We start from the raw sequence: 57,671 nt of genomic DNA on the forward strand, positions 1-57,671 counted from the left end.
GGGTGGCATCCCCGATGCCGGTCACACCGTCCTCGGTGGTGATCCGGAGGGTCACGAAGTTACGGGACGGGCTGGTCACGAAGACTTCCGCAGCAATAATTTTCACAGTAAGAGACCTTTCAATGGGTCCGCCGCGTCAGCGGGCCGCTTGATCAAAGGGGGAAAAATCGGCGGTGGGTGACGTTATGAGGGCAGCTTGAAGGCTGCTGATCTGGGTAACGAGATCGGCGTCGGCGGCGAGTTCAGGCTTGACCAGAGCCATGAGCGCAATCGTGCGTTTCCTGCCCTCCAGTGCGAGGGCTGCTCTGATTTCCGCGGCACGCGGGTCTTGGAACTCCTCTGCGGATGACAGGTAGGCCATCCATGCAGAAATCATCCGTGCGGCCCCGTCTCCCGGCCGTCCTGCAGCGCGTTCGGCGTTCAGGACAGGCAGGGCGCGCATCCGCAACTTGGTGGTCCCGTCCATGGCGATCTGCGCCAAGTGGTGAGCGATCCTGCCGTTCCCAAACCGCTCCAGGAGAGCGAGGCGGTAATCCCGGATCATGAGGCTGGCTGGCAGGTGCCTTGCGGCTTCATCCCAGAATTCCTCCACAGCTGCCCGGCATACGCCATCGGACAGGGCTTCGGCCACGGTTTCGTGTCCCCGGAACTTTCCCGAATAAGCCAGGATGGAGTGCGCTCCGTTGAGCAGCCACAGCTTTCGGTTCTCGTATGGTTCTATGTCGTCCACGAACACAGCGCCGGCGTCCTCCCAATGCGGACGGCCGGCAGGAAAGCTGCCACTGAGGACCCAGTTGTGGAATGGCTCGGTAATTACCGCAGCCGCATCCCGGTAGCCGCAGGCTTCGGCAACCAACTCAAGGTCCGACGTCGTGGTCCTGGGCGTGATGCGGTCCACTGAAGTGCTGACGAAGCTGACATTCCCGTCAATCCAGTCCGCCAGACCCGCGAAGGGACCGGCCTGGCCAGCCGGCCAGGCTGCGAGGGCCAGGACAGCCTTCCGTGTCACCTGCCCGTTGTCGGCGAGGTTATCGCAGCTGACGACGGCGATAGGTCCCGCGCCGGCCTCCCTCCGGGCGGCGAGGGCCAGGACCAGTCGGCCCAACGGCGTCGAAGCCTCCAGGCCTACGCCGTTCGTCTCATACTGTGCGTAGGCAGCCTCGGTGATCGTGAGGGTGACAACAGCAGTTTCCGGCGCCGCGACCAGTTCCATGAGTCGCTGCAGGTCTGCTCCGTCCACTGCTTCCACGATGCTCGTGACGAGTTCGAACGTGTCCCCGCTGCCAGACCGCTGAACAACCGTGTACAACCCGTCCTGGGCGGCAAGCGTTTCCGCTGCATCCGGGCGGCGGCCACTGAAGGACGCAATCCCCCACTGGGCTGCATCGCTTGCGTGGTACGTGTACCAGGCCTGGTGGGAGCGGTGAAAGGCTCCAAGTCCAATGTGGACAATTCTCACCGGTGCCGGTATTGCGGCGCTGTGCATGGGGCGGTTAAGCAGCGGTGCTGGACTGCCTGCTGCCGTTGTCACGCTCCCGAGGGCCCCGGCGCTCATAGCTTGAACACACGCCGGGGTGAAGTGTCTACGGTGTCTTTCATGATCTCGTGCGCACGCTCCTCGCTGACTCGGTGCTCGGCCACCATGCGGGCCAGGAATGAAGCCTCCACCCGGCGGGACGCCTCGTGGCGTGCCGGGATGGAGCAGAATGCCCTCGTGTCATCGATAAAGCCAGAGAAGCGGGAAAATCCGGCGGTTTCGGTAACCGCCGACCTGAATCGCTGCATCGCATCCGGAGCGTCGAGGAACCACCACGGCGCACCGAGATAAACCGACGGATAGAATCCCGCCAGCGGGGCGAGTTCACGGGAGAAGACGGTCTCGTCCAAGGTGAAGAGCACCAGGTGGAAGTCCTTGGCCGTGCCGAAATCCTGCAGAAGCGGGCGGATGGACTCGGTGTAATTGACAGCAAAGGGGATGTCATGGCCGGTGTCGGGACCGAAGGCCTCAAAGCTTGGCTGGTGGTGGTTCCTGAATGAGCCGGGATGGACGGTCATGACCAGCCCGTCTTCTACAGACATGCGTCCCATTTGGTAGAGCATGTGCGCTTCAAAGGCGTCGCGTTCAGCAGTGGTAAACGTGCCAGACCTCGCGAGCTCGAACAGTCGGGTGGCCTCGGACTCGGTCAGCTTCAAGGTTGCAGGAGTTCGTACTCCGTGGTCTGCCGAGACGGCGCCGTGGTCGATGAAGTAGCGCCGCCGGCTCTCCAGCGCATGAATGTATCCCTTATAGCCGTTGTCCACCTGTCCCGCCGCGCTGAGGAGGCGTTCTACGTTTTCTTTCCAGCTGGGATGGGCAATGTTCATGTAAGCGTCGGGCCGGAAGGTGGGCAGAACTCGTCCGTGGAATGTGGGGTCCTCCGCGAGGGCTTTATGACTGCTCAGACTGTCCAGCGGGTCATCGGTGGTTGCCAACACTTCAATGTTGAAGTCCTTGAACAGCTGCCTGGGACGGAAATCTTCTTCCTGAAGCTTCGCCGAAAGCTCGTCGTAAATGGCGTCCGCCGATTCAACGCTGGGTATCCCCTTAAGCCCGAAGACGAACTGGAACTGGTCGCGAAGCCAGTGGCCTGAAGCCGTTCCATCAAAAAGAGGCCAGGCCTTGCAAAACTCGCGCCAGATGGACCTGCTGTCAGCCCCTTCCGTTCCGCCCTTCGCTGGGGTCAGCCGGGATAGCGGCACACCACTGGCGTGTATGAGGCGCACAACGTAATGATCCGGGCTGACCAGCAGAGCTGCCGGGTCAGGAAAGGAGCTGTTCTCCGCGATGACTGCGGCATCCACGTGGCCATGGGGAGAAAGTATGGGAAGGTCCTTCACTGACTCCAGCAGGGACCTCGCGATTCGACGCATCCCGGGATCGGAAGGAAGCAGGCGATCCGGGTGGGTTAGGGACTGAGACATGCCTTTATGCTCTCGGACTCATGACCATTTGTCAACCGGTTGCCATCATGCATTTCTTGCACTGGCCGGTGTGAGTACCCTGAAAACATAAGGAAATTATGATGCGATGCCATACTTTCCTGAGACTACCTGAGCATGCTTTCCATGGAAATGGCAACCGGATGGGCTATGATTAAACGGTGACTGAACTTTCACCCCCAGAAGCGGACGCGAAGGCCTCCCCCGGCAAAGCCGATGGCAGGGCCGTCAAGACCAATGCCACGATCTATGACATCGCGAAATTGGCAGGCGTGAACCCTTCCACGGTTTCCAGGGCGCTCAGCAAGCCCGGACGGGTGAGCGTAAAGACGCGCACGCTCATCGAGGACGCGGCGGCGGAGCTTGACTACCAGGCCAACCCCTTTGCGAAGGCCTTGCCCACTGGGAAAACCAGTACCGTCGGCCTCATCGTCGCCGATATAGCGAACCCCACGTTCTTCGGGACGATCCGTGGCGCGGAATCTACCGCAGCGGACCAGGACTATTCGGTCATCCTTGCCGAATCGGCCGAATCACCGAAAAAGGAACTTTCCGCAGCGAAACGGATGATGGCGAGCGTGGACGGTCTGATTCTCGCCAGCCCGCGCATGGACGATGATCACATCCGACAGTTGGCTGGGGAAAAACCGGTAATCGTGGTGAACCGCAACGTTGAAGGCATTACATGTGTGGTGCCCGACGTTGACAAAGGTCTGGGGGAAGCGGTTCGCCATCTCGCGGGGCATGGGCACCGAAAGATAACCTTCGTCGCAGGCCCGGAGGCGTCCTGGATGTCCAGCCGGCGATGGCTCGCCGTGCAACAGGCATGCGAATGGTCCCGCATAGAACCCCTGAAGGTGCAGTCCCAGACCCCGACCATAAAGGGGGGACGGGCGATTGCCCGCACTATCGTCAGCAGCGGAGCCTCCGCCGTCATTGCATACAACGATCTTCTCGCCATAGGTCTGATGCAGGAACTCCAGGCAGCAGCCTACGTGGTTCCGGATCAAATCAGTATCGTAGGCTTCGACGACATTTTCGGAGCCGACTTCACAACCCCGGGGCTGACCACTGTCCGCGCGCCGATGGAAACCTGCGGCGTTGAAGCAGCCGGCCTTCTACTCAAAGCCCTCAAGGGACATGGAGACGTGCCTTCAACCCGATACATAGATACAGAGCTGGTGATCAGGGGATCAACGGGAAAGCTCCTCGCCTGATCCTGCCGACGGGCTGGTTGCGGCAAAACATGTTGGCCGCGTTAAGGAACTCCCGAACTGCCCTCCATTGGGGTGGTTTCCAAGGGCCTGTTCGACAATCGGTTGCACATGCCGCCTGCCGCTGGCGACGCTACCCCGGAACCGTGAAGCATTGGGTCTCAGCATAATGATGTGGCCCAAGACAAATCTTATCCTCGCCACAAAGCCCGTGCGTCGGTTATACTTTTGGCAACCGCTTGCCGATAGGCTCTTGCGAAGAAAACCTACAGTCAGGAAGTCACTCAATGTTGAGACCTCAGGCGTCAGAAACTCGGGACCTCGTCAATCTGGACGGGATTTGGCGGTTCGCCGTGGACCGGCCCGAGGTAAGCGAGCCTTGGTCTGCGCCACTCCAGGGCTCACTCGACGTGGCTGTACCGGCGAGCTACAACGATCTCTTTCTTGATCCCAAGATCCGGGACCACGTCGGCTGGGTATGGTATCAGCGCGACGTATTCGTCCCCCGTGGATGGGGCGACAGGGATACTGTCATCCGCTTTGAGGCGGCGACGCATCATGGAAAGGTTTACGTCAACGACGTGCTCGTCGCAGAGCACATCGGTGGCTACACCCCGTTCGAGGCGGATATTACCGATCACGTGCAGCCCGGAAAGCCCTTCCGTCTGACCGTTGGAGTGGACAACGAGCTTTCCATCCACACCATCCCACCAGGGCACGTCCATGTGGTCGATTCGGGGCAGCGCAGGCAGAGCTACCACCATGACTTCTTCAACTATGCGGGCCTGGCCCGCTCAGTCTGGCTCACAGGTATTCCGCGGACACGTATCGAGGACATCGCCGTCACAACCGGGGTTGAAGGTGCCGCAGGGACCATCAAGTATTCGGTCGTCACGACAGGGTCTGCAGAGGTGCGGGTGGTACTGCGGGACGAAACCGGTGCGGAGGTCCTGAACGGCAGCGGTGCTGAGGGCACGCTTCGCGTTGAGGAAGTGAAGCTTTGGCAACCGGGGGCGGCTTACCTCTACAAGCTGGAGGTCTCGCTGCACGGGGACGGCGAGCTCGTTGACTCCTACACGCAATCAGTGGGCGTGCGCACAATCGAAGTAACGAAAACTGAGTTTCTCATCAACGGCAAGCCGTTCTACTTCACCGGATTCGGCAAGCATGAAGACACTCCGGTTCGCGGTAAGGGGCACGACAATGCCTACCTCGTTCATGACTTTGAGCTGATGAAGTGGATCGGAGCCAATTCCTTCCGAACGTCCCATTATCCGTACGCAGAGGAAGTCCTGGATTACGCCGACAGGCACGGAATCGTCGTGATCGGCGAAACTGCCGCCGTCGGGTTTAACCTTGGCGTCTCAGGTGGAATGTCCGCCAAAAATCCGCCACCCACGTTCTCCCCCGATACGCTGGGCGACGAGATGCAGGAGACCCACGCGCAGCACCTTCGTGAACTGATTGGCCGGGACAAGAATCATCCGAGTGTGGTGATGTGGTGCATCGCCAACGAACCAGCAAGCCAGGAAGACGGCGCCTACGAGTACTTCGCGCCGCTTGCGGAGCTGACCCGCAAGCTGGATCCCAGCCGCCCCATCACGTACACCGCCTGGTTGCTGGCAAATGCAAAGAACGACCAAATTGCGACGCTGTTCGATGTGATCGGAATCAATCGGTACTTTGGGTGGTACATCGACAACGGTGACCTCGCATCGGCTGAGGTCAAGCTCGAAGCTGACATCCGCGACTGGGTTGAAAAGTTCGACAAGCCGGTCATGATGACCGAGTACGGTGCAGACACGATGGCTGGCCTTCACTCGCTCAACGACATCCCCTGGTCGGAGGAGTACCAGATCGCCTACCTCGAAATGAACCACCGGGTGTTTGACAAGTTCCCTACCTTCGTCGGCGAGCAGGTATGGAACTTCGCCGACTTCCGGACCACGCCAGGAGTTCATCGGGTCGATGGAAACAAGAAGGGCATCTTCACCCGCGACCGTCGCCCGAAGGGTTCCGCTTTCTTCCTTCGCGGCAGATGGACCGCGACGGGGAACGTGAAGCCATCACAGCAGTAGTAATCCAGCCGTAAGGAAAGGGTGCCGCTTCCGTAGCGGCACCCTTTCGTTTCTGTTCTGCATAGCCGGGTTGGCCCTACACGTTATGAGTCCACTCGAGAATAGTAGTGAGTGCACTAATAGGAGTCCGGAATGAGGGTGGATCGCGGTGGTGCTGCCTTCCATCCGGCGTTGTCCCTGCGGGATAAACTCCGCGTCTGCAGGGGATCACTCCGACGCAATCGATGTGCCGCAACGCGTCAGCCGGGCGGGCGGTGATCGGAAAGCCGGTAGCGGGGTAGGAACGCCGCGACCGCCAGGGCCGCAAGCGCGGCAACTGCTCCACACCCCATCATCATATGAAACGCCCCCTGTGAAGGAATGAGAGTTCCTGACAGGTTTGTGCTCATTTGCGCGAAGACCAGACCGGCGACGGCGGCCGACAGGGACGTGCCAACGGAGCGCATCAGTGAATTGAGGCCATTGGCAGAGCCCGACTCTGAGGGCGGAACCGCGCCCATGACCAATGCGGGCATGGCGCCGTATGCCAAACCAATGCCGGCACCGACGATGCTTGAGACGGCCACTAACTGCCAGACTGCTTCCATGGCAAAAAAGCCGATTGTGTAGCCAGCAGTAACTAGGACCGCCCCGGCCATAAGGGACCATTTCGGCCCCCATGCTGCTGAAATCCATGCGGACAGGGGCGCGACAGCCATCATGACCAAACCCGAAGGAGCCATTACGAGACCCACGACCAACATCGACTGGCCCAGCCCATAACCGGTCTCCGCCGGCAACTGCAGAATTTGCGGCAGGCTAAGCGACATGGAGAGCATGGAGAAGGCGAAGATCAGCGACGCCAGGTTAGTCAGAAGCACCTGACGGCGCCAGATGGTCCTCAGGTCCACGAGCGGCCGGGCCACGCGCAGCTCCCAGAAAGTCCATCCGGTAAACAGGATCAGGGACCCTCCGATTAACCCTAGTGTCGTAGCCGAAGTCCAACCCCAGGTTCCGCCCTTGGAAACAACAAGCAGCAGCATCACCAGGGCTGCTGACATCGACACGGCTCCCACCGCATCAAAACGCCCTCCCGATTTCACTTGGGATTCCGGCACCTGCCACGCAATAAGGAAGAATGACACCAGGCCGAGTCCGGCCGCCACCCAGAACAGGGTGTGCCAGTCCAGGGTCTCTGCGATCACTGCGGCAACAGGCAGCCCGAGAGCACCGCCGACTCCAAGTGAGGCGCTCATTGTCGCTGTGGCGCCGCCTAGTCTCGCTGGCGGCAGTTCATCGCGCATGATGCTGATACCCAGTGGGATTACGCCTGCCGCGAGCCCCTGAAGCGTCCGCCCGATAATCAACGGCGCCAGACTGAAACTGAATGCGCCGACCACAGAGCCCGCCACAAGTAAGGCCAGGCTGATCAGTAGCATGCGTCGCTTGCCGTACATGTCTCCCAGCCGGCCTACTGTGGGCGTGGCGACAGCACCGGCCAGCAAAGTTGTAGTGACGGCCCACGTGGTGTCCGATGCGGAAGCGTGCAGGAACTCAGGCAAACGTGGGAGTAACGGAATAACAAGGGAATGCATCAAGGACACGACAATGCCGGCGAAAGCAAGCACCGCAACGATCCTGCCTCGGCCCTTGGAAGCATCACTTTCGGGAGACCCTGCCCGGCGACGGGAAGTATCTACTGTCATGGCTGTTCCTTATGTAATGGGAGAGGGTCGATCGCTGGGGCCTCTCACTGCACGAACTTCCTGGCGCTGTGAACAACAACAAGGCGCGGTCAGGTCTGTTCTGAGCGCCCGTGGGCCTAAGCGGCGAAGTACACTTCAAACTCGGACAGCTCTACTATCCGACGTGTTCCATCGTGGGCAACGACCCAGAACAACTCCATCGCGGGCTGGACGTCAACGACCTGCCCTCGCACATGACGAGTAGTACCAACCCTGGCTTCAATGAGGTCTCCCCGCGAGACTTGAATGCAGGTCTGCACACGTGATCCCGTCCGCGGTGCAGAAATGAGTTCGCAGTCTAGGCTCTGGCTTGGTGATTCCATCCTGTCGATGCCCTCAGTTATTCGATTTGGCGTGGTCAGAAACTAGGCTGGCGACAAGATCCGGTTCTGCTACCGGAGCGAGATGGGCCGTGTCTTTCAGTATTTCGTGCCTGGCGGTCGGTACTCCCCTGACAATCAGTTTCTGTTCGTCGATCGGGTTAGCCGAATCGGCCTCGCCGCTGATGACCAGAACCGGTGCTTTGATGTTCGGCAGATCGTCTCTCACGTCCGATTCAGCGAGGAGATCACACGCGAAGGCGTAACCCACTGGGTCTGTGGACGCCAGCATCTGCCGGTGCTCATCCACGATGGAGGGTTGCCGCTGCTGGAACTCCGGTGTGAACCAACGGTTAATTACCTGGGGAACCAATGGGGCGATGCCCTCGGCTCGCACCTGTTGACCGCGTGCGACCCAGACCTTCGAGGAAAAGCGGGCGGCACAACACATCGCCACAGCGGATTGCGTTCTTTCCGGCAGGAGCGCTGCCGCCCGCAATGCCACCAGGCCACCCAGTGACACACCGGCAATATGAGCTTTATCGATGTCCTCGGCATCGAGCACCTCGAAGAGATCGCTGACAAGATCATCGAGGCTAAAGGGGCTGTGCCCGCGGGGCCCTCCCCGGTCCCTCTGATCGAAGCGAACGACGTCGAAATCTCTGGGGAGCCGGGCAACCACTCCGTCCCACATCTGCCCGCTCGTGGCCAATGAGTTAACAAACACAATGGTTCCCAAAGCTGGATGTGAACCCCTTTTCCGCTCAACTGAAACGTTGAAACCTCCGCCGCTCATAGGCTGGTCCTTCCTATCAATATGGGTCATCAAACTGATTTGCGGCTGCCGCACCCCGAAGAAAGCCACTTAGGGCGACCGCATTCGCTGTGCAAAAGCCGCGCTGGCCGGCAGCCAGGACTCGGAGAGCCCGTCTGCCGGCCAGCGACCGTGGATCATCGGTCGGTGGGTTTATTTGCCTGAAACTCCGAATACCCGAAGGTCAGGAATAGCGTTGCCGGTACCGCGGTACTCAAGGCCCTCCTTCATCGCCCAGTTGGTTTTCAGGGAGAAGAAGGGAGCGAACCAGGCATTGTCGATAGCGTATTTGTTGATCTCTTTGTAAATTTCACCGGCACGTGTGGTATCAGTTTCCGTGGCTAGCTTTGCCAGAAGCTCGTTCATCTTCGGGTCTTCGAGCTGGAAGGGGTTCTGTGATCCATTTTTCCCGAAGTAGAGGGCGACAGTACGTGAGGGAGCGGCCGTGCTGCCCAGGTTGAAGTACATGCCCCATTTCGTTGTCTGGCCCGAGCTCTGGGCAGGCACCGGTTCCCATTCCACCTTGATGCCAACATCGGCAAGGGACTGGGTAATGGTGGCCTGATAAGTCTGCACGATAACGTTGGCAGGCATCGTAAGGCTAAATCCGTCCGGGTACCCCGCTTCTTTAAGAAGGCTACGGGCCTTTTCCGGGTCGAAGCTGTAGGCGTCGTCCAGCTGTTCGACGTATGCCGGGGAGAGTTTGTTGAAAATCTGCGTAGTGGGACGGCCGTTGCCGCCTAGGAGCGCATCGAGCATTTTTTGGCGGTCAAATGCATGGTTGATTGCCTTCCGGACGCGGACATCTGCCAGCGGCTTCGCAACTTGGCCGGCACGGTCGGCGATCACCAGTCCACCGGTCGTCACTCCCTCAACGGGCGTGATGGTGAACCCGCTGGCTTCGATCTGCTTGGCCTGGCCGGCATCAACTGTCCCGGCATCAAGTTCTTTGGTCAGCAGTGAATTGAACAGTGCGGTGCGGTCCTGGATGGCCCTAATAGTGACAGTTTTGAATGGATATGCTGCGGCATTCCAGTGGTCGTCTCGCCTGTTGAGAACGTACTTCGTGCCGTCAACAGTCGCTGCGCGGTCAAGAGTGTAGGGACCTGATCCCACTGGGTCCAGAGCGGTGCGGGCCTCGTTGATCGTGTCGGGATCTCCGATCGCCCCGGCGCCGTAGGACAGGGCCACAAGCAGGTTGGGATCCGGACGGCTCAGGTTGATGACGGCGGTGTGTTCATCCGGCGCGTCGATGGAAGCCACGGCAGAAAGGTTGCTCTTTTGCGGCCCTGCGGTGGTCCGGGTACGGTCCAGGCTCACTTTGACTGCCTCGGAGGTTACAGGGTCGCCGTCGCTGAACTTCATGTCGTCCCGCAGCTTGAGCGTGAGGGAACGTGCGTCCGGGGAGTACTCCCAGCTCTTTGCTGCACCGGGCTTGAGCACGCCTTCGTTGTCACTGTAGATCAGAGTGTCATACACGGCACCCCAGACGTATCGCTGCTGACCATCGTGCAACTGGGCAGGATCCAGGGAGTTCGGTGCCACTTGGACCCCGAACGCGAGTGTAGTAGGGGCGGTTTCCGCTGCAGGGGTTGGGTCTCCCCCGCAGGCAGAGACAGCCAAGCTTGTGGCGAGTACGACGGCGGCGGTGCCGGCGAATGCTCGGGATAGGCGAAGGTTTGGCATGAAAGTTCCTTTGACTCGTAGGTGCCAGGCAATGCTTGAATTACGTGTGCGCCGAGGGCTGTAGGCGCGTATAGATGTCCCGTGAAGTCAGTGCGTTGAGCATGTCGTCTCCACGGCGGTAGCGGCCGATATTTTCCACGATGGTGTCAATCGACCGTTGCGTGCGATTTGGTAGTTTAGGGGTGACGTGGGGCGTAATGACCACGTTGTCCATATCCCACAGGGGTGAATCCGTCGGCAACGGTTCCGGGTCGGTTACGTCCAATCCGGCCCCTGCGATTTGACCAGTTTGCAGGGCTTCGATGAGCGCCTCCTGATCAATAACTCCTCCGCGGGCCATGTTGATGATGTAAGCCTGATCCTTCATGGAGGAAAATTCCTTGGCTGAAAACAGGTGGTACGTCTCGTCATTGAGTGGTGCGGCGAGCATGATGACATCGGATTCTTCGATCAGCGGCCGCAAGGAATCACCGGCGTCCTTTGAAAGCATCAGATCCACCTCGTTGGGCGTCTCACCGACACTGCGGCGATACGCAATGACGCGCATTCCGAACGCTTTGCCGAGGCGTGCCATTTCCTGACCGGTATGCCCAAACCCCACGATCCCGAGCGTCTTGCCCCAGAGAGCAAGCCGATTCTCGTATCCCGGAATCCGGGTCCAGACGTGAGAATCCTGAAGTTCAAAGAGCCGCTTGGCATCGAAGGTCAAGGAAAGTGCGAAGTAGAAGGCATGCTGCGCAAGCGCTGGGGCAGACCTGCCCGCCGACCCTGTGATGACGAGGCCCTTCTCGAAGACTTCGGCCCGGGCAGACTTTGTGAGGCCAGAGTGATCGCAGTGCACCCATTTCAAATGCGGAGCGGCCAGGAAGCGGTCGTCGATATCCGTCTGGAGGATGGCTACGTCCACGCGTTGAAGAGCATCGTCAATGGTTGCCCCTTCTCGGGGGTGAACATGCAGGAACTCTGCCGGGGCGAACGCCTTCCGAAGCTGCTCTATTTCGTCTGGCTGATAGAGCACAGTGGCCAGCACGCTTCGGATCTCGCGTGCTTCAGATCCAGTATCCATCTGATTCAAACTCCTTTGTTTATGGCCAACGCATCGGGAGTTCGCCGATGCCCGCCTTCCGCAAGTATCACAACCCCGGACGTGCTTGTCAACCGGTTGCCGAATTTCAGCAAGAGAGACTCCACGGCCGAGAAATTTGCTTATTCCGGATGCGAATCTGAAGTAGACCGCCTGCTCTAATGCCACGATTACACGGTTATCTACTAGTCGTTAGCTTCGCCGGCAACTGTTGCGCCAAATCAGACGGCAAGCGGTTGTCAAAGAAGTGTGGACGTGGTTTACTTCAAGTGATGCGGGTAACAGCGGCTTGCCGGTGTGGCCGCGGACCGCCATCGCGTTCCTGGCGGAAATGGTTTGAAAGGCCGACAAAGGGGTCGTGATGTCCCACAGTATTTCTCCAGCGCCAACAGGCCGGGAGCAGTTCCGCAACGACATGCATGCCCACCCGTCCTCCACGTCGAGTCCAAACGGTCACCGCACCGTGCCGGATCGGCGCGCCAAAACAAGGGCGTTGCAGCTTCGGAGCGTGCCCATGGCCGTCCAGGCTTCTGCATCGGCTGCCCTGATTGAAATTTGGCTGCCGGCTACTCCGGCTCCCGTTCTATCTCATTAAGGTTCCCCATGATTCCCTATATTCTTCGCAGGCTGGCAACAGGAGTGATCCTGACAGTCCTCGTGACGCTCATAACGTTCTGGTTGTTGAGCTTTTCCTTTACCGGTGTGGCGACCAACATTCTGGGTCCTGCCTCCTCGGCCGAGGCGGTCGATGCCCTTATGGACAAGCTGGGGCTGAACCGCCCCGTCCTCGTCCAGTACTTCGACTGGCTCTGGGCCGTTCTCAGGGGGGACTTCGGGGTCTCCTACTTCACCAGTGAATCGGTGAGCAAAGCTGTTTCGGTCCGGCTGGGAGTGACGCTTTCCATCGTTCTCGTGGCATTGGTGCTTAGTGTCGTCGTCAGCGTCTTTCTCGGCGTTTTGGCTGCTTCCCGGGCTGGAGCTGTGGACCGCATCGCCCAAGGCACGTCCCTGATCGGGAACCTGTTTCCGAACCTTCTTATTGCGATCGCGCTGGTTGTTGTGTTTGCCCTTAATCTGCGGTGGCTCCCAGCTACTGGATTCACGCCCTTTTCAGAGGATCCCCGGCGCTGGGCGGCTTCCATTACGATCCCCGTCATAGTCCTGGTCATCAACGGCGTGGCCAACATGTCGGCGCAAATCAGGGGAACGATGATTGGGGAACTTCAAAAGGACTATGTGCGAACGCTTCGCACCCGGGGAATCCCGGCATGGTCCATCGTTTACCGGCACGCGCTGCGTAATGCAGCTGCGCCCGCCCTCGTCGTGCTCTCGCTGGAATTCATCTCGATGTTTGGCGGCGCACTCATTATTGAGAACGTCTTCGCGCTGCCCGGTTTCGGCTCCTTCGCCTTCAATTCCTCACTGCAAGGGGACATTCCCGTGATCATGGGCGTCACCATTTTCAGCGTCATGCTCGTCGTATCCGTCAATCTGCTGACCGACGTCATCAACGGTTGGCTCAACCCGAAAGCGAGGCTCTTTTGAGCACCGAAGTAGCGCTCCTCGAGACGGACACGATAGAAGCCGCCTCACACCGTTCCCCGATCCGACGACTGCTGCGGGACCCGCAGGCGGTTATCACCACAGCATTCCTTCTCACCGTGATCCTGATGGGTCTGTTGGCGCCCTTCATCACCCAGCACGGTCCCAACGAGTCCTCACTCGACGCGGTGAACGCGGGAATCGGAACACCTGGATACCTCTTGGGAGGAGACCAAAGTGGACGGGACTCCTTCTCGCGGTTGCTGTACTCGATCAACACCGGCGCCATCTCTGCGCTCATCGGCACCGGCGTTGCTTGCGTGGTCGGCCTGACCTTCGGGCTGATCGGCGGTTACTTTGGAGGGCGGGTACGGACCGCGATCGAATGGATCTTCAACCTGGTTATGACGTTTCCGGGCCTCCTGCTCCTCATCGTCCTGATGCCCCTGACTAAAGGCGACTTCCGCATCACGATGTTGATCTTCGGTGTTCTTCTGTCACCGTCGATCTATCGCATCGTCCGGAACGTCACTGCAGGCGTGAAGAATGAGCTCTATGTTGACGCGGCAAAGGTTGCCGGATTATCGACAGCGAGAATCCTCGGCAGGCACGTCATGCCCGTAGTGCAGGGCCCGGTCATTATCTCCGCGGCATTTCTCATGGGCGCTGCTGTTAACCTTCAGTCTGGCTTGGCATTTCTCGGCGTAGGTTCCACGGAAGTTCCCAGCTTCGGAGCAATGATCGCTACCGGCTTCCTGAACTTTTATGTTCATCCCCTGCAGTTCCTGTGGCCGGCTCTGCTGCTGGGCGCAACAACTGCTTCCTTGGTCCTCCTGGGGAACTCCCTGCGCGATGCGCTTGAAGGCGCCCGGCCGAAGGCAGCCAAGCTCGGTAGCATCAAGGTCCTTGCACCCGGGGCGGCACGCAGTGAGGCAAAGAGCGACACATCCCACCTCTTAAAAGTACGAGACCTGAAAATGGAGTACCCGACGCCTTCAGGGGAGCCCAAGCAGGTACTGAAGGGGGTGTCCCTGGAACTCAAAGCCGGAGAAACCTTAGGCCTCGTCGGTGAGTCAGGCTCAGGGAAGACCCAAACAGCCTTCTCTGTCCTCGGTGTCCTGCCTCCAGAGGCCGTAATCACAAACGGATCGGTACTGCTTGAGGGACGGGAACTGCTTGGCCTTTCGGAACGGGAGCTGCGAAAGATCCGCGGCAAGGAAATCGCCTACATTCCCCAAGAACCCATGTCCAACCTCGACCCGTCGTTCACTGTTGGAAGCCAGCTCGTTGAAGGCATCAGGACGGCCTCCGGAATGTCCCATTCAGCTGCCAAGGCACGTGCCCTCGAGCTTATGGAGCGGGTCGGCATCCCCAATACCCGCCGCACTTTTGACCTCTACCCTCACCAGATCTCCGGCGGTATGGCCCAAAGGATCCTCATCGCCGGAGCTGTGGCCAGCCAGCCGCGACTGTTGATTGCTGATGAACCTACCACAGCCCTGGACGTCACCATCCAGGCAGAAATTCTGGACCTGCTTCGTGACCTCCAGCAGGAAATGGGTATGGCGATCCTCCTTGTGACACACAACTTCGGTGTGGTCGCGGACATTTGCGACCGTATCGCAGTGATGCGCGAGGGCCTCATCGTAGAAGAAGGAGACGTTATGCAGGTCTTCCATCACCCACAGCACCCGTATACGCAGAAGCTTCTCAGGTCGATCCTCGACGAGAGTAACCTCCGCGAAGACCTTGCGCCTTTGGTGGCCACCGGTAAGGAGCAGAAATGAACACGGACTCGCTACTCCAGGCCGAGGACCTTCGGGTTGCATTCCCCGGGCACGGCCTGCGCAGAAAAATGCATGAAGTCCTGCACGGCGTTTCACTTTCGATCGCTCCCGGCGAAGTTCTGGGACTTGTTGGTGAATCAGGCTCTGGCAAAACAACCATTGGTCGCGCCGTGCTCGGACTCGTGAAGCCCACGGGTGGAACCATCAAGTTCCAGGGTGAAGACATCACTCATGCCAATCCAAGCCGGCGACGTGCGCTGGCACGGGATATTCAGGTGGTGTTCCAAGACCCGTACTCATCCCTGAATCCAGCGCTGACCATTGGCGACATTCTGACGGAGCCCCTCGTGGTGCAAGGTGCAACCCGTGCTGAGGCCCGCAAGAGGATACGTGGACTGCTGAGCCAGGTAGAACTGCCCGCCGACGCGGCCGAACGCCTGCCACGGGAATTCAGCGGCGGCCAGCGGCAGCGAATCGCCATTGCCCGCGCCCTCGCCCCTGAGCCGAAGCTCATCATTTGCGACGAACCGGTGTCGGCCCTGGATTTGTCGACACAAGCCACTGTTCTACGCCTTCTCCTTGAGATCCAGCAGCGGACAGGTGTTGCGTGCCTGTTCATCTCGCACGACCTGGCTGTGGTTCGGTACGTCAGCCACCGGGTCTCCGTGATCTATAAGGGTGACATCGTCGAAACAGGACCTGCAGGGCAGGTCACATCTTCCCCCAATCACCCTTATACCAGGACCCTTTTGCTCGCCGCTCCGGTCGCTGACCCCGTGGAACAAAAGCGCAGGCGACTCGAAAGGCTGCGCCTGGCCAAAGAGCAGAGCGCTCTAAATCCAGTCGTAGCCGGCTAACCAGCCAGGCACCTCATCCAGATAGGTCATGATGCAAAAAGAACTGAACATGTACGAGCGCGGTCTTCCTCAGGACAGCCGATGGCATGAACCCTTCAATGTGCTGCAAACCAATCTCCAGGAGATAGATGCAGACATGGATGCGGAGGCGGCAGCTGATGCCGTCGTGGACTACGGGGCAGACACGTGGCTTCTTAACGCCGGCGGTATCATGTCGTTTTACCCGACAGACCTTCCATTCCAGACGCGTAACCCATTGTTGGCCGGACGTCCTTCAGGGGACCTGTTTGGCGACGCCGTCAAAGCGGCTAAAGCCCGGGGACTGAAGGTCATTGCCCGGTTCGATATGTCAAAAGTAACTTCACGTTTGGCACGCGAACACCCAGAATGGCTATTCCGCTCGGCGGAGGGAAAACCGCAAATATACAACACGCTGTATAGCGCCTGCCCCTCGGGCGATTACTATCAGCTGCGGACCTTTGACGTCTTGGATGAGGTCCTCGACCGTTATGACGTAGACGCCGTCTTTTTCAACTGGTTCAACTTCAATGTGCGCGACTACGACGAAGTCATGCATGGCCCATGCCACTGCGAATCCTGCGCCAAGGGATTTGCGCTCTTCAGCGGTGGAAGTGATTTGCCCACCGACAGGACCTCCGAGTCATTCGGACTCTGGAGCGGATATACGGCCGCCACGCTCAAGCAGCTCACCTCCAAAATCGCGGACCACGTAGCAGCCCGGGGAAAGGACATAGGAGTCCTCCTTCGCGAGGGTGCCCCCATGGTCTATATCGAGGGAAGTAACGCCTTCAAGTCCATGCCGGGAAAAGAGCTTTGGCCGCATGCTACCGCTGAGGCGGTCAGCGCCCACGTCGCCTCGCGGCCGGAGGCAGCCATCATGGTGAACTGCGTTGCGTTTATCGACTCCGCCTACCGGATGGGCTCCGAGCAGCCGGAGCACTTCGCCCAGTACATCGTGCAGACGATTGCACGCGGTGGAAACCCGTCCGCCTATTACTTCGGAGCTCCCGGCCGGCTCCCCACGGAATGGAGTACGTCCCACGCCCGGGACGTCATGAGGTTCCGTCAGCGCAACACTTCGGTATACAAGGACCTGCGGCCAACCGCCGCCATCGCCTTGGTTCGCCCGAACTTTTCATCCGGCGCCGCAGGTAACTACTGGGAGATCGTTGAAGAGTTCCGCGGGCTATACCTATCGCTGCTCGAAACCCACCTCTCCTTCGACGTCGTCCCCGTTAGCGAGCTGGCAGCCCTCGAAACTAAAGGCGAACTGGGCCGTTACAGCCTGGTCGTCCTGCCCGATCTGGGCAACATGGGTAGCGCGGCAAAAGCCGTCGACGCCTTTGTCCGCCGCGGCGGGAAAGTGATTTCCACAGGTTCTGCCGGCCTCAGCCGGGACGGTGACCTCGAGATGTCCAGCAGTCTTGCCCTTCAGGCACTGACTCCGGCGCTCGAAGGAACTGAACTTCGCTCCACTTACGTCACCGATCAGCCTCAGCCCAGGATGGCTGACTATCACTATCAGGCTCCGCTGCTACCGGTCTTTGGTCGCTACCAGCGCTACGTCTGGAAACCAGGTACCGCATCCACTGGTTTCATGCTCCCCCGTGCGCCGTTCGGCCCACCCGAACTGGCCTACGGCCACCAAGGAAGCGGCGACCCCGCCTATGTTCGCGGGAAGTTCGGGAACGGGGATGTTCTTCATCTCCCTTGGACAATCGGCCGAACCTATCGGGAATTCGGAAAAACAGACGTGCGTGACCACTTCGCCGAGCTCGTGCAGACGATGGCGGAGCCGGAACTTACGGCTGACCTGCACGAAAACATTGAGCTAATCTCCGGCGCCAACAACCAGGGCACCGTGATCCACCTGATCAACCACTCCGGTGTTCGCCGTCGTACCTACGGCCCACACTTCCCCTTCAGCGGCGGACAACTGCGCCTTCACGGAGGAGCATCGAGGGAACTCAAGGTCCAGGCGCTTGTGGCAGGAACTCCGCTGGAGACCCGCGCCGAGGGCAACGACTTGCTGATCGAACTACCAACGATCGAACTCTTCGAAGTAGTGCAATTCACCAACTGAAGGACGCCGACAATTGCTTGCCGGGGCCACCCCGTCCTGCGCGTGCGAACCACGATTTCCTTCCTAAAACTTTGACCGAAAGGAGCGCGACCACGTGTCACACGCTGCCAACGTCCAGGATGCAGAGCTACAAGACCTTGCATCCGGAGTAACTGACCAAAAAGACACCAGCGGCCGGATCATAGACGAGCTAGCTCGAGTACTGCCGCCCGAAGCACTCACCACTGATCCCGTCGCCATGGGCCCATATAGACAGGACCGCGCCTTCGACCCCGACGCGGGCATGCCGATGGCTGTTGTACTTCCCTTGACCACCGAGCACGTCAAGGCAACCATGCAGTGGGCGGCGAAACATCGGATCCCCGTGGTACCCAGAGGCGCCGGGACGGGGCTCTCCGGAGGCGCAACCGCTGTCAGCAACGGCATAGTGCTGAGCACCGAGCGGATGCGGAACATCACGGTGGACACAGTCACCCGCACTGCCGTGGTCCAGCCTGGGCTTCTCAATGCTGAAGTCAAGGCAGCAACTGCCCAGGCGGGACTATGGTATCCACCCGACCCCGCTTCCTACGAGATCTGCACCATCGGCGGCAATGCCGCCACCAATGCCGGCGGACTGTGTTGCGTCAAGTATGGAGTGACGTCCGATTACATCCTTGGAATGGAAGTAGTCACCGCTGACGGCCGCGTCGTACGCCTTGGTGGACCGCGGCTGAAGGACGTTGCCGGACTGTCCATGCTCAAACTCTTTGTCGGCAGCGAGGGAACGCTTGGCATCATTACCGAGCTCACCCTGCGGCTCCTGCCGACAGCACCACCGGCACGGACTGTAGTAGGTTGGTTCGCCAGCAGCGGGGAGGCTGCAGCCGCGATCCTGGAGATCGCGTCGAGCGTCCGCCCTTCAATGCTCGAGTACATGGACGCGACGTCCATCAACGCCGTCGAAGACGTTCTTGACATGGGCCTGCACCGGCAGGCGTCCGCCCTCGTTGTAGCACGCTCGGATGACCAAAGCCCCAGCGGCACCGAAATAACCACCATGCTGGAGGCCTTCCGGCGGCATGGCGCTTTCGAGGCATTCGAAGCCTCAAACGAGCAGGAAGGCGAGCGTTTTGCCCACGCCCGGCGTATCGCTATCCCTTCAGTCGAACGGTTGGGCACGCTGCTGCTTGAGGACGTGGGAGTAGCCATCCCCCGGCTCGGAGAACTCATTCTCGGAGTCGAGAAAATCGCTGAAGCCCGCGATGTGGTCATCGCATTCATCGCCCACGCCGGTGACGGCAACACCCATCCGCTGATTGTTTTCAACCCGGACGACGCCGACATGAAGGAACGCGCCTACCTCGCCTACGGTGAAATCATGGACCTGGCCATAGAACTGGGAGGCACCATCACCGGCGAGCACGGCGTAGGCCGACTCAAACGGCCCTGGCTCGTTGACCAGATCGGAGAGGATCTGCTTGAGATTTCACACAACGTGAAACGCGCCCTCGATCCGGCAGGCATCCTCAACCCCGGAGCCGTCTTTGCCGCTGCAGGTACTGCCGGCGCCGCGACAAGGACAGGACACTCATGATGGACCAGGAAAATCGCATCCAAGCCGGAGGCCTCTCCGTCGATACAGCCCTGCACCGTTTCATCGAGCAGGAGGCCCTGACTGGCACGGGCATCGAAGCAACGGACTTCTGGCAGGGTTTTGACCAGATTGTGCGCGATTTAGCACCACGGAACAGGGAATTGCTCGCCCGGCGCGACGAACTGCAGGCACATATTGACGAATGGCACGCGCTGCACCCGTTTCCGTTCGATCGGAATGAATACCGGACCTTCCTGGAAGGAATCGGGTACATCCTGCCCGAACTGGAAGACGTACAGGTGCTCACCACAGGAGTCGATAAGGAAATCGCCGTCGTAGCCGGACCCCAACTGGTTGTCCCCGTTTCAAATGCCAGGTACGCACTTAACGCCGCCAACGCGCGGTGGGGCTCCCTTTATGATGCGCTGTATGGCACAGACGCGTTGGCGCCTGCGACGGGAGTAAAAGGCTACGATGCGGCACGCGGCAGGCTGGTGGTGTCATTTGTGCGCGGCCTGCTCGACGAGTTCTTCCCTCTGACAGCCGGACGCCACGGCGATTCGACAGGGTACACCGTTCGCGACGGCAAGTTGACGGCGGAGCTGGCGGACGGCACCTCGAGCAGCCTGACTCAGCCTGAACTCTTCGCTGGCTATCTGGGTGAGGCCGGCTCGCCATCGGCGATCCTTTTGTGCCACCATGGGCTTCACGTCGAGATCACTGTCGACCCCTCAACACCGGTCGGACAGACGGACCCGGCAGGCATCTCCGATGTCCTCCTCGAATCCGCCATCACGACGATCGTCGACTTCGAGGATTCAGTTTCCGCCGTGGACGCTGAGGACAAAATTCTCTGTTACCGCAATTGGCTCGGGATCAATCGTGGCGATCTGGCAGACACGTTCGCAAAGGGCAACGAGGTGATGGTTCGGCGGCTGGCAAGCGATCGGCGCTATACCTCCCCGGATGGCGCGGGAGAGGTCACGGTGCCCGGACGGGCGCTCCTCTTCGCCCGCAACGTCGGCCACCTCATGAGCACCGACGCCGTACTCGATGCTCAGGGAAATGAGATCGGCGAGGGCATCCTGGATGCCGTCGTCACCACGCTAACCGCACTGCCCGGCCGGGATCCCTCCAACCCCCTGCGGAACGGGTCTCAAGGCTCCATTTACATCGTCAAGCCGAAAATGCACGGGCCGGCCGAAGTAGCTTTCACGGTGGAACTCTTTCGCCGAGTGGAGGAACTTCTTGGCCTGCCGGTGAACACGCTGAAGCTCGGCCTCATGGACGAGGAACGACGGACCACAGTCAACCTGAAGGCCTGCATAGCGGAAGCCCGGGAACGACTGGTATTCATCAACACCGGATTCCTGGACAGGTCCGGCGACGAAATACACACATCCATGGAGGCTGGGCCCTTCGTCCGCAAGGCTGATATGCGCAACCAAGCCTGGATCTCCGCCTATGAAGATCAAAACGTCGATATAGGCGTCGAAGTGGGGCTGCCCGGCCACGGCCAGATAGGCAAAGGCATGTGGGCGATGCCGGACCTCATGTCGGCAATGCTCGATCAAAAGATAGCCCATCCCATGGCCGGCGCCACCACAGCCTGGGTACCTTCGCCGACCGCGGCTACCCTCCATGCAATCCATTACCACCGTGTTGATGTCCCTACCCGGCAGCTGGAAATATCGCTTGAGGGCCGTCGCGGAACGCTCGATGGCCTACTGACTCTGCCCATCGCGGTTAACCCGGCGTGGTCGGCAGCCGAGCGCCAGGAGGAACTTGATAACAACATGCAGTCCCTGCTCGGATACGTCGTCCGCTGGGTCGATCAGGGGGTGGGGTGCTCCAAGGTTCCTGACATTCATGACGTTGCACTCATGGAGGACCGTGCCACCCTGCGCATATCAAGCCAACACATCGCCAACTGGCTCAGGCATGGAGTGGTGAGCGAGCGGGACGTGCACGAAAGCATGCGTCGGATGGCCGCAGTTGTAGACGCACAAAACTTAGCTGACCCGTTATACCGCCCTATGTCTTCCAACCATGCGGAAAGCATCGCCTTTCAGTGTGCTGCCGACCTGGTGTTCCAAGGAGCCGCACAGCCCAACGGCTACACCGAGCCTCTCCTGCATCAGCGACGACGAGAGCTGAAAGCGAGACTCATCAGCTCTGCAGCTCTGCCCACACGAAACTAACCGGCGTCAAGGAGACCCTCATGCAGAATTACATTGAATCATTTTCAGTTAGTTACCCAGCAGCCGCCCGGGCTGTGTCATTGGCCATTGAAGAAGGAGCAAAGCGCGGTGTGGCAGTGGCAGTAACAGTCGTAGATCCCACGATGGGCCTTATCGCTTTCGGTCGCGCGGATGGATCGATGCCCCACAGCGTGGAGACCAGCCGGAGAAAAGCCAACACAGCGGCTTCCTCACGGAGACCGACCGGGTGGATGCAGGGAGACTTCGCACTCACTCTCCCAATGGGAACCGACAACCTCCTCACAAACATCCGCGGCGGATTCCCCGTCGTCCTCAACGGAAAGCACGTGGGAGGCCTTGGCGTCGCAGGGGGAACTCCCGACCAGGACGCCGAAATCGGCCTCGCAGTCCTGGACATGTTGAGCAACGCGATCGCGACGACCTGATCCTTGCAGGTGGGAGCCTCTCCGCTATCGAGAGGAGCAGTTCCCAGTCAGCGGAGCGCGCCATCTGTTCATTTGACGCCCGGGCCTCTGGCGTGACAGCCAGGGTATTTAGAGGTACACCAAAGCGCCGCAATCTCCTGTGACGAATGTCCTGGAGATACCACGAGCCCTGCTTCACGCAGCGCAGCGTCAGGCACAAGGCCCACCGGATAGGCCGCAGTAACTGCGAGTAGAGGAGCAAAAAGATGACCGGAATAATCCTTGTAGGGGTTGATGGGAGCAACACGGCCAAGAAAGCAGCGGAGTCCGCGCGGGACCTTGCCGCAGCCTTGGGAGCGTCCCTGCATGTAATGTCGGCTTTCGGCGACGACCGCACCGAGGCCTTCAGCAGCGGTAGTGACGAATGGCTTGTATCCGAGGCTGACGGAGCGGAGACTGTGGCACGAAAAGTCGCTGGATCCCTCTGGCGGAAAATCCCGGTGACTTACTCTGTTGCCCAGGGAAAGCCGTCCGACGCACTGATCAACGAGGCTCTCCGCCTTGAAGCGCGGGTTATCGTGGTGGGCAACCGCAGAATGAAGGGCATCAGCCGGGTGCTAGGAAGTGTGGCCAACAGCGTGGCTCATAACGCCCCCTGCGACGTTTATATCGCCAACACTCATCATGCCGACTAAGCCGTGGAGCGCGGCACTAGCCCGGCAGTTGACATTGTCTACTCCTGCATCCCCTTGCGACAGTCCGAGTCGGCAGCAGACGCTTGGATCTCCTCCATTCTGATGTTGAAGGGCTAACCATGCGGATTGTGATTGCTCCGGACAAGTTTAAGGGTTCCTTGTCGGCTTCGGATGTCTGCATGCACTTGGAAATCGGCCTGCAGGCGGTTGGTGGAAACCTTGATATTCTCCGGATACCGGTAGCCGACGGCGGCGAGGGAACCCTCGACGCCGCCGTCGGCTCCGGCTTCACCCGCCGCCGGGCCACAGTGACCGGCCCCGCGGGTGACCCGGTCGAGGCGGACTTTGCGGTCCGGGGAAATGAAGCCGTCATCGAGATGGCCACGGCATCAGGGCTGGCCCTGATGCCGCAAGTTCTCCTTGGAGGCCAGCCCGATTCGGTTTCCGCCACTACTGCTACCAGTCTTGGGACGGGCCAACTGATCCTTGCGGCCTTGGATGCAGGTTGCCGTCGGATCATCCTGGGCGTCGGCGGCAGCGCCAACACCGACGGCGGTGCCGGCGTTCTTCAGGGTCTTGGCGCCAAGTTTCTGGACGCAGACGGTAAGGAATTGTCGGCGGGCGGAGCCGCCCTGGGCCGCCTTAACACCATCGACTTCAGCGGGTTTGAACCCCGACTGAAGGACGCACGCTTCGTGCTGGCATCCGACGTCGACAATCCGCTGCTCGGCACCGGGGGTGCAGCGGCGGTGTTCGGCCCGCAAAAGGGCTTGGCACAACAGGACATCGACACGCTCGATAGTGCGTTGGCCAGGTTTGCCAAAGTCCTTGCCAGCGAAATCGGTCACCGCGCCATCAAGGCAACGGAGGCCCCCGGAGCCGGAGCAGCAGGAGGTGTAGGTTACGCCGCCATTGCGGTGCTGGCCGCGAAGCGGCGCCCCGGGATAGATGTCGTCCTCGAATTCACAGGACTGGCTGAGCGTCTGGCCGGCGCCGACCTAGTGATTACCGGTGAGGGCAGCCTCGACAAACAAAGCCTGCTGGGAAAAACGCCTCTGGGTGTAGCCCGAGCCGCAGCCGCGGCAGGATCGCCCGTGGTGGCTGTATGTGGGCGCACCACACTGGCCCGGCGAGAGCTCGCGGACGCCGGCTTCCAAGAGACATACGCTTTGACGGGACTTGAAAGCGACGTAGAGACTTGCATTGCGCAAGCCGGACGGCTTCTGGAGCGGGTGGGCGAGCAGATCGGTAGACGCCTGGAGGCTACCATCCCGGCTCGGACGGTCCACCCGCACAAGGGTATCGCTGTCCGGAGCCCGCTTTGACCTGGTCATTTCTCCGCCTGAACAATCCGGCCGAGTAAATGGTGTGGGTTAAGACGTCTAGTTGTATCGTCCCGGCGGGTACGTGCCCGACAACCATGTCCGCCAGCGGATCAAAACCTCCAGTGCGCAGGATGTCGGCTGACGCCTCATCCTGCGGGCAAGTCAGCCAATCCAGATAGGGTACACCCCAACCTGACGTCAGACAGCCCAGCAAAACATCGTCAGAATAGGGTCAAGTAGGCCATTTCTACACTCGCTCAGCCGAGGGTCTCAGACTCCAACCTGACAGGGGGCCTGCCGAGATCCTTGCTGCCGTGGGCAAGGCGACGTGGCCCGTGGCCGGACGGCCGGACCTACCGCGACGCAACATCCTTGAGCTTGAGCCGGATGCCGTCAAAATGGCGCTGCAGCCGTTCGGACGCCAGGGCCTTGTCCTTCTTCTCCACGGCCTCGTAGATGTCCCAGTGGACGCGGGCCTGTTCCTCGAGGTTGACCGGGCCGGAGCCCAGCGCCTGGTGGATCTGGCGGTAGACCTGCCAGAACACGTCCATCAGGTTGATGAGCAGCGCGTTGTTCAGCGGAGCGTAGAGCCGGCGGTGGAACTCGGCGTCGTGCTCGGCCAGCGCCTCACCCTTGGCCGCGGCCGCCTCCATGGCCTCCATGGTGGTTCGCAGGTCCGCGAGGTGCTCGGCGGTCATGAGCTCGATCGCCGAACCGATGAGGCCGGATTCCAGGGCTTGCCGGACGTCGATCAGTTCCATGGCCTCTTCGCCCTTGTGCCGCAGCGACAACCGGCCGCGGAACGTCAGCCCGGAAACCAGGGCACTGAAGTTGTTGGGCGCCACGAACATGCCGAAGCCGTGCCGGATCTCGATCACACCCAGCGCCTGCAGCACCTTCAGGGATTCCCGGACGGTGTTGCGGCCCACGCCCAGCTCGGCGGACAGCTCACTTTCGGTGGGAAGCGCGTCCCCCACATCCAGGCCCTGCTCCAGGATGAGCTCCATGATCCGCGTCTGCAGCGCGTTGGACCTGATTTGGGCGCTGAAACGGGCTGGCGATACTTCTCGCGATGCAAGGGCCACGTGATCTCCTCCTCGTCGCCAAGGCGACTTTCTCTTGCTACAGCTTACAGGAGATGGGATGTCCAATGTCTAGATGTATCGAATGAATAGAAATATATCGTCCGCGTCACCCCAGCATCTGCCATACCAGCTCCCTGCATTCCCTGTACCCGGTGGACTTGGGGTCAATCAGGTCGTAGTGGTCCCCCGGCACCTTGGTCAGCCGCACCGTCATGCCGGCGGCGACGGCGGCTGAAGCGTAGGACTCGGACTGGCTCAGCGGAACGGTGGCGTCGGCGGCCCCGTGGACCACGTGGACGGGCACGTCCAGCGGTATCGCCGTCATCGGATCGGCGTACCTGAGGCGCAGCGGATATTTCGACGACGATCCGCCCAGCAGGTTGCTCACGGCACCGTTGCTGAGGTCCAGCTTTTCGGCCTCGGCCAGGTTCAGCAGCCCGGACTGGCTGACCACCCCTGCCAGCCGCACCGCGCCGGTGCCGTTTTCCCGTAGGACCTGACGGTCGGCGTCGGGCAGTCCCAGATGCGCCAGCCGCCCGCGGCCCGCCGCCCACACTGCCAGGTGGCCGCCGGCCGAATGGCCCAGGGCCACCACGCGGTCCAGGTCCAGCGAATGCTCCGCGGCGAGGCCGGCCAGCTTGTCGATTCCCGCCAGGACGTCGGCGAAGGTGTTGGGCCAGCCGCCGCCGTTTCCGGCCCTGCGGTACTCCAGGTTCCAGGCCGCCATTCCGTGGGCGGCCAGGTCCTTGGCCAGCGGTTCGCCGAGCTCGGCGCCGTACTGCGAGCGCCAGTAGCCGCCGTGGATGACCACCACCACGCCCCGGCGCGCGCCGCCGTCGGGCAGCTCCGGAAGGTAAAGCTCCCCGAACTGGCTGGGATCCTCACCGTAGTGGTACTTATGCCGCTGCACTGCGCCCTCCCCTGGCCCTCCCGCAGGAGACTCTTCCTCCACGGGGACGGTCCCCTCAGAGCCTGGCGAACACGCGGCCAGAACGCCGATGCCCGCCGCGGCGGCCAGCCAGCGCCGTTGAGACGAACGCCCGACGCCGCAGCCCAGCCATGTGCCCGAGCCTACCGTGCGGTGCCGGGCGGGGCCGTGGAACCCCGGACCTCCAGCGACGTGGGCACGAGGTGGATCCGCTGCAGCTGCACGGACGCCTCGAGCCGTTCGATGAGGTACTTTCCGGCCTGCACGCCCACCGCCAGGTTGCCGTTGTCCACCGAGGTCAGCGAGATGTGCCGGATCCGGGCAAGGTAGCTGTTGTCATAGCCCACCACTGACAGGTCCGCGGGCACGCTGAGCCCCTGGTCCGCGGCCGCCGAGAGGGCGCCGATCGCGGCGAGGTCGTTGAAGGCGAAGATGCCGGTGGGACGGTTATCCCCGGCAAGCAGCCGGCGGGTGGCCGCATAGCCGCTTTCCTCGCTCATTCCACCGTTCTCCGAAAACTCGTCCGGGTCCAGGCCGGCGTCGGCCATCGCCGCACGGAACCCGGCCAGGCGGAGGGTGCCGATCTCACCCGGCCCGCGCAGGTGGGCGATATGGCGGTGGCCCAGCTCGATGAGGTGCCGGGTGGCACTGCGGGCGCCGGCGTCGTCGTCGTCCACAACGATGTCCATGCCGGGAAGGTTTGGATCGCGCGTGCCGGCGAGCACCACGGGAATGGATTCGGCGGCCGTTTGGATGGCCTCGGACTCGGGGGTTGTTCCGACGACGACCAGCCCGTCGATCCCCTGGTGCACCAGCGCTTCCACCGAGCGACGCCCGATCCGCCGGTCGGTATAGCTGTCAGCCAGCAGCGGCGAGAGCCCGGCCGTGTGCAGTGTGGCGGACAGCCCCTCAAGCAGCTCAACAAACCAGGGGTTGCGCAGGTCGTGAAGCAGCACACCGACGGTGTCGCTCCTGGTCCGGGACAGCCCGCGTGCGTGCGCGTTGGGACGGTAGCCGAGCTCGGCGATGGCCTCGAGGACCACCCGACGGCGGGAGTCGCTGACGTGCGGGGCCTCGCGGAGCACAAGCGAGACCAGCGATTTGGAGACACCTGCGCGCTCGGCAACGTCACGGATGGTGGGCTGCCGGACCGGGCGGGCACCGGCATCGGATTCAGGCATGCAACTCCTCGGGTCGGATCCAGTCTAGGGCTTGCGCAAGTCCGTGGGCTGCCTCAATATGGAACGGTCTATATTTGTCCAAACAGATGTGTCCACACGAGGAGTCAACGATGACGGAAGCAGGACGGCGCCTTCGGGCCGGAATGGTGGGAGGCGGCGCAGGTGCTGACATCGGCAAGACGCACCGGTTCGGGATGCGGCTCGATGACCGGTACGAACTGGTGGCCGGCGTGTTCGGCCGTGACGCCGGGCAGGCGGCCCGGCTGGCGGCGGAACTTCACATCCCGGAAGGCCGGGCGTACGCGGACTTCCGGCAGATGGCCGACGCGGAGGCCGCCCGGCCCGACGGGATCGACGTCGCGGTGGTGGCCACCCCCAACGACAGCCACTTCCCCATCGCGAAGGCCTTCCTCGAACGCGGCATCGCAGTGGTGTGCGAAAAGCCGCTGACGGGTGACTCGGCAACGTCCGCGGAGCTGGTGCGCCTCGCCGACGAAAACGGCACCATCCTGGCGGTCCCGCACTGCTACTCTGCGTACGCCATGGTCCGCCAGGCCGCGCGAATGGTCCGCGACGGAGCCCTGGGACGCATCACGTTCGTCGACGTCGAACACGCCTCCGGCTGGGCATCAACCCCGCTGGAGCTCACCGGGCACAAGCAGGCGAAATGGCGTACCACTCCTGAAGTGGCAGGATTCCCCAGCGTCGTGGCCGACCTGGGCACCCACGCCTACCAGCTGGCCCGCTACATCACGGGGCTGGAAACCGACGAGCTGACCGGCCAGCTGCAGACACTGGTCCCCGGCCGGGAAGTCTTCGACCACGCCACCGTTTCGCTGTGCCTCACCGGCGGTGTCACCGGCCGGATCTGGGCCAGCATGGCCGCCACCGGCCACAACCACGGGCTCCGGATCCGTGTCTTCGGGGACAACGGCAGCCTGGAATGGCAGCATGAAGACCCGCACCACCTCTCCGTGCAGGACCTGGCGGGTACCACCACCATCCTGACCCACGGCCTCAGCACGCTGTCCGACGACGCCTCCCGCCTCACCCGCGTGGGCCTCGGACACCCCGAGGGCTTCCTCGAAGCCTTCGGAAACTTCTACCGCGACCTCGCCGACGAACTCACCGCCCGGCGCGACGGCACCGCAAGCACCATCCGCGAGCTGTCCTTCCCCACCGGCGTTGACGGCCTCATCGGCGTGCAGTTCGTCGAAGCCGTCGCCGCTTCCCACGCCAACAACGGCGCCTGGACGGTCCCCGCCAGCGCATCCCTCCAGGAGGTCTGACCATGCAGCGCTTCGCCCTCATCGGGGCCGGATTCATCGGCACCGTCCACGCGGCCAGCCTGGCCGCCAACCCCGACGTCGACTTCCGGCTGGTGTACGACGTCGACACGGCACGGGCAGGGGCCGTCGCCGGGAAGTTCGGCGCCGCCGTCGCCCATTCCCTGGAGGACATATTCGACTCCGGTGAGGTGGACGCCGTCTTCATTGCCTCCTCGACGGACACGCACGCCGCCCACCTCCGCCGCGCCGTCGACGCCGGCCTGGCCGCGCTCTGCGAGAAGCCCATCGACCTCGACCTGGCGCAGGCCAGCGACGCCGTGGCCCATGCCCGAGGGCGTTCGGCCCGGGCCATGGTGGACTTCAACCGCCGGTTCGACCGGGATTACGCCGAACTCAAGCGCATTGTGGACTCCGGCGAAATCGGAACGGTTGAACTCATCCAGCTCTCCAGCCGCGGCCCTTCCATGCCTCCGCTGGAATATCTCGCGACCTCGGGCGGCCAGATGCGGGACCAGGCCGTGCACTTCTTCGACCTGGCCCGCTGGATCTCCGGCCTGGAGCCGGTGGAGGTCTTCGCCACGGGCTCCATCCTTGCCGAGCCGCGGCTGGCGGAGATCGGCGACGTGGACACGTCCGCAATCACACTTCGGCTGCCCTCCGGGGCGCTGGTGCAGATCGACTGCACCCGGCGCACCGGCTACGGCTACGACGAACGCATTGAGGTCCTGGGCTCCACGGGCATGGCCGAGGCCCGCCGGCAGCGCGACGGCAACGTGTCCCGGTACGGTGCCGGCCGGGTGGCGGACGACGGTCTTCACCAGGGCTGGTTTGAACGCGTCAAACCGACCTACGCTGCGGCGCTGGCTTCCTTTGTTGACGCGCTGGAGAACGGATCGGCCATCAGCCCGTCGCTGGAGGACGGCCTGAAGGCCCAGGCCATCGCGGAAGCGGCCACGCGTTCCCTCGCCACAGGGAAGAGCGAGCCGGTTCTGTACTGAGGCACGCTCCTGCTGACGCGTGAAACGACCGGCGAGTGCGGCCGGGGTGCCCGGCTGTGACCGCCCGGCCAAGACCCTCTCTCACTTCCTGCGGGTTTTTCCCAATCCCTCTCTCACCCGGTGATAGAGGGATCGGGATTTTCCTGCAGAAAGTGAGAGAGGGTCGGGACTGAACGCCCGCCGTCGGACCCCCGCCGTAAGCTGGAGCCATGCCGAGTAACTGGGACAGCCTGGATGTCAGCCTCCGCGAATCCGTGCAGGAGAACGTGGAGATCTACGAGCGCGTCCGCCCTGCCCTGAAGCTGGTCACCAAGGACGTTCTCCATATCCTCCGGGACATGCTGAAGGACACCGAGGTGACCCCGCTGTTTGTCACCGGCCGCACCAAATCCGTGGAGTCGTTCAAGGAAAAAATCTCCCGCATCGAGGAACCGCTGGAACCGGGCGGGCCGCCGGTCCTGAAGTTCCCGGACCCGTTCCGGACCCTGAACGACATGGTGGGGGTCCGGGTCATCACCAAGCTACCGGCGGAGAACGCCCTGGTGGCCAACCTGATCAAACGCCAGCGGAACGTGTTCGACTGCCGCGGCGACCGTGAAAAGGACATCGGTTCCATCGAGTCCGGGACCTACGGCTATTCCAGCCGCCACCTGATCCTGCGGACCATCCAGAACGAGGCCGTCAAGGAGTACCAGCAGGCCTTCAACCCGGACATCCAGCCCAACGGCAGCTACTTCTTCGAATGCCAGATCCGCACGGTCTTCGCCCACGCCTGGAGCGAGATCGAGCACGATATCCGCTTCAAGGCCGAGGACCCCCGCGCCTGGACCCCGCATTTCGACCGGCAGTTCACGGCCACGGCCGCCATGCTGGAGACGGTGGAGAGCGCGTTCGCGGACCTGCACGAGCGGTATGAGGAAGTCCGCAGTTTTTGGGACGTTGAGGGTGAGGGCGCCGCCCAGCTCACACCCAACCGCATCCGGGACGTCTGGCGTACGCTGCTGCCGCACGTGGACCGTAAAGTTGATGATGACTGGGGCTGGGCCGCCGAACTCATGGCGGCGCACGGCCTCAACCAGACCGTGCAGCTCGCCGGGCTGCTCAGCGCCAACCGGATCACCGAGGTCCGCAAGGCCCTGGACCACCGGTACTCCCCCGGCCCGGACCGCCTGCTGGATGACCTCCTGCTGTGGCAGTACGGGACCAAGCACATTGACCTCACCGCCGAGGCGCCCGACGCCGTTCCGCACCCGCGGCGCGACAGCCTCCTGCGGCGGCTGAAACAGATCGAGCGTTACCGCCAGACCAAGAAATAGGGATCCATGCAGCCCCTGCAGCTCCAGTCCGTCAGGGCCACCCTCCGCTCACCCCGCCGGCTCAAGACCGAAGCCCTGGCCGGACTGGTGGTGGCCCTCGCCCTCATCCCCGAAGCCATCGCCTTCTCGGTGATTGCCGGCGTCGATCCGCGGATCGGGCTGTTTGCCTCCTTCACCATGGCCGTCACCATCTCCTTTGTGGGCGGCCGGCCCGCCATGATCTCCGCGGCCACGGGCGCGGTGGCGCTGGTGATCGCCCCGCTGATGCGCAGCCACGGCCTGGACCACCTCATCGCGGCCGTGATCCTGGCCGGGGTTTTCCAGATCCTGCTGGCGGTCCTCGGCGTCACCCGGCTGATGCGGTTCATCCCGCGGTCGGTGATGGTGGGATTCGTGAACGCCTTGGCCATCCTGGTGTTCCTGGCCCAGATTCCCGAGCTGATCGGCGTGCCGTGGATGGTCTACCCGCTCGTGGCCATTGGCCTGGTCATTGTGGTGCTCCTGCCCAGGATCACCACGGCCGTGCCCGCGCCGCTGGTGGCCATCGTGCTGCTCACCGCGTTTGTGGTGGTGGCTGGAGTGGACGTGCCGGCCGTCCAGGACAAGGGCCAGCTTCCGGAGAGCCTTCCCTCAATCTTCATCCCTCATGTGCCGCTGACGTGGGAAACGTTCCAGGTCATCGCCCCGTTCTCGCTGTCCATGGCCCTGGTGGGGCTGCTGGAATCCCTGCTGACCGCCAAGCTCGTGGACGACATCACGGACACGCGCTCCAACAAGACCCGCGAATCCTGGGGCCAGGGCGTGGCAAACATCGTCACCGGCTTCCTCGGCGGCATGGGCGGCTGCGCCGTGATCGGCCAGACCATGATCAACGTCAAGGGGTCCGGGGCCCGAAGCCGGGTGTCCACGTTCCTTTCCGGGGTCTTCCTGCTGATCCTGGTGGTGCTGCTGGGTGACGTTGTGGGCCTCATCCCGATGGCCGCACTTGTGGCCGTGATGATCTTCGTTTCCGCCATCACCTTCGACTGGCACTCCATCGCGCCGCGGACGCTGCGCCGGATGCCCAAGTCCGAGACTGCCGTCATGGTCATCACCGTGGCCGTGGTGTCAGCCACGCACAACCTGGCCATCGGCGTCGGGGCAGGGGTGCTGGCGGCGATGGCCATGTTCGCCCGGCGGGTGGCCCACTTTGTCACCGTCGAGCGGACCGTGGTGGAGCTGAACGGCGAGGACGTGGCCACCTACACCGTGGACGGTGAACTGTTCTTCGCCTCCTCCAACGATCTCTACACCCAGTTCGAGTACGCCCTGGATGCCGAGCCGGACATCAGCCGGGTAGTGATCGACCTGCACGCCTCGCACCTGTGGGACGCCTCCACGATCGCCGTTCTGGACGCCGTCACCGAGAAGTACCGCAGGCACGGCCGGGAAGTGGAGCTGATCGGGCTGAACTCGGCGAGCGTCCAGATGCGCGAACGGCTGGCGGGCAAGCTCAACTGACGCTGGCTGCGGAGCCGAAACTCAACGGGGGGTGTCGCTGCGGGCCGTCCGGTTCCGGCCTTGGGACTTGGCCGCATAAAGTGCCGCATCCGCCGAGGCGACCAGGGCGTCCAGGCCCGGCGTCCCGGCGTCGTACGTGGCAATGCCGTAACTGACGGTGGGCATCCTCGGGCCTTCCGGTCCGGCCGAATCCGCCATCCGCCGGCTGATTGCGTCCGCAATCCGTTCCGCGCGGTCCGCCGTGGCCCCGGGGATGAGCAGGATGAACTCTTCCCCGCCGTACCGTCCTGTGAGGTCGGTTGTCCGCACGGTGTCCTGGCACGCTTCGGCGAATGCCCGCAGTGCGAGGTCGCCGGCGGCATGGCCGTAGGTGTCGTTGACCGCCTTGAAATGGTCCAGGTCGGCCAGGATAAGCGCCCCGGAAGCACGGGTCACGGCCGGGTCCGCCAAGTGTTCCGAGGCGAGGTCGAAGAAGGCCTTGCGGTTGAGCAACCCCGTGAGGTCGTCCCGGGTGGCCACCATCCGGAGGGCGCGGGTCTGCTGTTCACTGCTCAGCGCCGCCATGCTGAAGGACACCACCACCAGCAGCACCATGGTCACCAGCGTGGTCACCGCGGAACCGAAGTACGTGACGAAGGTGTGTCCGGCCGGGCCTTCGATCAGGAAGACCACCAGCCGGGCGAGATAGAACGCGGACATCCCCGCCGCCGCGGCAGCCATGGGGATCCTGACGCGCGAATATCCCGGCTCGAGCCGCCAGAGTTCCCTTGAGGCAAGCCCCACGGTCAGGCTCATGGCGGCCAGGAACACTGCGCCGCCGGACCAGGTGTTGGTGCCAGGATTGTCGACGGCGGAGGCAACCAGGGTGGCAAGGGGTATCGCCGTGAACAGCCACCGCCGCGGCGGCACAGTCCGCAGGGACCGCGCACCCGCCCAGACGGCCATCCCGCCGTGAACCACCAGGACGTTTCCCAGGGGATTGGCCCACCACTGATGGCCGGTTCCATTGAAAAGGAAGGCGGCTGAACCGGTCAGGAAAAACACCAGGGCAAGGCACCACCAGCCGCTGTAGGGAGACCGTGTGAAGCGGTAGGCCGAAAAATAGAACAGCAACCCCAGCACCATGGCCATCAGCGCGAACGCGATTCTGAGCGTCGCTGTATCCAGGACCATTTTCCGAAGTTCCCCCCGACTGCCGATGTGATGCAAACCTCAGTATCGCACCGCGGCCCGCCGTACCGGGCAAAAACCCGCGAAGAGACGGCGTGGGTTGTTACCGAGCGGGGTCATGAACTGGCTCCGGGCCGCCCGCCAGTGCCAGCATGATTAGATGCTTGAGGCAACAAAATCCCAGAATCCCCCTATTGAGGCCCCCACCAACCCTGCGCTGGCTGCGGAGGCGAAGATCGCCAGGATCGCGGTCACCGTCTTCCCGCTCCTGGTTGTCGCGGCGGGTGTCCTGGGATTCTTCATCCCTGGAGCGTTCAAGCCCCTGGGCCCCAGTGTGCCCTACCTGCTGGGCATCATCATGTTCTGCATGGGCCTGACGCTGACCCCGCCGGACTTCGCCGCTGTGGCCAAGCGCCCGTGGGCAGTGGTGCTGGGCATCGTGGCCCACTACGTGATCATGCCCGGGGCCGGCTGGCTGATCGCCGTGGCGCTGAACCTGGAACCCGAGCTGGCCGTGGGCCTCATCCTGGTGGGCTGCGCACCGTCCGGCACCGCCTCCAACGTGATGGCGTTCCTGGCCAAGGGCGATGTTGCCCTGTCCGTCGCAGTGGCCTCGGTCTCCACGCTCATCGCGCCCATTGTCACGCCGCTGCTGGTGCTGTTCCTCGCCGGCTCCTACCTGCAGATCGACGCCGGCGCCATGGTGGGCGACATCGTCAAGACCGTACTGCTGCCCGTCGTCGCCGGCCTCCTCGCCAGGCTCTTCCTCAGGAAGCTCGTCACGAAGGTGCTCCCGGCACTTCCGTGGGCATCCGCCGTCGTGATTTCCCTGATCGTGGCCATCGTGGTGGCCGGCAGTTCCAGCAAGATCGTCGCGGCCGGCGGCATCGTGTTCCTGGCCGTGGTGCTGCACAACGGCTTTGGCCTGGGCCTTGGCTACCTGGCGGGGAAGGTGGGCCGGCTGGATGACAAGGCACGCCGCGCCCTCGCGTTCGAGGTGGGCATGCAGAACTCGGGCCTGGCAGCCACGCTGGCCACCGCCCACTTCTCACCCCTGGCGGCGCTGCCGTCCGCCGTCTTCTCGCTGTGGCACAACATCTCCGGCGCGATTGTGGCCGCCTGGCTGGCCCGGCGCCCGCTCCAGGACGCGAAGAGCGCCTGAAGCGAGACGGCCCGGCCGGCGTCAGCAGAACGCGAGGGACCCGTCGGGCCTGGTGGGCAGCTGACGCTCCCAGTGGATGTAGTCGTCCTCGGTCAGCGCCGCCTCGTCAATCTCGACTCCCCAGCCGGGCCGGTCAGGCCGAAGTTCGAGGTGGCCGTCCACGGGAAGGTACGGGTCGGGGCACCAGGTGGTTTCCTCCAGCTTGTACTCCAGGATGGAGAAGTTGCTGCAGGCTGCCGCGAAGTGAAGGTTGTGGGCAACCGCCAGCGGACCCATCGGGTTGTGGGGCGCCACCGTGGTGAAGTGCGCCTCGGCGATGGTCGCGATTCTGCGCATCTGGGAAATTCCGCCCACCACGCAGATGTCAGGCTGGACGATGTCCGCCCCGCCGCCGGAGAGCAGGCTGAGGAACTCGTTGGCCGAGTACAGGCTTTCGCCGGTAGCGAGCGGCACCTTGAGTTCAGCGCGCAGCCGGTGCCAGGCGGGAAAGTACTCGGGCCGGATGGGTTCTTCGAAGAACAGCGGCTGGTACGGGGCGAGTGCGTTGCCCAGCTGGACGGCCTGGAAGGGCTCGAAAATTTTGGCGTGGGCATCGAAGGCGAAGTCCCATGCATCGGGGCAGGCTTCCCTGACGGCCCCAAAATACTCTGCGGTCTCGGACACGACAAGTCCCCACCGCCGGTTGTGGATGTCACCCCGGAAGGGGCTCAGCTTGAACGCCGTGAAGCCGTAGCGTTCGTTCAGCTCCTCGGTCACGGCCAAGCATTCCGCCGGGTCCGGTGCCGAGTAGACGCCGGCGTAGACGGAAACCCTGTCGCGCACGGTCCCGCCAAGGAGGCTGTACACCGGCACGTCTAGTGCCTTGGCAGCAATGTCCCACAGGGCGTGGTCAATTGCAGAGATCGCGGCGAGGCCAATCGCCCCCTGGGGAAAACGCGCCTTGCGGATCAGTTTTTGGGTCACGTACTCCACGCGGCGGGGATCGTCGCCTTTAACCTGCTCAAACAGGTAGTCCAGCACGGGCACCAGGGCCCAGTCCGGGCCGTGGTTGTACGCCTCGCCCCAGCCTGAGATGCCTTCGTCCGTGTCCACCCGCAAGAGCAGCCTCGGCCGGTTGCCGACGCGCTGCATGAACGTCTTGAATCCGGTGATCTTCATGCGCTGACTGCCGTCCCGGTGCGGGTGCCCGCGGCAAAGAGGTCGTTCACGGTGCTCCAGTCCGCCAGTATCCCGGCGATCTCCACACGGACGTCGTCATTGAGCTCGTGGCTGGGCGGCCTGATGGTCCGTTCGCAGAGGCCCAGCTGGGACAGCGCTTCCTTGACGACGCTGACGTTGTTGGCCGACCTGTCCTCGGCCCGCAGCTCCTCGAACCTGGATATCCGGGACAGCAGCGTGCCTGCCAACCGGTAGTCCCCGGCGCGCAGGGCGTCGCGCAGGGAGAGCGACAGTTGCGGATTCACGTTGACCAGCCCTGAGGTAAACCCGGTGGCGCCGTGGGCGGCATAGGACAGGGCGTATGGTTCAGCCAGTCCTGCGATCCAGACGAACCGGTCAGCGCCGGCCAATTCCCGGATCCGTGCGAACTGGGTGGGGTCCGGCACGGCATATTTGATGCCAATGACATTGGGGCAGCGGCCGGCCAGCTCAACCAGCATTGCCGCCGTCACCCACTCGTTGCGGATGTACAGCACAAAGGCGGTGTCCGGCGTGGCCGACGCAATCCGGGCGTGGTACTCCACCCAGCCGGCGGCAGAGACATGCGGATGCGACGGCTGGTGGATCATCGCCATGCGGATGCCAACCGCGGCGCCGGCCCGGACGTCGGCAATGGCAGACTCCACGTCGTGGCCGACACCCAGAAGGAGGAAGGCTTCCGGGCCGACTGCCTGGGCCGAAGCCTCGATCAGCTGATGGCGCTCCCGGGCAGTCAGTGCGTAGAACTCGCTGGTGTTGCCGTTGGGAGTAATCGTGGTGACGCCGTGGTCCACCAGCCGCCGAAGGAGCTGCTTGAACGCGGCGACATCGACGGCACCGTCCCGGTAGGGCGTCACGGGAATCGCAACAACGTCGGCCAGGGCTGTCCGGAGCTCGGGGAATGTCATCGTTTCCTGCCAGCGATCTGTCCGACGGCGCGGACCTCGAAACTGCGAATGTGGTTAAGGACCAGCTCGGCCGCACGGCCGGCATCGCCGTTGCGTGCCGCCGCCAGGATTTCGGCGTGCTCGGCCGCCTCTGTCTCCCAGGACGGCTGCTGGATCCAGGCGTTGACCGAGATGAGGGCCGTCTGCTCGCGCAGCCCGTCGAGCATGTCCATGAGGACAGGGTTGCCGCAGTTGGAATACAGCAGCTGGTGGAAATCCCTGTTGGCGAGGCTCCGTTCGGCTTCGTCCTTGGCGGCCGAGGCACGGTCCAGCGCGTCCTGCGCAAGGTCCAGGTCCAGTCCGCGGTCCACAGTGCGGGCGACGGCGACCGGCTCAAGGAGTGAGCGGACGTCGAAGACGCTTCGCGCCATCTCCTCATCCACCACGCGCACAGTGGCGCCCTTGTATTCGCTCATCGTGACCAGTCCGGCCCCCACGAGGGTCTTGAGCGCCTCCCGCACGGGCGTTTTGGAGATTCCGAACCGGCGGGCCAGTTCGGTCTCAACCAGCGGCTGCCCGGCAGGCAGCTCGCCCGTGAGGATGGACCGCCTCAGCGCCTCCACCACAAGACCGGTCCGGGACGACGCTGGCAGCAGACCGCTGGGCATGGATTCCGTGATCACAATAAATTCCTTTCCATGCAACTCATCATATCAGGTGTATCGTATGTAGTATATGATGTATGACAGCGGCGATTCACCGGCATCTCCGGCCGGCGCCTAACGAGAGGAACGCAATGATGCGTAAGAACGAAAGCTCATCCCCCAGCAGGATCCTCAAGAGAAGGACCGCGTTGTCCCTGGCAGCCGTCCTCGCCAGCACCATGGCCCTGGGAGCTTGCGGCACGGGAGCAGACACCGGCAGCGCCGAAAAGGGTGACGTCGTGCTGGAACTGTGGGACACCGATACCCGCCCCGAGCGCACGGAGAATCTGAAGACCCTGATCAGCATGTTCGAGGCCAAGAACCCCGGCATCAAGGTCAACTACCTCGGGCTTCCTACCGACTCATACATGCAGAAGATCAGCACGGCCATCGCCACCAAGGCGACGCCGGACATCATCACCCCCAAAGCCTCCGACATCTCTGCGCTCGTCGCACAGGGCGCCCTGGCCCCCCTCGAGAACGACTTCAAGAGCGGCGGTTGGGAAGACAAAATCTCGCCGGCGATGACCAAGTCCTCACGGGCGGCCTCACCCGATGGAAAGCTGTACCTGACACCGGCAACCAGCCTTGCCGACGTCGTCTATTACCGCTCCGATCTGTTCAAGAATGCCGGGCTGTCCAGCCCCTCCACCTGGGACGACTTCTACACCGCGGCGCAGAAGCTGACGGACAAGGCGTCGGGCAAATTCGGCTACACACTCCGGGGCGGCAACGGGTTCTTCCCGCAGTTCGTCCAGATGGTCTACCCGCAGGCCGGAATGGACAAGTTCTTCCGCGAAGACGGCACGTCCACCCTCAACGACCCGGCAGTCATTGCCGCAGCGGAGAAGTATGCCGCCCTGTACGGCAAGGACACAGCAGCCAGTGACCTGACCGCCGACTTCAAGACCATGGTGGCCCAGTTCGGCGCCGGCGGAGCTGCCATGCTCAGCCACAGCATTGGGTCCTACCCCACCCACGTCGCCGCCCTGGGCGCCGACAAGGTCGAAGCGGTTGCGCCGTTCCCGTCCGCCTCCGGAAAATCCGTTCTTACGGGCCGCATGACCACCGGTTTCTCCATGTTCCAGGCCAGTACGCACAAGGAAGCCGCCTGGAAGTTCCTCCAGTACACAATGAGCGTTGAAGGCAACAGCTTCTGGGCCCAGAAATCCGGCTACCTGCCGGGCAACACCGAGGTGGCCAAGGAGTCGTGGGTGACGCAGAACCCGGCGATGCAGGCATCCGTCAAGGCTCTCGAGAACAAGGACGCGGTCCTGCTGGAACAGCCCTACTACCTGCCTGAGTTCAACTCGATCACCACCACCGACATGCTCCCCGAATGGCAGAAAGTGCTCCAGGGCCAGCTCTCCATGAAGGATTTCCTGACCACCAGCGCCGACAAGCTGACCAAAGCCCAGCAGAAGTACATGAAGAAGTAGCGCCATGGCAGTCATCACTCCCGCCCGCCCCGCACGGGCGAAGCGTCCCGGACGCTCACGACACTCAGGCCTGAGGCGCCTCTATCCGTATCTCCTCATCGGTCCGGCGGCAATACTGACCCTGGTGTTCCTGGTCTATCCGGTAGGCAGCGTCTTCTACTACAGCCTCCAGCATTCGAATGTGACCCAGCCCTGGAACGACGGCTTCGCCGGCCTGGACAACTTCATCACCATGGGCTCCGATCCCCTCTTCTGGCGGAGCCTTGCCTTCACCGCCCAGTGGGTGGCCGTCGAGGTGGGACTGCAGTTCGTCTTCGGACTGGCACTGGCCTTGCTGATCAACAAGACATTCATCGGACGCGGCCTGGCCAGGGCGCTCGTGTTCTCGCCCTGGGCAGTCTCAGGGATCCTGACCACCACCATCTGGATCCTCATCTACAACCCCTCCACCGGGATCGGCCGCTACTTCGCGGACATCGGCATCGGCGAGTACGGCGTGTCCCTGCTTTCGGGGAGCGGCACCACCTTCTGGGCCGTCGTGCTGGCCGAAATGTGGAAGGGCATCCCGTTCTTCGCCATCCTCATCCTGGCCGACCTCCAGTCCGTGTCCCTGGAACTCTACGAGTCCGCGGAGGTGGACGGCGCCGGCACCCTCCGGAAGTTCGTCTCGATCACGTGGCCGCACATCCGCCAGGCCATCATTATCGCCACCCTTCTCCGGGCCGTGTGGGAGTTCAACAACGTTGATCTGCTCTACACGCTGACAGGCGGCGGACCCGCGAGTTCCACAACCACCCTCCCCCTGTACGTCGCCCAGACAGCCATCCATGACCGGGACTTCGGCTACGGTTCGGCGCTGACCGTTGTGGCCTTCCTGATCCTGACGTTCTTCTCGCTTGTCTATCTGCGCATCACCAAGTCAAAAGAGGATGAAAAATGACCTCGCTGCTTCCCACGGCACCCCTCACCCCCGCCCGGCCAGAGGCCGCCGGCACACCTGCGCCTCGGCCCATGAGTGCCCTGAAAAAGCGGGAGCGCCGCATTGACCGGGTCCTGACCTACGCTCCGCTGACGCTGTTCCTCATCTTCACGCTCGTCCCGTTCTACTGGATGCTGCTCTTTGCGTTCCGGCCCGCCGGCTCCACGTCGCTGGTGCCGTGGCCGATCACCTTCGAGCACTTCGAAACGGTCTGGAATGGTTCAGGCTTCGGCATCTACTTCCAGAACAGCCTTTTCGTGGCCGGGATGAGCCTCCTCACGTCCACCGTCATCGCCCTGCTCGGCGGCTACGCCCTGGCCCGCTTCAGGTTCCGCGGCAAGACACTGTTCCTGGTGGCCATGCTGTGCACCCAGTTCGTGCCCGGCGCCATGATGCTGATTCCGCTCTTTGAGATCTTCAATGCCGTTGGCCTGACCAACAACCTGTGGAGCCTCATCATCTCGGACACCGTCTTCCACCTGCCGCTGTCCCTGATCCTGATGGCCGGCTTCATCCGGAACGTCCCCATGGAACTTGAGGAAGCTGCCTGGGTGGACGGCTGCACGCGCATCCAGGCCTTCCGGCTGGTGGTCCTCCCGCTGCTGAAGCCGGGCATTGTGGCGGTGGGATCCTTCGCGTTCATCAGCGCCTGGAACAACTTCCTGTTCGCCATCATGTTCATGAGCACGCAGAGCCGTTTCACGGTTCCCGTGGGCCTGAGCTACCTGCTGGGCGAGTTCGGCGCGGACTTCGGGGCCCTTGCCGCCGGCGGCGTCGTCGCTATCATCCCGGTGGTCCTCCTGTTCGCCTACGTTCAGAAGTTCCTTGTCCAGGGACTGAGTGCCGGTGCCGTCAAGGGATGACCAACGCAACGGATCGCGCAACTGAACCCCTGATGACCTCGGCAGCGGCAGATTCCACGCCTGCTGAAGTGAACGCCGCATGTTCGGCAGCGGCTGGTGCCGCTGCCGGACTCGGCGAGTCCCTCCGGTCTGAGCGGTCCGCTTTCCTTCACGAGCTTGCCAACGAACTGGACCGGGACCGGGAGGCGATAGAGGGCGCCGCTGCGATTGAAACCTCGCTTTCGGCGAGCCGGCTTTCCGCCGAAATGACGCGGGCGGTGAACCAGGCGCGCCTTTTCGCGGACGTGCTCGACGACGGCGGGTATCTGGAAGCCACCATCGACCACGCAACGTCCACCACACCGGATACCCGCCTCACCCGGATACCGCTCGGACCGGTGGCAGTTTTCGGTGCGAGCAACTTCCCCTTGGCTTTCGGAGTTCCCGGCGGTGATACCGTCTCCGCCCTCGCCGCCGGTTGTCCTGTCGTCGTCAAGGGTCATCCGGGGCATCCGCACACGAGCCGGCTCGCCTTTGAGGCGATCCAGCGGGCCGCGACGACGTCAGGAATGCCCCCTGGAACCATTGCCCTCGTCACGGGAATCGAGGCGGGGCGCAGCCTGGTTTTGGATTCGCACATCCAAGCAGTTGGATTCACCGGGTCCACCCCAGCAGGTCGGATCCTGTTTGACCTCGCGTCCTCCCGCCCCTCCCCGATTCCCTTCTACGGTGAACTCGGAAGCCTCAATCCGGTGGTGGTGACAGCCGCCGCTGCCCTGGCGAGGACGCCTGGCATCGCAGCCACACTGGCATCGTCCATTAGCAGCAGCGCCGGCCAGTTGTGCACCAAGCCCGGCCTCATCTTCATTCCGTACGGTGCCGGCGATGCCTTGGTTGCCGCCCTCGCGGAGCTGCTGGCCGCCGTGCCTGCATTAACCATGCTGAACGACGGAATCCAGCAACGCTTCACCCAGAGCGTGGAGGGCTGGACGGCTGCTGAGGCTGTGTCGGTTCTTGTCGACCGCACGCATCGTGGTTCGGCTGGCCCGCATCTGACCAGCGTCGACATCGGACGGCTCTCGGGACCTTTGCTGGAAGAGGCCTTCGGACCTGCGGCAGTCATCGTCAGGTACGACACCCAGGAACAGGTGGTCGCCGCCCTCCAGTCGGTGGGTGGACAGCTCACCACGAGCCTGCTTTTTGAAGAGGCTGAAGCGGCCGAGCTGGGGTCCATCGCCCGAGCCATGAAGGGCCGTTCCGGGCGGCTCGTGTTCAATGACATTCCTACTGGAGTCGCCGTCTCGTGGTCCATGACCCACGGCGGCCCGTACCCGGCGACAACGAATTCAGCGCATACCTCCGTGGGGAGCGCCGCAATCAAACGGTGGCTGCGGCCGGTCACCTATCAGAATGCGCCGGAAACGGTCCTGCCGCCGGAACTGAGGGAAGCTTCGCGCGGCATTCCCCGGCGAATCAACGGTTCACTGACCACGTCCTGAGGTCCAGTCCCGCCCGTGCAGGCGTTCGAAGCCGTCCAGCATCAGGTCAAGGGCGAACTCGAACTCAAACTGGTCGTCGCAGCCGTAGCTGACCACTGAGCCGTCGTCGTGCCGGGCAACTCTGGCCACTTCAAGGATGTTCGGATACCTCCGCGCCATCTCCTGGAGTATCGCAGCCTGCACCTCCGGCGGCATCACGGCCTCCGGGCTTCCGGCGGCGGCGTCGAACAGCTCCTGGGTGAAGCCCCACATCCGGCTCCCCAGCGCGTGCATCACGTGGTGGGTGAGGTCAACGGAGAAGCCGCCGGCCAGGAACATTCCGATGACTTCGTCGGTGTACTTGAGGACGGCGGGCGTCCGGTTGGTGCGGGTTTCCAGTGCATGGCGGGCCCACGGATGCCGCAGCAGCGCCTGCCGCGCGGAGAGCACACGCAGCCGGACTGCATCCTTCCAGCCAGCGCTGGCAGCGTTGGGGGCGATCTCGCCGATGACGACGTCCACCATGCCGTCAAGGAGTTCATCCTTGTTGGCGACGTGCTTGTAGAGCGCCATCGGCACCACGCCGAGCGCCTCGGCGAGCCGGCGCATGCTCAGCGCCTCAAGGCCCACTTCGTCGGCGAGCGCGACGGCGGCCTCGAGCACGCGGGCCCTGTTCAGCGGGGTGCGGCGTGGGGTTTCCAGCTGCTGGGTCATCCGGCCCACCCTTCCTTAGCCGTTTTCTATTGACAAGTGTACGGCGTACACCTAGCGTGATGCACATCAGGTGTACGCCGTACACCTTGAAGCCAAAGGGACCGACAATGCCAACGAAAACCGAGCTCGCCCCTTCCCGCACACTCCGCCGCAGGGCGCAGTGGCCGGTGCCCGCCGGGCTGATCCTCCTCAGCCTCATCCCGGTCATCGCCGGGGCGGCGCGGCTCACGGAGCTGACCGGCGGAGCCGCGGTCACAGCACAGAATGCCAGGTTCTTCGCTTCACCCGTCCCCGTGGTGGTCCACATCGTCAGCGTGACGGTCTACAGCCTGCTGGGTGCCTTCCAGTTCGTTCCCGCGCTAAGGGGCAGGCGCGGCTGGCACCGCATCGCCGGACTCATCCTGATACCGGCCGGACTGCTGACAGCCTTGTCCGGCCTGTGGATGTCCGCCTTCTATCCGCTCCCCGACGGCATCACCGACGTGCCGCTGCGGATCCTCTTCGGCTCCGCCATGCTGGTGAGCCTGGTGATGGGCGCCCTGGCGATCCGCCGGCGGGACTTCGTCCGTCACAGCGTATGGATGGCGCGCGCGTACGCCATTGCGGTGGCTGCCGGCACCCAGGCGCTGGTCATCCTGCCTTGGATGCTCCTGGCGGGCCCGCCCAGCGAACTCATCCGGGCACTGCTAATGGGGCTCGCCTGGGTGATCAACCTGGCAGTGGCCGAATACGTCATTCACCGGCGGGCCCGGGTCCCCGCAAGGGTTCAGCGGCCGTCCGCGCGCATAGTCTTGGATGCAAAGGCATTGCACTCGCGCGGTTGACAGAAAATGGGGTCTTACATGGCTGAAGTCTTCGCCGGAATCGCCGTGGTGGGCTGCCTGTTCGGAGTCATCGCCGCACTCGGTGCGATCGCGGTCCGGGCCCGCCGCCGGGGCGCCACCGCCTCGGCTGTTGCCGCCGCGATGGCCGCCTACGACGAAGCCATGCATTCGACCGCCTACAGCACCTTTGTTGAAATGCGGTCCCAGGACGAGCGGTCTTCACCGGTCGCCGCTCCCGACAAGGACTGACAGGGGCGGAGTCGCCAGGTGACTGACCTGCAGCAGTCCGGCGCTACTGGCAGAGCTCGGTGAACGTAGCCCCGGCCTTCTGGTAACCGTCCTGCAGGCCGGCGAGCTTTTCAGCGTCCGGGTTCTCCTTCGCGGACTCATCCGTGAATTCGATGATCGCCTGGACGGCGGGCTTCAATTCGTCCGAAGCCCCAGCCACGATCGGGCGGAGCTTGTTGGCGAGGATCGTCATGCCCGTCTTTCCCATGTTGGCGCTGGAGTCAGAAGCAACGATCTTGATCCGCTCGCAGGTCGCTTCCGTGGACAGCTTTGCCGGGGCGGCACAAGCGGAAGCAGAGACAAGGAGGGCGCCGGCGAGCAGGGCCGTGGTGAGTTTCTTCATGATTCCCTTGATAGGTGGCTGAACATCGATTGTAAGCAGATCCGGCAGCCACACGGTCCGGAGACCGAACGGATGACGCAAGCAGCTTCGCGAAATCCGCCTAGCCAAGCCATGAATGCGGAAATGACTGTCAAGCCTGGAGCTGGTGCGCCGCATACCCGTCCCGCCACAGGTGTGCGGGTTCGAACCCGAGCCGGCTGCGGGCCTTGTCGATGGACATGAGCGTTTCAAACTCGCCCAGCCCTGGCCGCACGGGCACTCCCGGGAAGTGGAGTGCGGCGAGCTCGGCGGTAGGAACGGCGCTTCCGGTATCGGAGGCCGCGACGTCGTAAATTTCGAACCCGGGCGCAGCGTGCGCCAGCGCGAGCGCCACCGCGGCCGCTCCGTCCCGGGAATCGACATAGCTGAACAGAAGGTCACGGCGATATGCGGGATCCGAGGCATTGGCAAAGGTTCCGTATTCGTCCGGAGCCACCACATTGGTGAAACGGAGCGAGCTGATGCTCATCCCCGGTTCCCAGCGGACCAGCTGGGCCCACATCGCCTCCTCCGCAACCTTTGCCAGCGCATAGGTGTTGTTGGCGGCCGTCGTCGACTCGTCGATGGGCAGCGCGGCGGGCGGCTCATCGAACGGGAATCCCATGGCGGTGATGCTCGAGGCGGTGACGATCCTGCGGATGCCTGCCCGCATGGCTGCGTGAACCACGTTGAAGCTGACAGACATGTTGTTCTGGAAGGTTGCCGCGTCGGGAACGAGCCCGTTCACCGGGATGGCCGCCAGGTGCACCACCGCATCCAGCCCTTGATGCCGGGCGGTGACGCCAATCATGCTGTCCAGCGTCTGCCCGTAGTCGGCGAGGTCCACCCGGGTGAAGCCAGCACCTGCTGTTCCCGTGAGGTCGAACCCGGCGACCTCGTGCCCCTCGCTCCGGAGGCGGTCCACGGTGGCCCGCCCCAGTTTGCCTGAGCTGCCAGTAACTGCGATGCGCATGTAGGGTCCTTCTTCTTGTCTCGTCGTCATCAAGATTTGGCCGCAGCCGGCCTACGCCCGGGTTCGTTCCTCGAGTATTTCGAGGATGTGCCGGTATTCCTTGCCGGTGGCACGGCTCATTCCGATCTCGCACGTGCGGTTGCAGGACGCATGCGCCTCAAAGCCGCCCGCCGCCACCTCCGCCGCCTCATCCCGCGTGGCCGAGGCCGTCAGTTCCGGGTGAAGCATGCCGCGGTCGCCGGCGAATCCGCAGCATCCCCACGAATCCGGAACCACAGCCTGCCCGGATACAGCGTCGGCGAGCACGCGGAGTCCGTCGTTGGTTCCCAGGCGGGTGCTGGCGCAGGTGGGGTGGAGGACTATCGAGGCCACCTGTTCCTGCACCCGAAGATGCGGGAGCAGTTCGGCGGCGGCGAAGTCGACGGAGTCAATGACGCGCAGCCGCACGGATTCACCGGCGGACCCGCGTACCTTGTCGAGGGCGTGCAGCAGGCCTTCCGTGCAGGAGGAGTTGTCTGTGACGATCGGCAACCGTCCGCCGTCGGATGCGGCAATAAGGGCGGCCACGGTCCGTTCGGCCATCGCGGCAAACCCCTCGGTCAGTCCCTTGGACTTCCACGGGGTGCCGCAGCACAGCGCGTCAGCACTGGGCGGGATCACGACGCCGACACCCGCCCGGGCGCACAGCCGACGGAACGCTTCGGCTGCTCCGATGCTGCCTTTGGCAGGTCCGAACATCGAACCTACGCAGGAGGCAAAGAACACGGCCTGCGCCGGCGTTTCAGACTCCCCGGCAAGCTCCACCCCGGCCCGCCTCGTGCCGCCAGCAGGCAGATCAGCCGTCCAGCGGGGCACCACATCGGTGCCGAGCACGAACCGTGCCGCGTCGCTGGCACCGCGGACTGCCGGCGCCGGCAGCCACTTCGCAACAGTCAGGGCGGTCGCAGCCACCCGCGTGACCGGCGCCCATTGCGCGGCGGCGGCCCGGCCTACTGCCTGGGTGGCCCGCGAAGCGTCCTGCTCACGGAGCCGGCGGACAAGATCCCCGGTGTTAATAGACACCGGACACGCGGTCTGGCACATCCCGTCAACCGCGCACGTCTCCACCGAGTTGTACGTCTCGGCCCGCGCAAGCTCGTCGTCGAGCGCCAGATTCCCGCTGGCACTCGCAGCAGCCCGGGCGCGGCGGACCGCAATGCGCTGGCGCGGCGTGATCGTCACGTCCCGGCTCGGGCACACGGGCTCGCAGTAGCCGCACTCCACGCACCGGTCCACTTCGGGTTCGACGACGGGGGTGAGCTTCAGGTGCGCCAGGTGCGATTCCGCGTCGTCGCTCATCAGCACGCCGGGGTTGAGGATTCCGTCAGGATCACAAAGCCTCTTGACCTCCCGCATGACGCGGTAGAGCCGCGGCCCGAACTGGCGTTCGACAAACGGGGCCATGATGCGGCCCGTGCCATGCTCGGCTTTCAGGGTGCCGCCAGCTCCGAGGACCAGCTCCACCAGGTCTTCAGTGAAGGCCCGCTGGCGCCCGATCGCACCGGCTGACGTGAAATCCTCCGTGATGAGGAAGTGGATATTGCCATCCTTCGCATGCCCGAAGATCACGGCGTCGTCGTAGCCGTACTCTGCAAAGAGCCGCTGCAGTGAGGCACAGGTCGGCGCGAGCAGCGGGACGGGCACCGCAATATCCTCCAGCAGGGCTGTGGTTCCTGGGCGCCGGGCGCCTGCAATTGCGGCATATAGACCCTTCCGCGCATGCCACAGGTGCGCACGCTTTTTGGGCTCCGTTGTCGGCTCAAACGAGGGGGCTCCGGCAGCTGCCAGGGCAGCCCGCGCGTCGCCCAGAAGCCGCCCCAGTTCGTCCTCATTCTGTCCCTGGTATTCGATGAGCAGGGCGGCGTGGGAGAGGATACTGACCTGGTCGAGGATGTCCGCGGTAGCGGAATCGTCCTGCACCACCCGCAGGGATGCTGCATCCATCAGTTCGATGGTGGCCGCACCCGTGTCCACCAGGACGGGAAGGATCCGCGTGGCCTGTTCCAGGTCCTCGAAGATCACCAGCGCGGTGGCGGCATACGGCGAAATCTGCACGGTGTTGAATTCAACCTCGGCAATGAACCCGAGTGAGCCTTCGCTGCCCACCATGAGGTGGGCGAGGATCTCCGCCGGTGCGTCGAAGTCGAGGAACGAGTTCAGCCCGTAGCCCATGGTGTTCTTGCCGCGGTACTGGCGCAGGACTTCCGTTGCCAGTTCGGGGTCCGCCCGGATTTCATCGCGGAGTTGGGCCAGCCCGGCATGCAGCGCCGGTTCAGCGCCGGCGAGGCCCCCGTCAGCATCCGGCAGGGAGGTATCCACCACAGTTCCGCCGGGCAGGACGAATTTCAATGAGCGCATGGTCCGGTAGGAGTTGTAGTCCGTGCCGCAGGCCATGCCGCTGGAGTTGTTGGCCACAACACCGCCGACTGTTGCCGCGATCTCGCTGGCCGGATCCGGCCCCAGCTTCCGGCCGTGGCGAAGGAGCCTGGCGTTGACCTGGCGGATGGTGGCACCGGGCTGGACGACGACGGTACTGCCGTCAGCTGCGGGCCGGATGTCCCGGAAGGCGCCCCTGACGTCGATCAGCAGGTCATCGCCCGACGCCTGACCGGACAGGCTGGTACCGCCGGAGCGCAGCGTGATGGAACGATGGTGCGAATGCGCGTAACGGAACGCGGCCGAAACGTCCTCGAGCGACCGTGCGCGAACCACCGCCGCCGGGGTCAGCAGGAAATGGGAGGCATCGACGCCGGCAACCACGCGGTCGAACACGTCGACGCTTACGTCCGCACCCGTCGTCGACCGCTCACGGGACGCCGGCGGAACGGCGCCGTCCCCGGCGCCGAGTGCCGCACGAAGCGAGGCGGCCAGGGCGCGGTCGCCGGCCTTAACATCCGCGCGGTCTGCCGTGCCCTCAAGGTGAGTCGCTTGCATAAACTATCACTTCCGAATTATGATACACTTTACAAAACCTGCAGGGAAAGTTTCAGCACCGGAGATCCACGGGGCGCTTCCTGCAGAACCGCCATCCCCGATCGGAGCGCCCCGTGGCAACTGGCCGAAACGCCGCCCCCGTTGACGGGCAAGTCCGCCTCCTCACGAAGGTGGCGCGCATGTACCATGAGCGCGGAATCCGCCAGGCGGACATCGCCACCGCGCTGAACATTTCCCAAGCCAAGGTCTCCCGCCTGCTGAAGCGCGCGGTCACCCAAGGAATCGTCCGCACCACTGTGATGGTCTCCCCCGGCGTTTACTCGGATCTCGAGGAGCGGCTGGAGGCGAAGTTCGGACTGCTGGAAGCTGTCGTCGTTGATATCGAGAGCGACGACGACGAACGGGCTGTCCATTCTGCGCTCGGTGCGGCGGCTGGCAGCTACCTCGAGGCCACCCTCGGCGGTGGGGACCGGATCGGCATCTCCTCGTGGAGCCAGACACTGTTGGCCCTCGTGGACCGCATGCGGCCATTCAACGTTGGCGGTGCCACCCAGGTTGTCCAGCTTCTTGGCGGCATCGGCACCCCCGAAGTGCAAAACATGGCCCAGCGGCTCGTCGGCGAGTTTGCGCGGATGCTCGGGGCGGAGCCGGTTTACGTTCCCGCGCCCGGCGTGGTGGCCGACCGCGCCATCAGGGATAGCCTCCTGCAGGAAGCCGCGCTCACCGAGGTGGCGCGGCGTTGGAATGAACTCACCATGGCTATTGTGGGCATCGGCAGCATCGAACCGTCCAACCTGCTGGCTGAAAGCGGAAACGCATTCTCCCCGGGTGACCGCGAACGGCTGCTGGCTGAAGGGGCGGTCGGCGATATATGTCACCACGTTTTCACCGCAGACGGGACGGCGGTCACGGGTGACCTTGCTGCCCGCACCATCTCGATCCCGGTGGAAAACTTCCTGTCCATCCCCCGCCGCATTGGCATCGCCGGTGGCCTGCGAAAGCGAGAACCGATTCGCGGAGCCCTGGCCGGCGGGTGGGTCAACGTCCTCATCACCGACATCCACACCGCCGAGGCACTGGCCGGCGAAGAGACCAGCGGCGCTGGAACCGAAAGCCCGGAGCTCACCGCTTAGCGGGGAGGGAGGCGAGGAGCTCGTGCAGGCGCTTGACGCCGGACTCCAGGCTTGTCAGCACCGGGACCGCCACGTCGCAGCCTTCGGCGGCACTTGCCATTGATGCCTGGGCCAGGACCACGACGTCTGAATCCTCCGCAGCATTCCGGATAGCCGCCGCCACCTTGAGGTCGTGGCTCGGACGGTCACCGGAAGCGACAGCCGTAAAGGCGCCCTCTACCACTACACTCCGGATGGTGGGCGTGAGCCCGGCCACCCGGGCCCGCTCGGCGATGAGCCGCGAGGTGGGCCCGCACGTCGTCGGCAGGGTAGCCAGCACAGTGATCCTTGACCCTTTGGCCACCGCTTCGTCGGCCATGGCCTCATCAATGCGGAGGATGGGAATGCCCACCTCGGCCGAGATGGTCGCTGCCAGCTCCGAGATGGAGGAGCAGGTCAGCATGATGACCTCGGCACCGGCATCGGCAGCCGCCCTGGCGAGTCCCGCGACACGTCGCGGCACGGATTCGGACACATCAGGATCACCCAGGTCGGCCACAATGCGGTCGTCCAGGTAGTTGATTGCCGTGACGCCGGGCAGTTCCCGCTTGATCAGCTCCATGACGGGGCCAATCACCACCGCGCCCGTGTGCAGCAGGGCAATCCTGGGGGTCTCGCTCATTCGGTTGCCTATCCCTTCACTGAACCGGCGGCCATGCCGGCCATGATCTTCTTGTTGAGGAACACAAACACAATCAACAACACCACGATGTTGATGCTCACGGCCGCAAAAAGCGGCCCATACTGGGTCGAACCGTACTGATCGCTGAGGCTCAGCAGTCCCACCTGGATAGTGGCGAGATCCGGCCTGGTGGTGAAGGTCAGTGCGATGAGCAGGTCATTCCAGACGCTAAAGAACTGGACCAGGCCGATGGTCAGGATCGAGTTGCGCATCATCGGCAGGCCGATCACAAAGAACGAGCGCAGCGGGCTGGAACCGTCGACAGTCGCGGCCTCGAAAATCTCACGCGGGATGGACCGGAAATAGGCGGCCATCAGGAAGGTGGTGAGCGGCAGGCCCATCACCGTGTAGGTGATGATGAGCGGCCAGAGCGAGTCCGTCAGACCCGCCCGGAAGTACACCGTGAACAGCGGCACCAGGATCATCTGCCCGGGAACCATAATGCCCGCAAGGATGTAAAGGAGCGTGCCCTTCCGGCCCTTCCAGACCAGTACCTCCAGCGCGTAGCCTGCCGCCACGCCGATCAGCACAATGAGCGCTACCGACGGAATCGTCACCAGGATGCTGTTGAGGTAGTTCCGCGACACGTTGCCGTTGTTCAGGGCGGTGGTGTAGTTGTCGAAGATCCAGTTTTCGGGCAGCGACAACGCCGGGTTGGACAGGAACTCGGACTGCGTTTTGAACGAACCAAGGACCATCCAGACCTGCGGGTAAAGCACCACAACCACCACTATGGTGACGATGATCCACACCGGAAGGCGCCTAAGGGCACGGCGGGCACGACGGCGGTTGCGGAGGGGTTGTTCCGAACGCTGCAGCTCCGTGGCAGGAGGGTTTTCAAGCTGTGGCTGGACGGTCATCTCAATCCTCCGTCTTGCGTTGGGACGATCGGAAAATCGCGAGAGTGAAGATCAGGCACAGGAGCGTCAGGACCAGGGCTATGGTGCTGCCATAGCCATACTCCGCGTACTCGAATGCTGTCCGGTACATGTAAAGGGTCAGCGGGGCGGTGGAGGTTCCGGGGCCGCCGTTGTTGAGTGCAAGCAGGCTGTCGAAGACCTTCAGCGTCGCGTTGAGGCTGAAGATGATCGAGGACAGCAGAATGGGCAATGACAGCGGCACCACGATATGCCGCACCAGCTTGAGCCCGTTGGCGCCATCGAGCTTCGCCGATTCGAGAATCTCGTCGGGAATGTCGAGGAGGCCCGCGTAGAGCAGAATGGCGTAGAAGCCCATGGAACCCCACAGCGTCATGGCCAGGGCGGTGGCCATGGTGCCCGAGGTGGTGGCGAGGAACTCCACGCTTTCCCCACCAAAGAAATTTATGAGGTCGTTGACGGGGCCTTGGTTATCTCCCACGGCGACAAAGCTGCGGAACAGCAGGGCGACGGCGACCGTTGGCAGGATCGCTGGGAAAAAGACGATCGTGCGAAGCAGCGATGAACCTTTGCGCAGGACAAAGACGTAGAGGAGTGCCAGCATGTAACCGAGCAGGATCTGGCCCACAGTGGCGACAATCGCGAAGAACACGCTGACCCCCAGGGACTGCAGGGCCGCCTCGTCCGTGAAGAACTTGGTGAAGTTGTCGACTCCAACAAACTCGAAGCCGCGAAGGGTGTTTCCCTCAAAGAAGGAAAGGCCCAGGGACCAGGCAACGGGCCCAATCTTCAGCAGGGTGTACAGCAGGAGGGCGGGAGCCAAGAGGATGATGATCGTCTTGCGGTCTCCGAACACCGAGTTCATAGTTCAAACCTTTCGTCGGCAGAAGGCCCGGCCACCCTGAGCGGGCGGCCGGGCCAAACCGAATCAGCGGGCTGCGTCAACGCTCTTCTGAAGGGCGCTCATGTAGTCCTCGGCCGACATCTGGCCGGTGGTGAGCAGGGAGACGTTGGTCGAGGCCAGCGAGTTGCTCTTCGGATCCAGCAGGGCTTCGAACCAGAGCACGGGATCCTTGAGCCCGGTGATCTTCTCCTGGATCTGGGAGGTCATGACGGGCAGTTCCTTGACATCCTCGTTGACCTTGAACCCCGAGATAGTGCCGGAGTCCTTCAGCGCCTGGGCGCCGTAGTTCTCCGAAATGCACTTCAGCCATTCGCCGACCTTCGGCCCGAACTGCTTGGGTGACATGGCCATCACAGCGCCCGCGTTCGCCGCGAACTGGTCAATGCTGCCGGAACCGCCCTTGACTGCCGGGAAGGCCATAAAGCCGATGTTGGTGTCGCCGATGGTGTTGCGCGTGGGATCGTTGATGGAGCTGAGCAACCAGCTGCCGTCATAGGTCATGGCTGCCTTGCCGGTGAGGAAAAGGTTCGTGGACGTGTCGGCGTCGCGGGTTGAGAAGCCCTCTCCCAGTGCGCCGGAGGAAGCAAGATCGGCCAGGGCCTTGGCGCCCGCCACGTACTTGGGGTCGGTCAGCTTGGCCTTGCCATCCCGGACATCCTTCATCGCATCCGGGCCCACGTTGCGGAAAATATACATGCCCATGAGCCGGGTGAGGGGCCACCCCGATTTCCCCGCCTGGGTCATCGGCATCACACCTGCCTGGGCGAGCTTAGCGTTCGCTGCCGTCAGCTCGTCCCAAGTCTTGGGTTCTTCGATGCCGTTGGCGGCGAAGATCTGCTTGTTGTACCAGATTCCCTCGATGTTGTACTGGTACGGCAGGGAAACCATGCCTCCGTAGACGTTCTCCACGGTGGCGGCAGCCGCGGGCAGGAGTTGGTCTCCTGCGCCCAGCTTGTCCAAGGCTTCCTTGTAGTCCAGCACGAGGCCTCCCTTGCCGAGGTCGCCGTCAGGGCGGACCATGGCAGTGCCCGCGATGAAGTGTGCGGGCAGCGCACCCTGGCCGGCAAGGAGCGTGACCTTCTGTACGACGTCGGCCTGGGCGACCTTCTGGTGTTCAATCGGGAGTGCCGCGTTCTCTGCCGAACAGGCGCCCTTGGCCAGGGCATCAAGGGTAGCCGGGAGGGCTTTGTTTTCGTTCGCCGTCAGGATGGTGAAGCTGCTGGGATCGGTCCCGGTGGGTCCGCCCGTGCTGCCGGCCGTGCTGCCGGCACCCTGTGGTGATCCGCCACAGGCAGAGAGCGGAGTGAGCGCGAGTGCGACGGCCGTGGCCACCATTACCCGACGACTGCGGATTGCTTTCATGACGTCCTCCTTGACGGCTGTCATTCGGTGACAGCGACCTCTGACTGATGCGTTTTCAATCAGGAGTGAGAGATTATTCAGCCCCTCGTTCGTGTTGAGCGTATCACATTATTCGCCCCTTGTGAATATTCATTCGAGTTTGAGAGAATAATCAATATTGAGTCCAGGCAGCAGCCTGACGAGGTAATCGACGACGAGGACGACACCATGAAAAGCACTACAGCGAAGCGGCACCATGCGCCGCTCACCGCGCTCGACGCAGCGAACGTCGTTTGGGCAGGCGGCTTCTGGGGTGATGAACTCGAGCGCACGCGTACAGCGACTGTGCCGGGCATGTGGGCCTCACTCAGCGACCCGGCCGTAAGCCCGGGCTGGCGGAACTTCCTCATCGCGGCCGGCGACGCCGAGGGCCAGCACGAAGGCCCACCGTTCCTCGACGGCGACCTCTACAAGTGGCTCGAGGCGGCCATCAGCCTCCTCGAGACCTCGCCCGACGCCGCCCTTGAGGCCAGCATCAATGCCATCGCGGCGAAGATCGCCTCTGTCCAGCGCGAAGACGGCTACCTCCACACGCCAACACGTATCGCCGAACGCAACCACGAGCAGGCCCAGGCCCTCGCCGACCGGTTCAACTTCGAGACGTACAACCTCGGCCACCTCATCACCGCCGGCGTGCGCCACCACCGGGTGACAGGCGAAACGGTCCTGCTGGACGCGGCCGAGCGCGCCGCGGGCTTCCTTGAGAACCTGGCCACCAACCACACCGACCAGCTCGCACGCAGCGCGATCTGCCCGTCGCACTACATGGCTGTCATTGAGCTCTACCGCGCCACCGGCAACGAACGCTACCTTCGCCTGGCGGAGACGTTCGTCGCAGTGCGGGACGGATTTGCGGGCGGCGACGACAACCAGGACCGCATCCCGGTCCGCGAACAAAAGGTAGTGGCCGGCCACGCTGTCCGCGCCAACTACCTGTACGCCGGACTGGCGGACCTGGTGGCCGAGACCGGCGACCCGGAGCTCACCGAAGTGCTCGAACGCCTGTGGCGGGACGTCGTCGACACCAAGCTCTACATCACCGGCGGCTGCGGTGCGCTGTACGACGGAGCGTCCCCGGACGGCAACCCGGAGCAGAGCCAGATCAGCCGGGTGCACCAGGCCTACGGCCGCCCCTTCCAGCTGCCGAACACCACTGCCCACAACGAGTCCTGCGCGAACATCGGCATGATCCTCTGGAGTGAGCGGATGCTGGCCCTCACCGGCGACGCGGCGTACGCCGACGTGATCGAGCGCATCGCCTACAACAGCCTGCTGGCCAGCATCAGCCTCGACGGCACACGCTACTTCTACACCAACCCGCTCCGGCAGGTCCGCGAGCTGCCGTTCCCGCTCCGGATGCCCGGTGAAACCGCCCTGCGGCCGGTGCCGGAACCGCCGGCCTCCGACTCACGACTTCGCGCGGAATACATGAGCTGCTTCTGCTGCCCGCCCAATATCGCCCGCACCCTGGCGCAGTTCCACGAGCGCGCCATGTCAACCTCCGCTGAAGGCCTGTGGGTTCATCTCTACGGCAGCGCCGACGTCCATGTGGAGCATGAAGGCCGGGGAATCGGACTTCGGGAAGTCTCCAAGCAGCCCTGGGGGGAGCGCGTCGACTTCACCGTCACCTCCGTGACCGGCGGCGGCATCCCGCTGAAACTGCGGATCCCGGGCTGGAGCGAAGGCGCGGCCATCACCGTCAACGGTGAACCGGCGGCAGCCGGCGAACCCGGAACGTATGCAACGATCGACCGCGAGTGGCAAGCAGGCGACACGATCACCCTGGCACTGCCGATGCCGGTCAAAATGGTGCGCGGACACCGTCTGGCCGAGGAAATCACCAACCAGGTTGCGGTGACCCGGGGTCCGGTCACCTACTGCCTGGAAAGCCAGGACCTGCCGGCAGGAGTGCGGCTGGAGCAGATCGCACTGCGCCGCGGCACGACATTCACTCCCGTGGAGACTGACATCGAGGGCCGCCGGATCATGGCACTCGACTGCGAGGCAGTGGTCCTGCCACTTACGGAAAGCCAGGGACTGTATACCGAAGTCGGCGACGCCGAACTCGTCACGGCACCAGTGCGGCTGATTCCGTACTTCACGTGGGGCAACCGCGGGGCGTCCGAAATGTCCGTCTGGCTCCCGCTGGCATGGTGATGAAAATGACCCCCACAGTTACCCCCGGCCTCGCCACGGATCCGTCCGCCACAGCCCGGGCCGACGCGAAATCCCAGCACGTTGTTGCGACCTATCACATCGAGACCTCCCGCGACCTCCGGCACGCAGCCGAAGTACTGGCCGGCGAGCAGTCCACCGGCACGTTCATCAGGGTGGCACGGGAGTCCGACGAGCTGCGTTCCCGGTTCGCGGCCCAGGTGGTGGACCTCGAGGAGATCCCGCTGACCGGTTCGTCGCCGCTGCCAGGCGCCGTCGGCGACCCGGCCAACCGCCGCCGCGCCAGGGTGCGGCTCCGGTTCCCGCTGTCGAACTTCGGCCCCTCCCTGCCCAACCTGCAGGCCGCCGTCGCCGGCAACCTGTTCGAGATCAAGGAACTGGCAGCGATCAAGCTCATGGACCTTGACCTCCCCGAGGCCTTCGCCGAGCGCTACCCCGGACCGGCCTTCGGCGTTGAAGGAACCCGGCGGCTGATGTCGCGCCCCTCCGGCGCCCTGATCGGGACGATCATCAAGCCGAGCATCGGGCTGACCCCCGAGGAGCTGGCCGAGGTGGCCGCCGAACTCGCCAGTGCCGGCGTCGACTTCATGAAGGACGACGAACTGCAGGGCAATGGCCCTTCCGCCCCCCTGGCCGCGCGCGTGCGCGCAGTGATGCCGGTGCTGAAGCGCCACGCCGACCGCACCGGCGTGATGCCGATGTATGCCTTCAACATCACGGACGACATCGGCCGCCTGGAAGCGAACCACGACCTGGTGGTCGAGGCCGGCGGCACGTGCGTGATGGCCTGCATCAACATGATCGGCCTGTCCGGAGTGGAATTCCTGCGCCGCCACGCTGCGGTACCCATCCACGGGCACCGGGCGATGTTTGGCGCCATCAGCCGGTCGGACCAGCTGGGGTTCTCGTTCCGGGCCTGGCAGAAGCTGGCCCGGCTGTCGGGGGTGGACCACCTGCATACTAACGGCATCAGCAACAAGTTCTACGAGAACGACGGCGAAGTGCTCGACTCCATCGCGGCGGTGCGGGAACCCCTTCTCGGACAGACGCCCACGCTGCCTGTACTATCGTCCGGACAGTGGGCGGGCCTCGCCCACGCAACCTATGCGGCCACCGGCACGGATGACCTGCTGGTTCTCGCGGGCGGCGGAATCCACGGCCACCCCGACGGGCCGGCCGCCGGCGTCAGGAGTATGCGTGCCGCGTGGGATTCCGCCGGGCGCGGCGAAGAGATGGCGACAGCCCTCGCCGCTTCAGCCGAGTTCCGCCGTGCCGCCGAAGCCTTCGGAGCGCCACGTGAATGACCTCCGAATCGCCTTCTACGGCGATGATTTCACCGGCAGCGTCGACGTGCTCCTGCAGCTCCGGCGCGCGGGCTGGACAAGCCGTCTTTTCCTGGGGCTCCCGGACGGTGCCGAGCTGCAGGCCGCCGCCGCGGAAGTGGACGCCGTCGGCGTGGCGGGCGTGGCACGCTCTTTGCCGACAGGCCGGATCGAGCCGGAAGTACGGCCCGTGCTCGAGGCGCTCAGGGCGCTCCGGCCGCAGATAGTGCAGTACAAGGCATGTTCAACGGCTGACTCCTCGCCGGGGGTGGGAAGCCTTGGCCGGGTCATCGAGATCGCCAGGGACGTGTTCGGTCCCGCCACCGTGCCCGCCCTTTTCGCGCAGCCTGACTTCGGCCGCTACACCGCGTTCGGCCATCACTTCGCCGCAGAGGCGGGGCAGGTCTACCGCCTTGACCGCCAGCCGACGATGTCACA

The 57,671-nt window shown here is 63.3% G+C and carries 48 protein-coding genes (1 of these 48 running past the window's edge); 26 read left to right on the forward strand and 22 right to left on the reverse strand.

The features are described from left to right. The 3 genes from ABV518_RS05155 to uxaC form a co-directional block, all read right to left on the reverse strand. The coding region (locus ABV518_RS05155; protein WP_367766147.1) for a hypothetical protein at positions 1–106 on the reverse strand (106 nt) is incomplete at its 3' end. A gap of 30 nt (positions 107–136) precedes the next feature. Further along, on the reverse strand, positions 137–1,486 hold the full coding sequence (locus ABV518_RS05160) for a mannitol dehydrogenase family protein (protein WP_367766148.1): 1,350 nt from the start codon (positions 1,484–1,486) through the stop codon (positions 137–139). 65 nt (positions 1,487–1,551) lie between these two features. After that, the gene (gene uxaC, locus ABV518_RS05165; RefSeq protein ID WP_367765756.1) at positions 1,552–2,961 is read right to left on the reverse strand and encodes a glucuronate isomerase; all 1,410 of its coding nucleotides are present in this window, start codon (positions 2,959–2,961) and stop codon (positions 1,552–1,554) included. Between the two features lie 179 nt (positions 2,962–3,140). Here uxaC and ABV518_RS05170 point away from each other — a divergent pair, with 179 nt between their 5' ends. Further along, on the forward strand, positions 3,141–4,196 hold the full coding sequence (locus tag ABV518_RS05170) for a LacI family DNA-binding transcriptional regulator (protein ID WP_367765757.1): 1,056 nt from the start codon (positions 3,141–3,143) through the stop codon (positions 4,194–4,196). A gap of 284 nt (positions 4,197–4,480) precedes the next feature. Next, positions 4,481–6,271 carry a beta-glucuronidase gene (gene uidA / locus ABV518_RS05175; RefSeq protein ID WP_367765759.1) on the forward strand — a complete coding sequence of 597 codons (1,791 nt, stop codon included), beginning with the start codon at positions 4,481–4,483 and terminating at the stop codon, positions 6,269–6,271. A gap of 239 nt (positions 6,272–6,510) precedes the next feature. Here uidA and ABV518_RS05180 read toward each other — a convergent pair whose 3' ends face one another. From ABV518_RS05180 to ABV518_RS05195, 4 genes are all read right to left on the reverse strand, one after another. Next, positions 6,511–7,956, reverse strand: a complete 1,446-nt coding sequence (locus ABV518_RS05180) for an MFS transporter (protein WP_367765760.1) — start codon at positions 7,954–7,956, stop codon at positions 6,511–6,513. A gap of 375 nt (positions 7,957–8,331) precedes the next feature. Beyond that, on the reverse strand, positions 8,332–9,141 hold the full coding sequence (locus ABV518_RS05185; RefSeq protein WP_367765761.1) for an alpha/beta fold hydrolase: 810 nt from the start codon (positions 9,139–9,141) through the stop codon (positions 8,332–8,334). 141 nt (positions 9,142–9,282) lie between these two features. Further along, positions 9,283–10,815, reverse strand: a complete 1,533-nt coding sequence (locus ABV518_RS05190; RefSeq protein WP_367765763.1) for an ABC transporter substrate-binding protein — start codon at positions 10,813–10,815, stop codon at positions 9,283–9,285. Between the two features lie 40 nt (positions 10,816–10,855). Further along, entirely contained in the window at positions 10,856–11,881 is a 1,026-nt protein-coding gene (locus tag ABV518_RS05195; RefSeq protein WP_367765764.1) for a D-2-hydroxyacid dehydrogenase, read from the reverse strand. Positions 11,882–12,502: 621 nt separating this feature from the next. Between ABV518_RS05195 and ABV518_RS05200 the strand changes: the two genes are divergently transcribed. The 9 genes from ABV518_RS05200 to ABV518_RS05240 all read left to right on the forward strand — a co-directional run bounded on the left by ABV518_RS05200 (position 12,503) and on the right by ABV518_RS05240 (position 24,411). Next, positions 12,503–13,444, forward strand: coding sequence for an ABC transporter permease (locus ABV518_RS05200; RefSeq protein WP_367765765.1), 942 nt, complete (start codon positions 12,503–12,505; stop codon positions 13,442–13,444). Next, positions 13,414–15,228: a dipeptide/oligopeptide/nickel ABC transporter permease/ATP-binding protein gene (locus ABV518_RS05205; protein WP_367765766.1), complete on the forward strand. Its 1,815-nt coding sequence runs from the start codon at positions 13,414–13,416 to the stop codon at positions 15,226–15,228. Before ABV518_RS05200 ends, ABV518_RS05205 begins: the two co-directional genes overlap by 31 nt. Then, on the forward strand, positions 15,225–16,085 hold the full coding sequence (locus ABV518_RS05210) for an ATP-binding cassette domain-containing protein (RefSeq protein WP_367765767.1): 861 nt from the start codon (positions 15,225–15,227) through the stop codon (positions 16,083–16,085). Before ABV518_RS05205 ends, ABV518_RS05210 begins: the two co-directional genes overlap by 4 nt. Positions 16,086–16,113: 28 nt before the next feature. After that, positions 16,114–18,189: an alpha-amylase family protein gene (locus tag ABV518_RS05215; RefSeq protein ID WP_367765768.1), complete on the forward strand. Its 2,076-nt coding sequence runs from the start codon at positions 16,114–16,116 to the stop codon at positions 18,187–18,189. A gap of 94 nt (positions 18,190–18,283) precedes the next feature. Continuing rightward, positions 18,284–19,765: an FAD-binding oxidoreductase gene (locus ABV518_RS05220; protein ID WP_367765769.1), complete on the forward strand. Its 1,482-nt coding sequence runs from the start codon at positions 18,284–18,286 to the stop codon at positions 19,763–19,765. Then, complete coding sequence (locus ABV518_RS05225) at positions 19,765–21,966, forward strand: malate synthase G (protein ID WP_367766149.1); 2,202 nt, start codon at positions 19,765–19,767, stop codon at positions 21,964–21,966. The genes ABV518_RS05220 and ABV518_RS05225 overlap by 1 nt, the downstream gene beginning before the upstream one ends. Positions 21,967–21,986: 20 nt before the next feature. Next, positions 21,987–22,412 carry a heme-binding protein gene (locus ABV518_RS05230; RefSeq protein ID WP_367765770.1) on the forward strand — a complete coding sequence of 142 codons (426 nt, stop codon included), beginning with the start codon at positions 21,987–21,989 and terminating at the stop codon, positions 22,410–22,412. 245 nt (positions 22,413–22,657) lie between these two features. Then, a complete protein-coding gene (locus tag ABV518_RS05235) occupies positions 22,658–23,086 on the forward strand; it encodes a universal stress protein (RefSeq protein WP_367765771.1) in 429 nt (142 codons plus the stop codon). A gap of 119 nt (positions 23,087–23,205) precedes the next feature. Beyond that, entirely contained in the window at positions 23,206–24,411 is a 1,206-nt protein-coding gene (locus ABV518_RS05240) for a glycerate kinase (RefSeq protein WP_367765772.1), read from the forward strand. A gap of 353 nt (positions 24,412–24,764) precedes the next feature. Here ABV518_RS05240 and ABV518_RS05245 read toward each other — a convergent pair whose 3' ends face one another. The 3 genes from ABV518_RS05245 to ABV518_RS05255 form a co-directional block, all read right to left on the reverse strand. After that, positions 24,765–25,496: a FadR/GntR family transcriptional regulator gene (locus ABV518_RS05245; RefSeq protein WP_367765773.1), complete on the reverse strand. Its 732-nt coding sequence runs from the start codon at positions 25,494–25,496 to the stop codon at positions 24,765–24,767. Between the two features lie 106 nt (positions 25,497–25,602). Next, positions 25,603–26,406 carry an alpha/beta hydrolase gene (locus tag ABV518_RS05250; protein ID WP_367765774.1) on the reverse strand — a complete coding sequence of 268 codons (804 nt, stop codon included), beginning with the start codon at positions 26,404–26,406 and terminating at the stop codon, positions 25,603–25,605. Between the two features lie 161 nt (positions 26,407–26,567). Further along, a complete protein-coding gene (locus ABV518_RS05255; protein ID WP_367765775.1) occupies positions 26,568–27,605 on the reverse strand; it encodes a LacI family DNA-binding transcriptional regulator in 1,038 nt (345 codons plus the stop codon). A gap of 110 nt (positions 27,606–27,715) precedes the next feature. Between ABV518_RS05255 and ABV518_RS05260 the strand changes: the two genes are divergently transcribed. From ABV518_RS05260 to ABV518_RS05275, 4 genes are all read left to right on the forward strand, one after another. After that, positions 27,716–28,894 (forward strand): Gfo/Idh/MocA family protein, encoded by a 1,179-nt coding sequence (locus tag ABV518_RS05260; RefSeq protein ID WP_367765777.1) that lies wholly within the window; start codon positions 27,716–27,718, stop codon positions 28,892–28,894. A 2-nt stretch (positions 28,895–28,896) separates the two neighbouring features. Continuing rightward, a complete protein-coding gene (locus tag ABV518_RS05265; protein WP_367765778.1) occupies positions 28,897–29,892 on the forward strand; it encodes a Gfo/Idh/MocA family oxidoreductase in 996 nt (331 codons plus the stop codon). A gap of 209 nt (positions 29,893–30,101) precedes the next feature. Then, positions 30,102–31,208 carry a GTP pyrophosphokinase family protein gene (locus ABV518_RS05270; RefSeq protein WP_367765779.1) on the forward strand — a complete coding sequence of 369 codons (1,107 nt, stop codon included), beginning with the start codon at positions 30,102–30,104 and terminating at the stop codon, positions 31,206–31,208. 6 nt (positions 31,209–31,214) lie between these two features. Beyond that, the gene (locus tag ABV518_RS05275) at positions 31,215–32,708 is read left to right on the forward strand and encodes a SulP family inorganic anion transporter (protein WP_367765780.1); all 1,494 of its coding nucleotides are present in this window, start codon (positions 31,215–31,217) and stop codon (positions 32,706–32,708) included. A gap of 21 nt (positions 32,709–32,729) precedes the next feature. Here ABV518_RS05275 and ABV518_RS05280 read toward each other — a convergent pair whose 3' ends face one another. Then, entirely contained in the window at positions 32,730–33,881 is a 1,152-nt protein-coding gene (locus tag ABV518_RS05280; RefSeq protein WP_367765781.1) for a GGDEF domain-containing protein, read from the reverse strand. A 157-nt stretch (positions 33,882–34,038) separates the two neighbouring features. On the opposite strand from ABV518_RS05280, the gene ABV518_RS05285 reads away from it, so the two are divergent. After that, complete coding sequence (locus ABV518_RS05285; RefSeq protein WP_367765782.1) at positions 34,039–35,040, forward strand: bile acid:sodium symporter family protein; 1,002 nt, start codon at positions 34,039–34,041, stop codon at positions 35,038–35,040. A gap of 21 nt (positions 35,041–35,061) precedes the next feature. Here the strand turns inward: ABV518_RS05285 and ABV518_RS05290 are convergent, their stop codons facing one another. Genes ABV518_RS05290 through ABV518_RS05300 form a run of 3 tightly spaced genes read right to left on the reverse strand, consistent with a single transcriptional unit; the run spans position 35,062 to position 37,807 of the window. Beyond that, the gene (locus ABV518_RS05290; protein ID WP_367765783.1) at positions 35,062–36,198 is read right to left on the reverse strand and encodes a mandelate racemase/muconate lactonizing enzyme family protein; all 1,137 of its coding nucleotides are present in this window, start codon (positions 36,196–36,198) and stop codon (positions 35,062–35,064) included. Beyond that, positions 36,195–37,145, reverse strand: a complete 951-nt coding sequence (locus ABV518_RS05295) for a dihydrodipicolinate synthase family protein (protein WP_367765784.1) — start codon at positions 37,143–37,145, stop codon at positions 36,195–36,197. Before ABV518_RS05295 ends, ABV518_RS05290 begins: the two co-directional genes overlap by 4 nt. Continuing rightward, positions 37,142–37,807 carry a GntR family transcriptional regulator gene (locus tag ABV518_RS05300; protein ID WP_367765785.1) on the reverse strand — a complete coding sequence of 222 codons (666 nt, stop codon included), beginning with the start codon at positions 37,805–37,807 and terminating at the stop codon, positions 37,142–37,144. The genes ABV518_RS05295 and ABV518_RS05300 overlap by 4 nt, the downstream gene beginning before the upstream one ends. A gap of 113 nt (positions 37,808–37,920) precedes the next feature. Here ABV518_RS05300 and ABV518_RS05305 point away from each other — a divergent pair, with 113 nt between their 5' ends. From ABV518_RS05305 to ABV518_RS05320, 4 genes are read left to right on the forward strand one after another with little or no spacing between them, the layout of a single operon-like run. Beyond that, a complete protein-coding gene (locus ABV518_RS05305) occupies positions 37,921–39,267 on the forward strand; it encodes an ABC transporter substrate-binding protein (protein ID WP_367765786.1) in 1,347 nt (448 codons plus the stop codon). A gap of 4 nt (positions 39,268–39,271) precedes the next feature. Next, positions 39,272–40,207, forward strand: coding sequence for a carbohydrate ABC transporter permease (locus tag ABV518_RS05310; protein ID WP_367765787.1), 936 nt, complete (start codon positions 39,272–39,274; stop codon positions 40,205–40,207). Further along, the gene (locus tag ABV518_RS05315; RefSeq protein ID WP_367765789.1) at positions 40,204–41,109 is read left to right on the forward strand and encodes a carbohydrate ABC transporter permease; all 906 of its coding nucleotides are present in this window, start codon (positions 40,204–40,206) and stop codon (positions 41,107–41,109) included. Before ABV518_RS05310 ends, ABV518_RS05315 begins: the two co-directional genes overlap by 4 nt. Continuing rightward, positions 41,106–42,587, forward strand: coding sequence for an aldehyde dehydrogenase family protein (locus tag ABV518_RS05320; protein WP_367765790.1), 1,482 nt, complete (start codon positions 41,106–41,108; stop codon positions 42,585–42,587). Before ABV518_RS05315 ends, ABV518_RS05320 begins: the two co-directional genes overlap by 4 nt. On the opposite strand, the gene ABV518_RS05325 is transcribed toward ABV518_RS05320, so the two are convergent. Next, on the reverse strand, positions 42,570–43,280 hold the full coding sequence (locus ABV518_RS05325) for a TetR family transcriptional regulator (RefSeq protein WP_367765791.1): 711 nt from the start codon (positions 43,278–43,280) through the stop codon (positions 42,570–42,572). The two genes, ABV518_RS05320 and ABV518_RS05325, sit on opposite strands and share 18 nt — an antisense overlap. Before the next feature lie 107 nt (positions 43,281–43,387). Here ABV518_RS05325 and ABV518_RS05330 point away from each other — a divergent pair, with 107 nt between their 5' ends. Continuing rightward, positions 43,388–44,104, forward strand: a complete 717-nt coding sequence (locus ABV518_RS05330) for a DUF2306 domain-containing protein (protein ID WP_367765793.1) — start codon at positions 43,388–43,390, stop codon at positions 44,102–44,104. 18 nt (positions 44,105–44,122) lie between these two features. Next, positions 44,123–44,353, forward strand: a complete 231-nt coding sequence (locus tag ABV518_RS05335) for a hypothetical protein (protein WP_367765794.1) — start codon at positions 44,123–44,125, stop codon at positions 44,351–44,353. A gap of 43 nt (positions 44,354–44,396) precedes the next feature. Here the strand turns inward: ABV518_RS05335 and ABV518_RS05340 are convergent, their stop codons facing one another. The 3 genes from ABV518_RS05340 to ABV518_RS05350 form a co-directional block, all read right to left on the reverse strand. Further along, positions 44,397–44,735, reverse strand: a complete 339-nt coding sequence (locus ABV518_RS05340; RefSeq protein WP_367765795.1) for a hypothetical protein — start codon at positions 44,733–44,735, stop codon at positions 44,397–44,399. Between the two features lie 130 nt (positions 44,736–44,865). Beyond that, entirely contained in the window at positions 44,866–45,726 is an 861-nt protein-coding gene (locus ABV518_RS05345) for an NAD-dependent epimerase/dehydratase family protein (RefSeq protein ID WP_367765796.1), read from the reverse strand. A gap of 51 nt (positions 45,727–45,777) precedes the next feature. Further along, positions 45,778–48,699: an FAD-binding and (Fe-S)-binding domain-containing protein gene (locus ABV518_RS05350; protein WP_367765797.1), complete on the reverse strand. Its 2,922-nt coding sequence runs from the start codon at positions 48,697–48,699 to the stop codon at positions 45,778–45,780. Positions 48,700–48,878: 179 nt separating this feature from the next. Here ABV518_RS05350 and ABV518_RS05355 point away from each other — a divergent pair, with 179 nt between their 5' ends. After that, positions 48,879–49,832, forward strand: coding sequence for a sugar-binding transcriptional regulator (locus ABV518_RS05355; protein WP_367765798.1), 954 nt, complete (start codon positions 48,879–48,881; stop codon positions 49,830–49,832). Here the strand turns inward: ABV518_RS05355 and ABV518_RS05360 are convergent. From ABV518_RS05360 to ABV518_RS05375, 4 genes are all read right to left on the reverse strand, one after another. Further along, the gene (locus tag ABV518_RS05360; RefSeq protein ID WP_367765799.1) at positions 49,822–50,493 is read right to left on the reverse strand and encodes an aspartate/glutamate racemase family protein; all 672 of its coding nucleotides are present in this window, start codon (positions 50,491–50,493) and stop codon (positions 49,822–49,824) included. The two genes, ABV518_RS05355 and ABV518_RS05360, sit on opposite strands and share 11 nt — an antisense overlap. A gap of 8 nt (positions 50,494–50,501) precedes the next feature. Beyond that, the gene (locus tag ABV518_RS05365; protein ID WP_367765800.1) at positions 50,502–51,413 is read right to left on the reverse strand and encodes a carbohydrate ABC transporter permease; all 912 of its coding nucleotides are present in this window, start codon (positions 51,411–51,413) and stop codon (positions 50,502–50,504) included. A gap of 1 nt (position 51,414) precedes the next feature. Next, the gene (locus ABV518_RS05370) at positions 51,415–52,296 is read right to left on the reverse strand and encodes a carbohydrate ABC transporter permease (protein WP_367765801.1); all 882 of its coding nucleotides are present in this window, start codon (positions 52,294–52,296) and stop codon (positions 51,415–51,417) included. A gap of 63 nt (positions 52,297–52,359) precedes the next feature. After that, positions 52,360–53,697, reverse strand: coding sequence for an ABC transporter substrate-binding protein (locus tag ABV518_RS05375; RefSeq protein WP_367765802.1), 1,338 nt, complete (start codon positions 53,695–53,697; stop codon positions 52,360–52,362). Positions 53,698–53,904: 207 nt separating this feature from the next. Between ABV518_RS05375 and ABV518_RS05380 the strand changes: the two genes are divergently transcribed. The 3 genes in view from ABV518_RS05380 to ABV518_RS05390 are tightly spaced (at most 5 nt apart) and all read left to right on the forward strand, a layout consistent with a single transcriptional unit that may run on beyond the window. Next, positions 53,905–55,893: a glycoside hydrolase family 127 protein gene (locus tag ABV518_RS05380; RefSeq protein WP_367765804.1), complete on the forward strand. Its 1,989-nt coding sequence runs from the start codon at positions 53,905–53,907 to the stop codon at positions 55,891–55,893. 5 nt (positions 55,894–55,898) lie between these two features. Further along, positions 55,899–57,215: a RuBisCO large subunit C-terminal-like domain-containing protein gene (locus ABV518_RS05385; RefSeq protein WP_367765805.1), complete on the forward strand. Its 1,317-nt coding sequence runs from the start codon at positions 55,899–55,901 to the stop codon at positions 57,213–57,215. Next, positions 57,208–57,671 carry the start of a four-carbon acid sugar kinase family protein gene (locus tag ABV518_RS05390; protein WP_367765806.1) on the forward strand. 838 nt of this gene lie beyond the right edge of the window, so the window shows 464 of its 1,302 coding nt (coding positions 1–464); it begins with the start codon at positions 57,208–57,210; the stop codon falls past the right edge of the window. The genes ABV518_RS05385 and ABV518_RS05390 overlap by 8 nt, the downstream gene beginning before the upstream one ends.

Origin of the sequence: Arthrobacter sp. HS15c (genome assembly GCF_040812005.1) — a bacterium.
In the GTDB taxonomy this organism is placed as follows: domain Bacteria; phylum Actinomycetota; class Actinomycetes; order Actinomycetales; family Micrococcaceae; genus Arthrobacter.

Excerpts from the sequence above, each read along its gene's own strand:
- ABV518_RS05340 (WP_367765795.1), bottom strand. The coding sequence starts at position 44,735 with ATGAAGAAACTCACCACGGCCCTGCTCGCCGGCGCCCTCCTTGTCTCT.
- ABV518_RS05330 (WP_367765793.1), top strand. The coding sequence starts at position 43,388 with ATGCCAACGAAAACCGAGCTCGCCCCTTCCCGCACACTCCGCCGCAGG.
- ABV518_RS05335 (WP_367765794.1), top strand. The coding sequence starts at position 44,123 with ATGGCTGAAGTCTTCGCCGGAATCGCCGTGGTGGGCTGCCTGTTCGGA.
- ABV518_RS05355 (WP_367765798.1), top strand. The coding sequence starts at position 48,879 with ATGTACCATGAGCGCGGAATCCGCCAGGCGGACATCGCCACCGCGCTG.
- ABV518_RS05290 (WP_367765783.1), bottom strand. The coding sequence starts at position 36,198 with ATGAAGATCACCGGATTCAAGACGTTCATGCAGCGCGTCGGCAACCGG.
- ABV518_RS05255 (WP_367765775.1), bottom strand. The coding sequence starts at position 27,605 with ATGCCTGAATCCGATGCCGGTGCCCGCCCGGTCCGGCAGCCCACCATC.
- ABV518_RS05315 (WP_367765789.1), top strand. The coding sequence starts at position 40,204 with ATGACCTCGCTGCTTCCCACGGCACCCCTCACCCCCGCCCGGCCAGAG.
- ABV518_RS05160 (WP_367766148.1), bottom strand. The coding sequence starts at position 1,486 with ATGCACAGCGCCGCAATACCGGCACCGGTGAGAATTGTCCACATTGGA.
- uidA (WP_367765759.1), top strand. The coding sequence starts at position 4,481 with ATGTTGAGACCTCAGGCGTCAGAAACTCGGGACCTCGTCAATCTGGAC.
- ABV518_RS05350 (WP_367765797.1), bottom strand. The coding sequence starts at position 48,699 with ATGCAAGCGACTCACCTTGAGGGCACGGCAGACCGCGCGGATGTTAAG.
- ABV518_RS05375 (WP_367765802.1), bottom strand. The coding sequence starts at position 53,697 with ATGAAAGCAATCCGCAGTCGTCGGGTAATGGTGGCCACGGCCGTCGCA.
- ABV518_RS05285 (WP_367765782.1), top strand. The coding sequence starts at position 34,039 with ATGCTTGAGGCAACAAAATCCCAGAATCCCCCTATTGAGGCCCCCACC.
- ABV518_RS05240 (WP_367765772.1), top strand. The coding sequence starts at position 23,206 with ATGCGGATTGTGATTGCTCCGGACAAGTTTAAGGGTTCCTTGTCGGCT.
- ABV518_RS05230 (WP_367765770.1), top strand. The coding sequence starts at position 21,987 with ATGCAGAATTACATTGAATCATTTTCAGTTAGTTACCCAGCAGCCGCC.
- ABV518_RS05185 (WP_367765761.1), bottom strand. The coding sequence starts at position 9,141 with ATGACCCATATTGATAGGAAGGACCAGCCTATGAGCGGCGGAGGTTTC.
- ABV518_RS05235 (WP_367765771.1), top strand. The coding sequence starts at position 22,658 with ATGACCGGAATAATCCTTGTAGGGGTTGATGGGAGCAACACGGCCAAG.
- ABV518_RS05365 (WP_367765800.1), bottom strand. The coding sequence starts at position 51,413 with ATGACCGTCCAGCCACAGCTTGAAAACCCTCCTGCCACGGAGCTGCAG.
- ABV518_RS05210 (WP_367765767.1), top strand. The coding sequence starts at position 15,225 with ATGAACACGGACTCGCTACTCCAGGCCGAGGACCTTCGGGTTGCATTC.
- ABV518_RS05370 (WP_367765801.1), bottom strand. The coding sequence starts at position 52,296 with ATGAACTCGGTGTTCGGAGACCGCAAGACGATCATCATCCTCTTGGCT.
- ABV518_RS05260 (WP_367765777.1), top strand. The coding sequence starts at position 27,716 with ATGACGGAAGCAGGACGGCGCCTTCGGGCCGGAATGGTGGGAGGCGGC.
- ABV518_RS05385 (WP_367765805.1), top strand. The coding sequence starts at position 55,899 with ATGACCCCCACAGTTACCCCCGGCCTCGCCACGGATCCGTCCGCCACA.
- ABV518_RS05180 (WP_367765760.1), bottom strand. The coding sequence starts at position 7,956 with ATGACAGTAGATACTTCCCGTCGCCGGGCAGGGTCTCCCGAAAGTGAT.
- ABV518_RS05190 (WP_367765763.1), bottom strand. The coding sequence starts at position 10,815 with ATGCCAAACCTTCGCCTATCCCGAGCATTCGCCGGCACCGCCGCCGTC.
- ABV518_RS05325 (WP_367765791.1), bottom strand. The coding sequence starts at position 43,280 with ATGACCCAGCAGCTGGAAACCCCACGCCGCACCCCGCTGAACAGGGCC.
- ABV518_RS05215 (WP_367765768.1), top strand. The coding sequence starts at position 16,114 with ATGATGCAAAAAGAACTGAACATGTACGAGCGCGGTCTTCCTCAGGAC.
- ABV518_RS05360 (WP_367765799.1), bottom strand. The coding sequence starts at position 50,493 with ATGAGCGAGACCCCCAGGATTGCCCTGCTGCACACGGGCGCGGTGGTG.
- ABV518_RS05265 (WP_367765778.1), top strand. The coding sequence starts at position 28,897 with ATGCAGCGCTTCGCCCTCATCGGGGCCGGATTCATCGGCACCGTCCAC.
- ABV518_RS05305 (WP_367765786.1), top strand. The coding sequence starts at position 37,921 with ATGATGCGTAAGAACGAAAGCTCATCCCCCAGCAGGATCCTCAAGAGA.
- ABV518_RS05295 (WP_367765784.1), bottom strand. The coding sequence starts at position 37,145 with ATGACATTCCCCGAGCTCCGGACAGCCCTGGCCGACGTTGTTGCGATT.
- ABV518_RS05380 (WP_367765804.1), top strand. The coding sequence starts at position 53,905 with ATGAAAAGCACTACAGCGAAGCGGCACCATGCGCCGCTCACCGCGCTC.
- ABV518_RS05320 (WP_367765790.1), top strand. The coding sequence starts at position 41,106 with ATGACCAACGCAACGGATCGCGCAACTGAACCCCTGATGACCTCGGCA.
- ABV518_RS05195 (WP_367765764.1), bottom strand. The coding sequence starts at position 11,881 with ATGGATACTGGATCTGAAGCACGCGAGATCCGAAGCGTGCTGGCCACT.
- ABV518_RS05345 (WP_367765796.1), bottom strand. The coding sequence starts at position 45,726 with ATGCGCATCGCAGTTACTGGCAGCTCAGGCAAACTGGGGCGGGCCACC.
- ABV518_RS05280 (WP_367765781.1), bottom strand. The coding sequence starts at position 33,881 with ATGGTCCTGGATACAGCGACGCTCAGAATCGCGTTCGCGCTGATGGCC.
- ABV518_RS05200 (WP_367765765.1), top strand. The coding sequence starts at position 12,503 with ATGATTCCCTATATTCTTCGCAGGCTGGCAACAGGAGTGATCCTGACA.
- ABV518_RS05225 (WP_367766149.1), top strand. The coding sequence starts at position 19,765 with ATGGACCAGGAAAATCGCATCCAAGCCGGAGGCCTCTCCGTCGATACA.
- ABV518_RS05310 (WP_367765787.1), top strand. The coding sequence starts at position 39,272 with ATGGCAGTCATCACTCCCGCCCGCCCCGCACGGGCGAAGCGTCCCGGA.
- ABV518_RS05270 (WP_367765779.1), top strand. The coding sequence starts at position 30,102 with ATGCCGAGTAACTGGGACAGCCTGGATGTCAGCCTCCGCGAATCCGTG.
- uxaC (WP_367765756.1), bottom strand. The coding sequence starts at position 2,961 with ATGTCTCAGTCCCTAACCCACCCGGATCGCCTGCTTCCTTCCGATCCC.
- ABV518_RS05275 (WP_367765780.1), top strand. The coding sequence starts at position 31,215 with ATGCAGCCCCTGCAGCTCCAGTCCGTCAGGGCCACCCTCCGCTCACCC.